General features: G+C 46.0%; 43 protein-coding genes and 3 pseudogenes (1 of these 46 running past the window's edge). 33 read left to right on the forward strand and 13 right to left on the reverse strand.

Going from position 1 to position 57,671, the window contains the following annotated elements; all coding sequences use genetic code 11:
• The 3 genes from QT990_RS21510 to QT990_RS21520 all read left to right on the forward strand — a co-directional run.
• The coding region (locus tag QT990_RS21510; protein ID WP_333465723.1) for an IS1 family transposase at positions 1-270 on the forward strand (270 nt) is incomplete at its 5' end.
• Positions 267-1,157, forward strand: coding sequence for an NB-ARC domain-containing protein (locus QT990_RS21515; RefSeq protein ID WP_333465724.1), 891 nt, complete (start codon positions 267-269; stop codon positions 1,155-1,157). The genes QT990_RS21510 and QT990_RS21515, both read left to right, overlap by 4 nt.
• 178 nt (positions 1,158-1,335) lie before the next feature.
• Positions 1,336-1,923: a Uma2 family endonuclease gene (locus QT990_RS21520; RefSeq protein ID WP_333465725.1), complete on the forward strand. Its 588-nt coding sequence runs from the start codon at positions 1,336-1,338 to the stop codon at positions 1,921-1,923.
• 415 nt (positions 1,924-2,338) lie between these two features.
• Here QT990_RS21520 and QT990_RS21525 read toward each other — a convergent pair whose 3' ends face one another.
• From QT990_RS21525 to QT990_RS21535, 3 genes are all read right to left on the reverse strand, one after another.
• On the reverse strand, positions 2,339-3,361 hold the full coding sequence (locus tag QT990_RS21525) for an ATP-binding cassette domain-containing protein (RefSeq protein ID WP_333465726.1): 1,023 nt from the start codon (positions 3,359-3,361) through the stop codon (positions 2,339-2,341).
• A gap of 614 nt (positions 3,362-3,975) precedes the next feature.
• Positions 3,976-4,164 carry a hypothetical protein gene (locus QT990_RS21530; protein ID WP_015175516.1) on the reverse strand — a complete coding sequence of 63 codons (189 nt, stop codon included), beginning with the start codon at positions 4,162-4,164 and terminating at the stop codon, positions 3,976-3,978.
• A gap of 314 nt (positions 4,165-4,478) precedes the next feature.
• On the reverse strand, positions 4,479-5,402 hold the full coding sequence (locus tag QT990_RS21535; RefSeq protein WP_333465727.1) for a histone deacetylase: 924 nt from the start codon (positions 5,400-5,402) through the stop codon (positions 4,479-4,481).
• A 396-nt stretch (positions 5,403-5,798) separates the two neighbouring features.
• On the opposite strand from QT990_RS21535, the gene gyrA reads away from it, so the two are divergent.
• The 3 genes from gyrA to QT990_RS21550 all read left to right on the forward strand — a co-directional run bounded on the left by gyrA (position 5,799) and on the right by QT990_RS21550 (position 10,783).
• Positions 5,799-8,495: a DNA gyrase subunit A gene (gene gyrA, locus QT990_RS21540; RefSeq protein ID WP_333305407.1), complete on the forward strand. Its 2,697-nt coding sequence runs from the start codon at positions 5,799-5,801 to the stop codon at positions 8,493-8,495.
• Positions 8,496-8,616: 121 nt separating this feature from the next.
• Entirely contained in the window at positions 8,617-9,270 is a 654-nt protein-coding gene (locus tag QT990_RS21545) for a Uma2 family endonuclease (protein WP_333408777.1), read from the forward strand.
• Positions 9,271-9,490: 220 nt separating this feature from the next.
• Positions 9,491-10,783 carry a ribonuclease D gene (locus QT990_RS21550; RefSeq protein ID WP_333408779.1) on the forward strand — a complete coding sequence of 431 codons (1,293 nt, stop codon included), beginning with the start codon at positions 9,491-9,493 and terminating at the stop codon, positions 10,781-10,783.
• Between the two features lie 75 nt (positions 10,784-10,858).
• Here QT990_RS21550 and QT990_RS21555 read toward each other — a convergent pair whose 3' ends face one another.
• Both QT990_RS21555 and QT990_RS21560 read right to left on the reverse strand, forming a co-directional pair.
• Positions 10,859-11,203, reverse strand: coding sequence for a hypothetical protein (locus QT990_RS21555; protein WP_333408780.1), 345 nt, complete (start codon positions 11,201-11,203; stop codon positions 10,859-10,861).
• 95 nt (positions 11,204-11,298) lie between these two features.
• Positions 11,299-13,830 carry a VWA domain-containing protein gene (locus QT990_RS21560; RefSeq protein WP_333142505.1) on the reverse strand — a complete coding sequence of 844 codons (2,532 nt, stop codon included), beginning with the start codon at positions 13,828-13,830 and terminating at the stop codon, positions 11,299-11,301.
• Positions 13,831-14,220: 390 nt separating this feature from the next.
• Between QT990_RS21560 and QT990_RS21565 the strand changes: the two genes are divergently transcribed.
• The 3 genes and pseudogenes from QT990_RS21565 (at position 14,221) to QT990_RS21580 (ending at position 22,804) form a co-directional block, all read left to right on the forward strand.
• The gene (locus QT990_RS21565; protein WP_333142506.1) at positions 14,221-15,207 is read left to right on the forward strand and encodes an AEC family transporter; all 987 of its coding nucleotides are present in this window, start codon (positions 14,221-14,223) and stop codon (positions 15,205-15,207) included.
• A gap of 267 nt (positions 15,208-15,474) precedes the next feature.
• Positions 15,475-20,848: pseudogene (locus QT990_RS35835) on the forward strand (AAA family ATPase); the annotation flags it as partial.
• 339 nt (positions 20,849-21,187) lie between these two features.
• On the forward strand, positions 21,188-22,804 hold the full coding sequence (locus QT990_RS21580) for a calcium-binding protein (RefSeq protein ID WP_333142507.1): 1,617 nt from the start codon (positions 21,188-21,190) through the stop codon (positions 22,802-22,804).
• Between the two features lie 66 nt (positions 22,805-22,870).
• Here the strand turns inward: QT990_RS21580 and QT990_RS21585 are convergent, their stop codons facing one another.
• Entirely contained in the window at positions 22,871-23,233 is a 363-nt protein-coding gene (locus QT990_RS21585) for a hypothetical protein (RefSeq protein WP_333142508.1), read from the reverse strand.
• 399 nt (positions 23,234-23,632) lie between these two features.
• On the opposite strand from QT990_RS21585, the gene QT990_RS21590 reads away from it, so the two are divergent.
• Both QT990_RS21590 and QT990_RS21595 read left to right on the forward strand, forming a co-directional pair.
• Entirely contained in the window at positions 23,633-24,475 is an 843-nt protein-coding gene (locus QT990_RS21590; protein WP_333142509.1) for a photosystem II manganese-stabilizing polypeptide, read from the forward strand.
• Between the two features lie 462 nt (positions 24,476-24,937).
• Positions 24,938-25,711 (forward strand): RNA polymerase sigma factor SigF, encoded by a 774-nt coding sequence (locus tag QT990_RS21595; protein WP_333142510.1) that lies wholly within the window; start codon positions 24,938-24,940, stop codon positions 25,709-25,711.
• A 106-nt stretch (positions 25,712-25,817) separates the two neighbouring features.
• On the opposite strand, the gene QT990_RS21600 is transcribed toward QT990_RS21595, so the two are convergent.
• Positions 25,818-26,984, reverse strand: a complete 1,167-nt coding sequence (locus QT990_RS21600) for a pyridoxal phosphate-dependent aminotransferase (RefSeq protein ID WP_333142511.1) — start codon at positions 26,982-26,984, stop codon at positions 25,818-25,820.
• A gap of 237 nt (positions 26,985-27,221) precedes the next feature.
• Here QT990_RS21600 and QT990_RS21605 point away from each other — a divergent pair, with 237 nt between their 5' ends.
• The 16 genes and pseudogenes from QT990_RS21605 (at position 27,222) to QT990_RS21675 (ending at position 46,037) form a co-directional block, all read left to right on the forward strand.
• A complete protein-coding gene (locus QT990_RS21605; RefSeq protein WP_333040475.1) occupies positions 27,222-27,734 on the forward strand; it encodes an adenine phosphoribosyltransferase in 513 nt (170 codons plus the stop codon).
• A gap of 281 nt (positions 27,735-28,015) precedes the next feature.
• A complete protein-coding gene (locus QT990_RS21610; protein ID WP_333142512.1) occupies positions 28,016-29,056 on the forward strand; it encodes an ABC transporter permease in 1,041 nt (346 codons plus the stop codon).
• 45 nt (positions 29,057-29,101) lie between these two features.
• Positions 29,102-29,329 carry a hypothetical protein gene (locus QT990_RS21615; protein ID WP_333142513.1) on the forward strand — a complete coding sequence of 76 codons (228 nt, stop codon included), beginning with the start codon at positions 29,102-29,104 and terminating at the stop codon, positions 29,327-29,329.
• Positions 29,330-29,531: 202 nt separating this feature from the next.
• Entirely contained in the window at positions 29,532-29,705 is a 174-nt protein-coding gene (locus tag QT990_RS21620; protein WP_333142514.1) for a hypothetical protein, read from the forward strand.
• A 7-nt stretch (positions 29,706-29,712) separates the two neighbouring features.
• Entirely contained in the window at positions 29,713-29,886 is a 174-nt protein-coding gene (locus tag QT990_RS21625; protein WP_333142515.1) for a hypothetical protein, read from the forward strand.
• 12 nt (positions 29,887-29,898) lie between these two features.
• On the forward strand, positions 29,899-30,471 hold the full coding sequence (locus QT990_RS21630) for a hypothetical protein (protein WP_333142516.1): 573 nt from the start codon (positions 29,899-29,901) through the stop codon (positions 30,469-30,471).
• 224 nt (positions 30,472-30,695) lie between these two features.
• Positions 30,696-31,718 (forward strand): annotated as a pseudogene (locus QT990_RS35840) (leucine-rich repeat domain-containing protein); the annotation flags it as partial.
• Between the two features lie 540 nt (positions 31,719-32,258).
• Positions 32,259-32,789: pseudogene (locus QT990_RS35845) on the forward strand (DUF6745 domain-containing protein); the annotation flags it as partial.
• A gap of 220 nt (positions 32,790-33,009) precedes the next feature.
• Entirely contained in the window at positions 33,010-33,132 is a 123-nt protein-coding gene (locus QT990_RS21640; protein ID WP_333142518.1) for a hypothetical protein, read from the forward strand.
• Positions 33,133-33,561: 429 nt separating this feature from the next.
• Complete coding sequence (locus tag QT990_RS21645) at positions 33,562-34,515, forward strand: ABC transporter ATP-binding protein (protein ID WP_333142519.1); 954 nt, start codon at positions 33,562-33,564, stop codon at positions 34,513-34,515.
• A gap of 201 nt (positions 34,516-34,716) precedes the next feature.
• Positions 34,717-36,387: a hypothetical protein gene (locus tag QT990_RS21650; protein ID WP_333142520.1), complete on the forward strand. Its 1,671-nt coding sequence runs from the start codon at positions 34,717-34,719 to the stop codon at positions 36,385-36,387.
• A gap of 574 nt (positions 36,388-36,961) precedes the next feature.
• Entirely contained in the window at positions 36,962-39,124 is a 2,163-nt protein-coding gene (locus QT990_RS21655; protein ID WP_333465729.1) for a DUF4394 domain-containing protein, read from the forward strand.
• A gap of 143 nt (positions 39,125-39,267) precedes the next feature.
• Positions 39,268-39,555 (forward strand): hypothetical protein, encoded by a 288-nt coding sequence (locus QT990_RS21660; protein WP_006630975.1) that lies wholly within the window; start codon positions 39,268-39,270, stop codon positions 39,553-39,555.
• 205 nt (positions 39,556-39,760) lie between these two features.
• Positions 39,761-44,158, forward strand: a complete 4,398-nt coding sequence (gene nrdJ, locus QT990_RS21665) for a ribonucleoside-triphosphate reductase, adenosylcobalamin-dependent (protein ID WP_333465730.1) — start codon at positions 39,761-39,763, stop codon at positions 44,156-44,158.
• A gap of 350 nt (positions 44,159-44,508) precedes the next feature.
• Complete coding sequence (locus QT990_RS21670; protein ID WP_333142523.1) at positions 44,509-44,709, forward strand: helix-turn-helix transcriptional regulator; 201 nt, start codon at positions 44,509-44,511, stop codon at positions 44,707-44,709.
• Positions 44,710-44,933: 224 nt separating this feature from the next.
• The gene (locus QT990_RS21675; RefSeq protein WP_333408801.1) at positions 44,934-46,037 is read left to right on the forward strand and encodes a formylglycine-generating enzyme family protein; all 1,104 of its coding nucleotides are present in this window, start codon (positions 44,934-44,936) and stop codon (positions 46,035-46,037) included.
• Between the two features lie 22 nt (positions 46,038-46,059).
• Here the strand turns inward: QT990_RS21675 and QT990_RS21680 are convergent, their stop codons facing one another.
• Together QT990_RS21680 and QT990_RS21685 are read right to left on the reverse strand one after the other, a co-directional pair.
• Entirely contained in the window at positions 46,060-46,221 is a 162-nt protein-coding gene (locus QT990_RS21680) for a hypothetical protein (protein ID WP_333142525.1), read from the reverse strand.
• 16 nt (positions 46,222-46,237) lie between these two features.
• On the reverse strand, positions 46,238-47,524 hold the full coding sequence (locus QT990_RS21685; RefSeq protein WP_333142526.1) for a Glu/Leu/Phe/Val dehydrogenase: 1,287 nt from the start codon (positions 47,522-47,524) through the stop codon (positions 46,238-46,240).
• Positions 47,525-47,848: 324 nt separating this feature from the next.
• On the opposite strand from QT990_RS21685, the gene QT990_RS21690 reads away from it, so the two are divergent.
• Positions 47,849-48,460, forward strand: coding sequence for a DUF4126 domain-containing protein (locus tag QT990_RS21690; protein WP_333142527.1), 612 nt, complete (start codon positions 47,849-47,851; stop codon positions 48,458-48,460).
• Positions 48,461-48,798: 338 nt separating this feature from the next.
• Here the strand turns inward: QT990_RS21690 and hemH are convergent, their stop codons facing one another.
• Complete coding sequence (gene hemH, locus QT990_RS21695) at positions 48,799-49,962, reverse strand: ferrochelatase (RefSeq protein ID WP_333142528.1); 1,164 nt, start codon at positions 49,960-49,962, stop codon at positions 48,799-48,801.
• A 593-nt stretch (positions 49,963-50,555) separates the two neighbouring features.
• On the opposite strand from hemH, the gene QT990_RS21700 reads away from it, so the two are divergent.
• From QT990_RS21700 to QT990_RS21710, 3 genes are read left to right on the forward strand one after another with little or no spacing between them, the layout of a single operon-like run.
• Entirely contained in the window at positions 50,556-50,912 is a 357-nt protein-coding gene (locus QT990_RS21700) for a hypothetical protein (RefSeq protein ID WP_333142529.1), read from the forward strand.
• Positions 50,860-51,018, forward strand: coding sequence for a class I SAM-dependent methyltransferase (locus tag QT990_RS21705; protein ID WP_333305477.1), 159 nt, complete (start codon positions 50,860-50,862; stop codon positions 51,016-51,018). Before QT990_RS21700 ends, QT990_RS21705 begins: the two co-directional genes overlap by 53 nt.
• Before the next feature lie 29 nt (positions 51,019-51,047).
• Positions 51,048-51,254, forward strand: a complete 207-nt coding sequence (locus QT990_RS21710) for a hypothetical protein (RefSeq protein ID WP_333142530.1) — start codon at positions 51,048-51,050, stop codon at positions 51,252-51,254.
• Positions 51,255-51,321: 67 nt separating this feature from the next.
• Here QT990_RS21710 and QT990_RS21715 read toward each other — a convergent pair whose 3' ends face one another.
• The 3 genes from QT990_RS21715 to QT990_RS21725 all read right to left on the reverse strand — a co-directional run bounded on the left by QT990_RS21715 (position 51,322) and on the right by QT990_RS21725 (position 55,521).
• Positions 51,322-52,446, reverse strand: a complete 1,125-nt coding sequence (locus tag QT990_RS21715) for a hypothetical protein (protein ID WP_333465731.1) — start codon at positions 52,444-52,446, stop codon at positions 51,322-51,324.
• Between the two features lie 874 nt (positions 52,447-53,320).
• Positions 53,321-54,022 (reverse strand): GDYXXLXY domain-containing protein, encoded by a 702-nt coding sequence (locus QT990_RS21720; protein WP_333465732.1) that lies wholly within the window; start codon positions 54,020-54,022, stop codon positions 53,321-53,323.
• A gap of 98 nt (positions 54,023-54,120) precedes the next feature.
• Entirely contained in the window at positions 54,121-55,521 is a 1,401-nt protein-coding gene (locus QT990_RS21725; protein WP_333465733.1) for a DUF2157 domain-containing protein, read from the reverse strand.
• A 701-nt stretch (positions 55,522-56,222) separates the two neighbouring features.
• Between QT990_RS21725 and tnpA the strand changes: the two genes are divergently transcribed.
• Together tnpA and QT990_RS21735 are read left to right on the forward strand one after the other, a co-directional pair.
• Positions 56,223-56,621: an IS200/IS605 family transposase gene (tnpA, locus tag QT990_RS21730; protein WP_333103011.1), complete on the forward strand. Its 399-nt coding sequence runs from the start codon at positions 56,223-56,225 to the stop codon at positions 56,619-56,621.
• Positions 56,614-57,671, forward strand: partial view of a transposase gene (locus tag QT990_RS21735; protein WP_333465734.1) — the 5' portion only. It continues 277 nt past the right edge of the window; only the first 1,058 of its 1,335 coding nucleotides appear in the window; the start codon lies at positions 56,614-56,616; its stop codon lies off the right edge, out of view. Before tnpA ends, QT990_RS21735 begins: the two co-directional genes overlap by 8 nt.

Raw genomic sequence — 57,671 nt, forward strand, 5'->3', positions numbered from 1 at the left:
CAAGTAAGTGCATGGAAATGCTATTTTTATGTAACTGATGGATGGTCTGTATATCCCATGTTTATTCCTGATGGGGATCAGATTATTAGCAAGACTTATATGACCCGAGTAGAAGGGGAAAATACCAGACTAAGACATTATTTGGCTCGGCTACATCGTAAGACTCTTTGTTATTCTAAATGTGAGGAAATGCTCAAGCATTCTATTAAGTTATTAATACATTACTTGAAGTTTGACGATATTCCCATTCCTGGGGTATTCATACCTTGATTCAGCAACGCCGCACCGGCAAAAGTGCGATCGCCCGTAACCTCATCCCCCAAATTCAAACTCAATTCGATCGCATCATCTGGCTCAGTCTCCGCACCTCCCCACCCCTCGAAACAACCCTCAAAAACCTGATTCAATTTCTATCCGATCGCACAGATATTAACTTTTCCGCCAACATCGATGCTCAGTTGTCAATCCTAATAGAAACATTGCGAGACAATCGCTGTCTCATCATCCTCGATGACGTGCAGCAAATTCTCAGCAGCGGGCAACTTGCAGGAAATTACAAACCCGGATATGAAAACTACGGAACCCTATTTAAACTCATCGGCGAACTTCCCCACAATAGCTGCTTAATCCTCAATAGTTGGGAACCACCCTCAGACATCCTCACATTCACCGACGATAATTCAGCAGTATGTTTATTACAGTTAACTGGTTTAGGTGAAGCCGCCACAGAAATTCTTAGACAAAAGGGTTTGTTGGATGAAGAAGCCTGGCAAGAATTGATTAACCTTTATCAAGGTAATCCCCTGTGGTTAAAATTAGTCGCTCAAACCATTAACAACTTATTTGGCGGTAGAGTCTCTCAATATTTAAGCTATCAACCAGTATTTTTAAGCGATGAATTGACACCGATATTGCAGCAGCACTATCAGCGGTTGTCGGAAATAGAAAAACAGGCTATTTCGCAACTTAGTAATGAAATCGAACCTGTTTCCTTTACTCAATTTTTGGCAAAATGTCAAGGTTCGCAGGGCGAATTATGTAAAGCAATTCAATCTTTAGCCAGACGGGGAATGATCGAAAAATTGAGCGGTGAAGCTGAAATCGTTTTCAGGATTGCACCTGTGTTAAAACAGTATGTTAAAATGGTGGCAGAATAGTCTTAAATATCTATAGTCCGGGACACGCTCCGATTAAAGAAACCGGGTTTTTTACCTAATTTACGGTATGTAACTAAGTATTTCGTAAAAAAACCCGGTTTCTGGGCCACCATGCGTAAGTCCTAATCTAGCTAAATGAGAGCAAACCACTATCGCAACTCCTACCCAACCTAAACTAATGCTCACTTTCGATCGATTCATCAAGCAACTTCCAGATGAAGACGGACGTTATGAACTGGTTAATGGAGAAATTGTCCAAATCTTACCAACAATAAGACTGCACGAAAATGTAGCTGATTTCCTTGAAAATACGTTCCAAGACGAGGTAAAAAGACTCCACCTGAATTACAGGGTATCTGGCCGAATTGTAGTCAGGACATTAACCCCGAATGGTAAAGAACAAGGCCGCCATCCTGATGTTACAGTAGTAGACAAAACCCTCTGGGAATCGCAGCCCTTCGCCTATTCAGCACTAACTGAACCACCACAATTAGTTGTAGAAGTTGTCTCAACAAATTGGGAAGATGATTATATCGACAAGCTGGATGAATATCAGCGGCTGGGAATTTCTGAATATTGGATTGTCGATTATTTAGCTTTGGGTAGCAGAAACGATTTGGGCAACCCGAAAGAGCCGACTGTTTTTGTTTACCTGCTCGATGAAAATGGGGTTTATCAAATGACTGCTTACCGAGGGAGCGATCGCATTATATCTCGAACTTTTCCCGAATTAGCATTGACAGCAGAACAAATCTTGGATGTATAGCAGTTGACAGTTGCTGTAGGGTGCGTCGCTATCAAAAACCCTCAAAAAGAGCGACCATCTCACAGCGACGCACCTTACAAACCGGGTTCAGTAAACAAGATTGTTTTTGGGCTAACAAGCGCGATCGCACAACGCCCAGATCGGGTTGAATGCCTAACAAACGCTGATGGACGGAATCGGCTAATTGCTCGCGATAATATAGGACTAAGCCCAAAGAAACCCGGTTTCTGAGGAAAATCTGGTTTGGCGACGAGAAATCTGTGAAGAAACCGGGTTTCTAACCCCGCGCGCTGAGCTTCAGACATCTCCAAAAAACGTAGTCTTGAACAGGCAAGATGCCTGTTCCACAATAAAATTAACTCTTTGTGGAACAGGCATCTTGCCTGTTTCTGACGAACTTTTCCCTTCCCTCAAACTACGATCGCATCGCCTGTTTTTGCTCAGCCTTCAAATCGCGGTTGCTAGCAGCAGCCAACTCCGCATCCAACAGCGTCTTACCAGTCGCAGCCAAATACACATCATCCAAACTCGGCCGAGATTGAGCAATCCCAAAAGTAGGCAATCCCGCATCTTTCAAAGCTTGCTGAATAGTCACCAGCGCATCGCTTTGCGGTGTTACTACTAAATTGAGAGAATTTCCTTGAGCCGTGTTGACAATTACTTCCTGCACAAAAGGCAGCGATTGCATCAGATTTTTAGCTTTTTCAGCTTCTTCGATCGGCGAAAACTCCCGAATCCGCAGAGTCACCCGATCGCCCCCAACCCGATTTTTCAACTCCTCCGGCGTGCCCTGTGCAATTACCGTACCCTTGTCAATAATCGCCACGCGATCGGCCAAAGCGTCAACTTCTTCGAGATAGTGACTCGTAATCAAAACCGTCGTACCTTCCTCCCGCAACCGGCGCAGGAAATCCCACACTACCACCCGGCTTTCAATATCCAGCCCGACAGTCGGTTCGTCTAACACCAAAACATCCGGCTGGTGAAGCAACCCAGCAGCTAAGTCGAGGCGTTTGCGGATACCGCCGGAATAAGTGCCCGTCTTTTTATTTTCCCACTCCTCCAAACCGAGGAGTTTCACCATTTTGTCAATCCGCCCTTTAATCGTAGGGCGCGGCAAATGGTAAAGCGCTGCTTGCAGTTGCAGGAGTTCCCGCCCCGTCAGCACCTTATCGAGAGCCACTTCTTGGGCGACATAGCCTAGTCTTTGTCTGGCAATTCTCGGCTGGCTGACAGCAGAAATGCCAGACACTTCAATGCGTCCGCTATCGGGCGCACTCAAAGTACAAAGTACCCGCAGGGTTGTGGTTTTGCCTGCACCGTTGGGGCCTAGCAAACCAAATATTTCCCCCGGTTCTACCTTGAAGGAAACATCTTTAACGGCTTCTACAGTGCCGTAGCGTTTCTGAAGATTTTCAATTAAAACGGCGGGAGCCATATATTTTGGGGATGAACTGGTTGTTAATATTTTGACACTTCTGAGCTCAAATTGCCGGAATGGTCGATCGACCAATGCGACTCGGTGTGCTTGTACGATCGCACAATCCTCCTCAACCGGAAACAGATTCTAGTTTTGATTTTTAATACCCGTTTATAAAATATTAACTTTATAGCGGTTCTCAACCCTGATATTCATCAGTTTTCCCACTCTCCAATCTCCAATCTTACCTCCAAAAAATTATGAGTTTTGAGTTAATTATAACTTTTCAGTTAGTAACTCAAAACTCACAATTGTTCAACAAGTAGAGATGCACCCGAAACCTGTTATTTTATAATTATCTCTACCTATAGGCTGATGTGTAGCGAGATTTTGATAATTAACACACTGGTCAAACACATCACACTTTCGAGCCAACTATTAAACACAAAAAACTTCCCGAATTGGCAAGTTCTACTTGTAACGAGTTCCCAAAAAATGTAACTGTAGGCCCGCGATCTCAACCCCGATAGTTATCAGTAATCACCAACTCTTTAATCGAAAATTAATCGAAAATCGAAAATCGAAAATCGAAAATGGTATTAACTCCCCTAAAGGGAGTGGCTGCCACCTCTTTAATCGACAATTTTTACCCAACCGCGGCGAACGTTGTACAGCAGTCGGTTGATGATGGCATACTCATCTTCATTCAGTGTTCTTTCTAAGAGTGCCGATCTGAGCTGTCTCCGGTCGTGGCGAGTCACGACGCTGGAGAACATGACCTGACCAAATAACTCTTCGAGTGTCATTTGGGATACTGACATGATAAACCTCCTAGTTGATTGAGACAGATAAAATTTTAACAGGCTTGTTGTATTTGTATTATGCACTCTGGGAGCGACTTCAAAGGCGATCGAAAACATTGACACGGTGTGATTTTTCGGCTAAAAATCTGTGACCGAGACTTTGATCGGCAGTGACTTGGATCTCTTAAATTTGTGATGCTTGTCACTAAAGTCAGAAGGAAGAAGTCAGAAGTCAGAGGGAAAAAGACCCTTGCAGCGCGATCGCCCTCAAAAACTCTCCATCTCGTCCTCATGGGTTCTCAACCTCATTTTCCCCTATGCCAATTTTCCAGCTAATTGAGGCATCGGTCAATAGTCGCCACAACCGACTCAGCCAAATCTTTCAGTGCGTAACCCCCCTCCAAACCAAAAGCTATGCGGCGGGTGAGTTGCAGGCAGTATCCGGTGAAAGTACCGAAATCTGACGGCATCAGAGTCATGCTCGCCAGCGGATCGGACGCAGTAGCGTCATAACCGGCGCTGACAATCAACAAATCCGGTTCAAATTTGGACAAAAAAGGCACGACAAGAGATTCAAAGGCGCTCAGGTATTCAGCTATGCCACTGCCGGGATACAGGGGAATGTTCAGCACGTTGTCGTAAGCACCGCGCTCCTCGGCATCTCCCGTTCCCGGATAGCACGGAGATTGGTGCAGGGAACAGTAGGCAATTTGCCGGCAGTTTTCCACCAAAGATTGAGTGCCGTTGCCGTGATGCACGTCCCAGTCGAGGACAGCGACGCGGTTGATTCCCGGCTGTTCGAGGGCGTAGTGAGCGGCGATCGCAGCATTGGAAAACAAGCAAAAACCCATCGCGCGGGCTTTTTCGGCGTGGTGTCCCGGCGGCCTGGCCAGCACAAAAGCCGGTTCCCCCGCAGCCACCACTCGATCGACCCCATCGAGCCAAGCACTCGCCGCTAGCAGCGCTACATCGTAACTTTCAGCAGAAATCGGCGTATCACCGTCGAGGTAGCCGCCTCCCCGATGAGCCAAATGTTCGATTTCTTTGATGTATCTTTGCGAGTGAACTTTTTTGATAGCCGAGAACAGTTGTTGTTCGCGCTGCGCCACTGGGGTGGGCAGTTGCCATTCAATTTGATCCGCCCAAGGGGCAGCTTTCAGAGCATTGACGATCGCCGTTAAACGTTCTGGTCGCTCTGGGTGAAGCATTCCAGTCTTGTGCAGCAAGAAATCTTCGGAGTAGATGACGGGTAGCATCGGCTGATTTTAGATTTTAGATTTTAGATTTTAGATTTTTAGTTGGCTTTAAGAATGCCTTCGGTTTTGTGAAATTAAAATTTCGATCGAGTAACCATTTTAATTTCTTATATGGTCGTCAAAAAAACTCACGAAAGCATGAAAAGCGACCGCCTAAAAAAAACTTTCTAGCTTTTGCCAACTGCTGACAAAATCACCAACTGACAAATTATCAATTGTGCTTGTTTCGTCCCTTAAATTTTCTGGCAACTTTCCCATAAATTCCAAGGCAAATTGTGATATAATTTCAGGAGTAATTTGCAATATTTGGCAGGTCTACTGAATCCAAACCGATTTTATCGCATTTTTGAGATTTATAGCCGTCAAATTTAAATTTTTAACGGAGTTTTTCAACCTATGAGCACCTCTGAGTCGCGGATAATCCCGACGGATCTGGGTAATGAGATGTCCCGATCGTACTTGGAATACGCCATGAGCGTAATTGTCGGTCGGGCGCTACCAGATGCCAGGGACGGTCTCAAGCCCGTTCACCGACGCATTCTCTACGCCATGAACGAATTGGGCTTGACTCCCGATCGACCTTTCCGCAAATGCGCCCGCGTCGTGGGGGAGGTGCTGGGCAAGTATCACCCGCACGGAGATACAGCGGTTTACGACGCCCTGGTGCGGATGGCTCAGGATTTCTCCATGCGGGAACGCCTGATCAACGGCCACGGCAACTTCGGCTCCGTTGACAACGACCCGCCCGCTGCAATGCGTTACACCGAGTGTCGCCTGACAGCTCTCACTAGCGACTCCATGCTGCGCGACATCGACTCGGAAACAGTTGATTTCGGCGACAACTTCGACGGTTCCCAGCAAGAACCCCTCGTACTCCCGGCACGCATCCCCCAAATTTTGCTCAACGGTTCCTCCGGGATTGCTGTGGGGATGGCCACCAACATTCCGCCGCACAATTTAGGCGAAATAATTGACGGTTTAGTAGCACTAATCCACAACCCAGGAATTACCGACCTGGAATTGATGCAGTACATCCCCGGCCCGGACTTTCCCACCGGAGGGCAAATTCTCGGCAGAGGCGGCATTCGCGATGCTTACACCACCGGGCGCGGTTCGATTACAATGCGCGGAGTCGCCGGCATTGAAACCATCGAACATCCCGGCCGCCCCGACAAAGAAGCAATTATTATCACCGAATTGCCTTACCAAACAAACAAGGCAGCCCTAATTGAGAAAATTGCCGAACTTGTCAACGACAAAAGATTAGATGGAATTTCCGACATTCGCGACGAAAGCGATAGAGACGGAATGCGGATCGTGATCGAACTCAAGCGCGACGCCTATCCCCGCGTCGTCCTCAACAACCTCTATAAACAAACACCCCTCCAAGCCAACTTTGGAGCCAATATGTTAGCGCTAGTAAATGGGGAACCCCAACTACTTACGCTCTCCCAATTCCTCAATGTCTTCCTAGATTTCCGCATTGAGACAATTACTCGCCGGACTCAATATGAGCTCCGCAAAGCAGAAGAACGCGACCACCTTCTGCAAGGCTTATTAATTGCCCTAGACAACTTAGATGCAATTATTCACCTAATTCGCGCCGCTGCCGACTCCGCAGCAGCCAAACAGGAATTGATGGATAATTACGGTCTTTCGGAACAGCAATCCGATGCAATTCTGCAAATGCAGCTCCGGCGTTTGACAGCATTAGAAGCGCAAAAAATTCAGCAAGAACACGAAGAATTGCGAGCAAAAATCTCCGATTTGGAAGATATCTTAGCGCGGCGGGAACGCATCTTAGAAATCGCCGAATTTGAAGCAGTCGAAATCCAAACCAAAATCGCTACTCCTAGGCGCAGCGTCATCGAACACGCCGAAGGAGAAATCGATGAAAGAGATTTAATTGCCAACGAACAAGCAATTATTCTGATCACAGAGCAAGGCTACATCAAGCGGATGCCTGTCAGCACTTTCGAGGCCCAAAGTCGCGCTACTCGCGGCAAAGCAGGCGCGAAAATGAAAGAAGACGATGGAGTAGAACATTTCCTTTCCTGCTGCGATCACGATAGCGTTTTGTTCTTCAGCGACAGGGGCGTAGTTTACTCTGTCAAAGCTTATCAAATCCCCGTCTGTTCCCGGACAGCCCGCGGCACTCCCGTAGTGCAACTGCTGCCGATTCCTATAGAAGAAAAAATCACTTCTATGGTGTCAGTCACAGAATTCACCAGCGAAGAATACTTGGTCATGCTGACTCGCGGCGGCTACATTAAGAAAACCGCACTTTCCGCTTTTGGCAACATCCGCACTAATGGATTAATCGCCATTTCTCTAGAAGAAGGCGACCAATTGCGCTGGGTACGGAGAGCAAAAGTTGGCGATAGCATCATCATCGGTACGCGCCAAGGCATGGCAATTCATTTCCGCACCAATCACGAACAGTTGCGCCCAGTCGGCCGCGCCACACGGGGTGTAAAATCAATGAAATTGCGATCGGGCGATGAGTTGATCAGCATGGACATTTTGCCGAGTTCAATTGTTGCCGAAATTGCTGACTTGGAAACTGAAGACTCGGAATTTGAGGGAGCTAATATTGCTCAATTAGAAACGGACGAAGCGGAATTTGAAGGGGCAGAAAGTGCTGAATTGGAAACGGAAGATGAAGAATTAGAATTGCAAGCCGAGGAAATTGAAGGCGAAGATGTCGAAGAAATTTCGACAGTTAGCAGCGAAGTTCCTTCGGTGTTGGTAATCACCACCAACGGCTACGGGAAGCGGGTTCCTGTTTCTCAATTCCGCCTACAAAGACGGGCTGGCAAGGGATTGACGGCTACTAAATTCAAATCTAAAAAGGGTAAGGATCAGGTAGCTGCGCTGCGAATTGTCAACGAAGATGACGAATTGATGATCATTACCAACCGAGGTATTATTATCCGTCAGGCTGTGAGTGCAATTTCTACTCAATCGCGCACAGCAACGGGTGTGCGGGTGCAGCGGTTAGATGAGGATGATTCGATCGTAGCTGTGGCTTTAGTGCCGCCTGCTGGTGAAGAATCGGCAGAAGAATCGGAATCTGAGGAAGTGGCAGAATAGTCCTAGGTTAATAGTTTGTAAGGTGCGCGCTGCGTACCTTACTGCTGAATGGTAAAAATGCGATCGTCCCTACTCAGAAGTTTTCCCTCAAAAGTCAAAGATTTTTTCCGGTGAGGTAATAATGAGTCAACTCCAAACCAAACTACTAACTGATACCTGGGTTACAGCGACTTGGGATGAATATATAGAAATTATTAAACAGCCGGAGTACGATCGAGCAAAATGCTACTACTACAACGGACAGTTGAGGATTGAAATGGCAGCAGTCGGGGCCGATCATGCGGATGACAACGGAATTATCGTCATCTTAATCAATTTATTTGGCATTGCTAAAGGTATAAAAATGAGACTGCTGGTCAACTGTAGCTACGCCAAAACAGGTGTCAGAGGCGCTCAACCTGATGCTTCTTACTACATCGGAGACCGGGTACAAACGGCACCTCGCGGCAGTTCTGTAGTGAATTTAGATAGCCTAGTTTCCCCAGATTTAGCAATTGAAATTGCCGACAGTTCTCTCGTTGACGATTTGGGGACAAAAAGAATGATTTATGAAGAATTAGGAGTGTCGGAATATTGGGTAGTAGACGTACAAAAAGCGCAAGTTATTGCTTTCAAAATAATTGCTAACCGGGGAAGCGAACGTCTGACGGAATCTCAAGTTTTGCCGGGGCTAAAAGTTGCTTTATTAGAGGAAGGTTTGCGCCGCAGTCGCCAGACGGACAATACAGAAGTAGGCAACTGGTTTTTAGAGGAAGTTCGCGGGAATCCTCAATAGTGCGATCGACTGCATTCTTTTTTTTTACTGGAGGCTAGAAACCCGGTTTCTAGGAGTTTTGTGAACAGAAACGAGAAATATAGGAAGAAACCGGGTTTCTGAGGTTTGCGTGTTTCCAGGACAGGGCAATGCCGTGTCCGGCGCTTGAATCGTTGACAATCGATCCGATAATTGCCATAGCATAATAGAATCAAAAAGTTAATAGCAAAAGTCTGTAAAAATGCCTTATTTAACAGCAGCAAACGACATCAAAGCAATCATAGCTAAATTTGCCCAAGCTAAAATCCTGTGGGTTGACACAGAAATAGCAGACTATAAATCCAACCCCAGATTATCTCTGATTCAGGTGTTAGCTGACTCCACAGATTCCACGGGAGAGGCGACTTTTCTACTCGATGTCTTGGATAAACCTGAATTGGCCAAAGATTTCATCAACCAAATCATGGTAAATCCAGATATTGAAAAAGTCTTGCACAACGCCAGCTATGACATCCGATTTCTAGGCAATGACGACGCTCAAAATGTCACTTGCACATTAAAAATGGCGAGCAAGATTCCCACTTACATTCTGCCCTTACCTAATCGACAACTCAAAACTTTAATAGAAACACTTTGCGGCATTGCTTATGTAGATAAAACAGAACAAAGTGGCGATTGGGCAAAGCGTCCCCTCACCCAAAAGCAGCTAGAATATGCCAAGATGGACGCGGTTTATTTAGCTGGAGTGCATCGCCGCCTGCTAGAAATCCTTGCCCAATGTTACCCCGAACCCGCAACGGAAAACTTGACAGCCTTGGGCGAAAAATATCAGAAAATAGAATCTCGGTGGAAGCCGCTAGATTCAGAAATCGCTGAAGTGAAAGAACGCATTAAAGCAGGGATGCTGGCCCAAAAGCTCAAAGACAGTTCTTATTTTGAGCTTTCCAGTTCGATAACGATGAAAGTTGATTTTATGACGCTGGCCAGACTGACGCAAACTGAGGGAATTGAGTTAAATTTTCCCGTGACGCTGACGAAAGAAATTCAAAAACAGTTAGGCCAACTCATCGCTCATCCATCTTTGGAAGTTGAGGATATTGCTAGTTGGCGGTTAAATTCTAATGTACAGCAACGGCGGAAATATACTAAAAAAATTGCGCCGGAACCGGAGAGTGAGGATTTAACAGTGCTGGGGAAAAGGTATCAAGAAATTTTGCCTGAATGGAAGTTGTTGGATTCTGAAGTTGAGCATCTGAAAGAGCGCATTAAAAAAGCAATGTTGGTGCAAAATAAGGAAAATACTCCCCATTTTAAGTTATCCAGTTCCTCGATTTTGAAGGTAGATTTTGCTAGCTTGGCAAAACTTGCGCTATCTGTGGGAGTTGAGTTAGATTTTATGGTGACGCTGACTCAATACATCCAAAAGCGGTTAGGGGATGCGATTAACAAAATTGATGTGCAAATTGAGTATATTACGAGTTGGCGGATGACGGCTAAGACTGTGGAAGATGAAGATGAGGAAATTCCGTTTTAAATAGAGGGCGGGTACGGGGATACCGCCCTTACAGTATAAACGAATCGCGTTTCATTTTTGCTGGGTGTACCGCGACTAAGCTTGTTCTTCCAAATACTCTGCAACTGCTTGCAAATCTTCCAATCCTCGGTTCAAGCTGTTAAGCATAACTTCCCCAGTTTCAGTATCAAAGTTGAGTTTAGGATTTTGCAAAGCTAACTCTTGAATTGCTTCTAGCCATAGTGCAAGCGGTACATGACGAACAGCTTCCCGTAACCCCATATTTGCCAATACTGCAAGATAAAAACCTGTCAAGTCTTGCCCTCCATAGCCATAGAAACCATGCCGCAGTTCTAGCTTTTGGGGGGTGTAGGCTGCATATTGATCGAAAGTGATCGGTGTGCGATCGAGTTTTGGTTGTGGGAGTGGTGGTGTATCCATATTTTTTGACCTGATTTGTTACTATCGACTACGCCTTTGCAGTTCATTTCAATCAGCCCTATTTAACCAAGGTGGGCAAAGGCCCACCCTACTTTCTACTTCCCTACCGTGAAATACTCATTCTTAGCATACACGCTAATAATGCAATCTCCCACTTCAAAAAACATCCCCTCTTGCTCATCTTTAGAAAATTGCAAGTTGCCGTATTTAGAATTAATTTCCTCAGCAGTAGCAGCTTTTGCCTCCATTTCATCCGGGATAAGTCCGGTAGAGCCGATATAGAAAACCAGCGGTGAAACTTTTTCCCTGTACACTTTTTCAGCATAAGCTTCCAGTCGCTCATTCGCATTAGCTAAAGCAGCGACAAACTCGTCTCGCTTGACATCTTCTCCCTGCCATTTCGCTTGCAAAAGCCGCAGCAAACTATCTGCACCCACTTTGGCTAAAGTAGCGCTAACAATTCCGTTATCCTCCAACCCCAAAAACTCATCGAAAATCAGTTTCATCAAGTCGTCAACTTTGGTGATTTTTGTTCGGGATGACAGGGTTTTGTGTGCGAAGACAACAGGCTCATCTAACGTGATGTCAAATGTCGGTTTTGCTAGCTTTTCGCCCGTGTTTTTGTGGTAAACTTCATAAAGGCGATCGAGAAATTTGTTGGCAGAGTGCAATTTGCCGAAGTTGAGGATGTTTTTGCTGCCGATGTCGATTTTGTAGCTGACTCGCGAATCTACTGAACCGTTGGCGATCGCACTTTTTAATTCCGTGTATTCCGTCGTCGTCGGAAAGTTGATGTAAAGGCTTTTTGAGAGATAATGCTGTTTCAATTCTTCCAATTGTTCCGCAGTGTAAGCCTCAGATTCCTCCTTCAAATGAGCCGAGAGAATGCTAGAGAGAATTTTGATTTCTGCGAGTTCCTCAAACACTCCGTCAAGGCTGCCGTAACGCCCGTCAAAAGGCACCAGGGGCAAAGTCTCTAACTTAATATCGTACTCGGAACGGAAGTCAAATTCTTGCACGGGCGAACCGTCTTTTTCAAGGACACCGCATTTTTTGAGCAAATCAAACACTGGTTTGCTGCTGATTTTGGTTCGCAGCGACTTAATATTAACTTCGCCGTCGCTGACAATGGTATAATTGTTGAAAGTATTGAGGTCTGTAACTAGAATTCCCGCCACTTCTGCGATTAAAGTTTCATCCTCAACTTTTACCAGCTTAGCTTTGCGGGTAATCAGCATATTGATGGTAGCGGTATTTTGATTGATCGCAAATGAACCCATTTGCATGTATTCGCCACCGTCCAAGAATTCAGTTTTCAGCCAAGGCTTGACAAGGTTGCCGTTTTCGTCTCGCTTTCCCTCAATTCGCTTCAAACCTTTTCGCTGATAATTTTCTTGCAAGTGTTTCAAGTTGATGATGATGCTGTTGCTGTTTTCCTCCAATATCTTGATTAACTCCAGCAGGGAAATTTTCTCGCTGACTTTTACCCGATCGCCAATTACATGATTTTTCAACACATCAGGCGCAAAAACAGCCTGTTCCAAATCTTCCGTAAACTCCGCTATTTGGGCATTTGTCAAAGCTTTAGCGTGTTTTTCCGTCAAAGTAGCGTCGAAGGTACTCACCAGCGCATACTTAGCCGTATTTAAATTGCCGTCAGCGAGGTTAGCTTTCGCAAAAGCAAACACCGACTCATCAGTTTGAGCAACGGGAACATCTAGTTTGTCATACTCATCTTTGGCGACTTTCTGATATTTGTAAAACAGTCCGCGATCGTCTGCTTTCAGCCCGCAGATTTTCAGCGTGCTCGATGAACCGTTGATTTTCTTGCCACTTTTGGAAACAAAAACTTGATAATCATATTCCTTAATTAACGGTTCTTCCAGCGGCGGTGCAACGGAACTGCCTAACAGTTTTGTGCTGTCGTAAAGAGCATCATAAACCATTTTGACTTCGCCAGCGCGGATGCAATTTCCCGATAATGTGTTGGCGATTTTGGAGAGAAGTTTGAAGTCAGCAGAAGCATAGGATATCGTGTTTGCAAACACATCCATGTCTTTGAGTTCTTCGCAAATTTCCCCTAGTTTTGCAGATTCCGAATTGGGACTGGGGTCATTTGCATAGCCGTCTGTGTGCAAATTGATCGCTGTCATTTCTCCCGCTTTAACCAGAGATTTAGCGAGTTGCATCGACTGCGATATGCAGGTACTGCCAGCCGTGTGGATTTTTTGAATTTCTTTGATGTATGGAGAGTCAAACTTCAGCACTTCTTGAATGGGAATTCGCTGGAAGTGACAAATTACGTCCCGATTGCTAGCGTAGGAAATTAGGCTGACAATTAGCTGGTAATTGTTGTATTCGTCTAATGTCAAAAGCTTGATTAAGGTTTCTTTCAGCGGTTCTAAGTCATAATACATTGAGCCGGAACGGTCGATGATGATGATGCTGTGAGCCACGGATTTTTCAGGGAGATCACCGGGCTTTCTTTCTAAATTTATGCGATCGACTAGATAGAATGCCTTGGCGTTTCCGGCAAAATTGTAGAGAGTAAACTTGGTGCGAGTATTGGAGGCTGCTTGGCTGCTGGAACGTTTGACTTGAGATGATTGTTTTGCTTGCCGTGCCATAGTTTTCACCTATGTTGACTTATTCCTCAACTTAATCATGACACGCGCTTCTGTGGATGTCAAGGCCTGTGTGGAAAATTATTTGCGAGGCTGAATAATCATTAATATTTAGCCCTGCGATGCCGGGGAAAACTGCGGCGATAGGGTAAATGTGGGCTTTTTTGGCAAAAGTAGTGGATCTGCGTAATACCAATTTAATGTGAAGTTGCACATATCTCGATCCCCCTAAATCCCCCTGATTGTTGGGGAGTAGGGGTTGACTTTGATCGGAATCTTGTCCCCCCTTAGTAGGGGCGGTGCCCCCGTGCCCGCCCTTGGCTAGGGGTGATCGGATTCTACGGAGCCTCATAAAAAATTGGTATATGTCGTTTAGTAAAGATTTAGCCAATCATGCTTTATTTAGAAAATCCGCTGCTCAAACTTTATCTAAATCTGATCGGATGGGTGGCGTTCGGATTCATTCTCGGCCGCCTGCTACCGAGAAGCTATTCTACATATTTAGCGAAGTTTCTTTTCTTCTTTGGCACGCCATTGAGCATTGTTGCTTTTATCCGCAGCGCTAATTTGTCTGGCGCTATTTGGATGGCGCCGCTGATAGCTTGGGCGGCAATTCTAGCAGGTGGAGGACTCGCTGGGATTTTGATAAATTTCGGTGTCGGCGAGGAACGTTTCAAGAGTCTTAATCCGATCGCCCAAAATAGCCCGGAACACACCAGCGCTTGGAGTTTGCCCACTCAAGGCAGCTTCTTATTGGCAACGATGGTGGGTAATACGGGTTTTTTAGGCTTTCCCGTCACCTTGTCCTTATTAGGTTCCGAACACTTTGCCTGGGCGTTGTTTTACGACTTGCTAGGCACTGGCATGGGAATCAATATACTGGGAGTTGCTATTGCTTCTCACTGCGGCAAAAGCGATCGTCCTCAGAGTTGGTTAGGTCCGGTGCGGGCAATTTTTCTGAATCCGGCACTGTGGGCTTTTGGTTTAGGATTTGTCTCGCGCAGCTTGCCGCTTTCGGCACAAATTGCAGAATTGTTAACAACAGGTGCTTGGAGTGTAATTACTTTAGCTTTAATTACGATCGGGATGCTGTTGAGCAAGTTGAATTCCTTGCACAACCTCAAACAAGTTTTGGCTTGTCTCGTGATTAAAATGCTGTTAGTTCCCTTGGTAATTGGCACGGGATTAACGTTTTTGGGGATCGCGGGCGCGCCGCGACTTGTGCTAGTGCTGCAAATGGCGATGCCTCCTGCTTTTGGTACTACATTGTTGGCAGAAGCTTTCAATCTCGATCGCGAATTAGCCGTAACTGCGATCGGTCTCGGCTGCGTTAGTTTATTATTCACTATTCCCCTATGGATGAGGCTATTTAATTTTTAATAAAAATAGGAATTGCTCAGCTTGAAAAGTTTCTTACTTCAGTGATCCCCATCACGAACATTGAACGATATATAGCGTTTCTCAGTAACATGAGGTGTTCTCCGATCTAGGGCATAGGGCATAGGGCATAGGGCATAGGGCAGACCTCACCAAGATTGAGAACTGCTATATCTCATATTGATTTAAAATAACAATCACGGGAGTTGGAAACTGTATGGGCTTCTGCTAATGTGGAAATAGCCCGTGGAGGACGGGAAGAATATAAGTATGGCAAGTATAAATTTTAGATTGACAGGTTATCACATTCTCGATCGCATTTACTCAGGAACTCGCACCCTAGTTTATCGAGCTTTTCGCACTAACGATAAACAGCCCGTCGCCATCAAAGTCCTGCAGAACGAGTATCCCAGCTTCAGCGAACTGGTGCAATTTCGCAATCAGTACACGATCGCCAAAAACCTCAACTTGCCCGGAATCATCGAAACCTACAGCTTAGAAACCTACCACAACAGCTATGCGTTGGTAATGGAAGACTTTGGGGGAATTTCTCTGAAGGAATGGACGGAAAAAGGGGAAACTCGGCCGTCTCTGATGGAGTTTTTGCAAGTGGGGATCGACCTGAGCAATATATTAGATATACTCTATCGCCACCGGATAATTCACAAAGACATTAAACCCGCCAATATTTTAATTAATCCCCAAACAAAACAAGTCAAACTCATTGACTTTAGTATTGCATCTTTGCTGCCCAGGGAAACTCAAACCCTGATGAATCCCAACCTGCTGGAAGGGACACTCGGCTATTTGTCTCCCGAACAAACGGGAAGGATGAATCGCGGCATTGACTACCGCAGTGACTTTTACTCTTTGGGCGTGACTTTTTACGAATTGCTGGCGGGACGATTGCCGTTTCAATCCAACGATGTGATGGAATTAGTACACTGTCATATTGCCAAGCAACCACCATCACTGCATGAAATTAATCCTGAAATCCCGCCCGTACTTTCGGAGATTGTCAGCAAATTAATGGGGAAAAATGCCGAAGACCGCTATCAGAGTGCGTTGGGGCTGAAATTCGATTTAGAATGTTGTTTGGAGCAACTTGAAGAAAACGGTAGGATAAAGAGTTTTGCGATCGCGCAGAGGGATGTGGGCGATCGATTCATTATACCCGAAAAACTCTATGGTCGCGAAACAGAAGTAGAAACCCTACTCGAAGCCTTCGATCGCGTCAGTAGTGGCACAACAGAAATGATGCTAGTAGCTGGTTTTTCTGGGATTGGAAAAACGGCAGTGGTGAATGAAGTTCAAAAACCAATTGTCCGCCAGCGTGGCTATTTTATAAAAGGCAAATTCGACCAATTTAACCGCAACATTCCTTTCTCAGCTTTTGTGCAAGCATTTCGCGACTTAATGGGACAATAGTTGAGCGAAAGTGACGAGGAGTTGAAAAAATGGCAAACTCAAATATTGCAAGCACTGGGCGATAACGCACAAGTCATTATTGAAGTAATTCCCGAACTCGAAAAAATTATTGGCAAACAATCACCCGTACTAGAATTATCAGGAAATGCGGCAAAAAATCGGTTTAATTTGCTTTTCCAAAACTTTATTAAGGTGTTCACAAAACCCAAACATCCCCTGGTGATGTTTTTGGATGACTTGCAGTGGGCAGATACCGCCTCGCTGCGGTTAATGGAAATGCTGGTGGCCGATGCGACAATCGGTTATTTATTAGTAATTGGTGCCTACCGAGATAATGAAGTATTTGCAGCACATCCGTTGATGCTGACACTGGATGCAGCGGTTAAAGCTGGGGCAACGGTGGATACTATTACGCTGGAACCGTTGAGTTCCGAAAGCCTAAATCATTTGGTTGCTGATACGCTCAATTGCGATCCATCTTGGGCAATACCGTTGGCGGAGTTGGTGGCACAAAAAACCCAGGGAAATCCCTTTTTTGCAACGCAGTTTCTCAAAGCACTGCATCAGGATGGGCTGATTGAGTTTGACCGGCTTGCTGGTTACTGGCAGTGCGATATTGTGCGAGTTCGGGAGGCAGCGCTGACGGATGATGTGGTCGAGTTTATGGCGTTGCAGTTGCAAAAATTGCCGCCAGCGACTCAGAATGTGTTGAAGTTGGCTGCTTGTGTTGGGAATCAGTTTGATTTGGGGACTTTGGCAGTTGTTTCCGAGCAATTGGAAACGGAAACGGCGGCGGATTTGTGGAAGGCTTTGCAAGAGGGGTTAATCCTGCCTGAAAGTGAAATCTATAAGTTTTATATTGGTCGAGAAAGACGGGAGGAGACCGATAATTCGGAGGTAGTGAATTACAAGTTTTTGCACGATCGCGTTCAGCAAGCCGCCTATTCTTTAATTCCCGAACAAGAGCGAGATCGTGCTCACTATCAGATTGGACAATTGCTGATCCAGCAAATTTCACCCGCAGCTATAGAAGAGCAAATTTTTTCAGTTGTCAATCAGTTGAATTATGGTATTGCGCTGATTGAAGACCAAACAGAACGGGACAATTTGGCACAACTAAACCTCACGGCTTGCCGCAAAGCCAGAGCCGCTACTGCTTATCAAGCTGCTCGCGAGTATGCTGCGATCGGGCTAAATTTGCTTGGAGAGAGCGCTTGGCAACGACAGTACGAGATGACCTTGAACTTGCACGAAATAGCCGCCGAAGTGGCTTCACTCTGTGGCGAATTTGACCGGATGGATCGGTGGATTGACACTGTGATTCATCATACCAGAACTCCCCTAGAGCGAGTGAGCGTTTACATCGTCAAAATTCAGGCATTATCGTCCCAGAACAAGTTTTTAGAAGGAATTGCTATCGGTTTGTTGAGTCTCAAAGAATTAGGAGTAGAATTGCCCGATAGCCCTACATCAGAAGATATTCAGCAAGCAGTGCAGGAAATTAATAGCTCGATCGGCGATCGACCTATTGAAGAGTTATTCGATCTGCCAGCGATGGTGGATGCCCAAAAACTGGCCACGATGCAAGTGGCGGCAAGTATTGCGACAGCTTGTTATCTGGCTGGTTCGTCTTTGTTTGCGCTGGTGACTGCCTTACAGGTAAATTTATCAAAAATTTGGGTTTAAAACCCTGTCCTTCTAGGACGGCTTTAATTTCTTAAAACTTCTTTCAACAAGTCCAGTAAGTTCCTATATTTGTGATATACTATAAAAGTCAAGGTTTAATTCCTTTACCATCGTGAAACAGTTAAGACACACTTTTAGGTATAAACCGGGGGACGCAGAGCAGCGAAAACTCTTTAAACAGCTAGAGGTTGAATTAAACCTTAAACCAGTTAAAACAAACTATTCTTTTAGGATTGTTAAGTAGGGTAGGGCATACCCAAACTCTAGGTAAATATCCTAGTACGCTTTTGGAGATAGACCCGCTGGGGTGGCTGCGAATCAGGCTCGTTAATTGGTAGTTTTCTACGGTTAAAAGGTCTGAATATTGCCTTTCATGACGCAACACTTAAAGGTTAGTCGCTGAATTAAGAATCCTCGCACTTTTAGGTCGGGGAGTGTCAAATTTCTATGACTCACTCATAGCCCTGGCCACTCCTGAGTCCGAGACGGAGTTAGAAACAGGGCTGTTTCATTCTCACCAAAAACATGAATTTTGTAGGGGTAGTGCTACCCCTACTCCCCGTGCCTACCCCCGACCTAGACGATTCGATCGGCAGGTCAGACCAAGAGGGCCGGCACGGGGAGTAGGGGTAGCACGGCCCCTACGGATAATGAAACAGCCCTGGAGTTAGAAACGCAGGGGCAACGAGTTCAGGAAAATCAAAGGAAGTTGCAGCATTGGGCAGAACACGCCCCCATGAATTATTTGCATAAGTGGCAGTTGGTAGAAGCAGAGAAATACCGAGTTGCCAGACAGAGGGCAGAAGCTATTGAAATGTACGATCGTGCCATTTCTGGAGCGAAAGAAAACGAATACATCCAAGAAGAAGCCCTCGCTAACGAACTAGCAGCTAAATTCTACCTCGACTGGGGCAAAGAAAAAATGGCGCAAGCCTATATGCAAGACGCCTACTACTGTTACGCTCGCTGGGGTGCGAAAGCCAAAATCGATGACTTAGAAAAACGCTATCCCCAACTTCTTTCTCCCATATTGCAGGCCAGAGAAAATCGTTTTGTAATCCCCCAAACCCGCATCCACCCAATCAATAAATCGTCAATTTTACCTCAAAGATTCCAAACAATTCGATCGAGTAGCAACAGTATTTACGAAACCCTCGATTTCGCGGCTATTCTCAAAGCCTCCCAAACTCTCTCAAGTGAAATTAAATTAGAAAAAGTGCTGGCTGGCCTGATGTCTGTGGTGATGGAAAATGCCGGGGCAAAAAAAGTAGTTCTGCTGTTGCTTAAGGATGGGAATCTCGCCATCGAAGCTGTAGCCTCCTTCAATCAAGATGTCATCTCAATATCTGTACCACTGTCAGCCAGCGACGAGTTTCCCTCTGCTGTGGTCAACTATGTTAAGCGGACTTGGAAAACTGTGGTTTTGGATAATGCAGCAGTACAAAACGATTTTATTGCGGATCAGTATTTGCTCCACGAAAAGCCCAAAAGTGTGCTGTGTACCCCGATTTTAAATCAGGGTAAATTAATCGGGTTGCTATATCTAGAAAATAACTTGACAATTGGTGCATTTACAGAAGATCGCACTGATCTCATCCAACTTTTGTGCGCCCAAGCGGCTATCTCTATAGAAAATGCTCGCTTGTACCAACAATCTCAAGCTTATGCACAAGAATTAGAGCGATCGCTCCTCGATCTGCAGCAAGCACAGTTACAGATCGTGCAAAGCGAAAAAATGTCCACATTGGGGAATCTAGTCACAGGAATAGCCCACGAAATTAATAATCCTGTCGGCTTTATTAGCGGCAATATTGAGGAAGCAACGACCACGATAAAAGATGTGATTGCCCACTTAAAATTATATCAAGAAAAACTGCCAAATCCCGGCGAGGAAATTGAAGAAGATGCTGAGGATATTGATTTAGAGTATGCCTTAGAAGATTTGCCAAAGATGCTGTTGTCGATGAAAGTCGGGTGCGATCGCATTCGCGGCATTAGCACCAGCCTCCGCACCTTCTCCAGAGCCGATAAAGACTACAAAGTTCCGTTTAATATCCATGAGGGCATTGACAGCACCATCTTAATTTTGAAACATCGGCTGAAAGCCAACGAACACCATCCCACGATCGAAGTCGTCACAGACTACGGCAATCTCCCCCCAATCGAATGCTTTCCCGGTCAACTGAACCAAGTCTTTATGAACTTGCTTGCTAACGCGATCGATGCCCTAGAAGAATCAAACCAAAGACGCAGTTTGGATGCCATTAAAGCAAATCCACACTGTATCACAGTTCGTACCTGTCAGTCGGGCGATCGGCACATCAAAATTCAGATTGCCGATAACGGTGCAGGCATGACAGAAGCAGTAAAACAGCGGATTTTTGACCATTTATTCACAACGAAGGCAGTAGGAAAAGGCACTGGGTTAGGATTGGCGATCGCCCGCCAGATTGTAGTCGAAACCCACGGCGGAACAATTAATGTCAATTCTACTTTGGGGGGAGGGAGTGAATTTGAGATAGTGTTACCTATTAGCGCATAAAAGTTGACTGTTGACTGTTGACTGTTAACTGTTAACTGATGACGGTTGACTGTTAACTGATGACGGTTGACTGTTGACTGTTGACTGTTAACTGTTAACTGTTGACTAATGACTAATGACTAATGACTAATGACTAATGACTAATGACTAATCGGGCATTATACCAGCCCCGATCGCAACTGCGGACACGGGTCAAACTTCCAGCGCCCCTGCGCCAGATTGCCAAAATCTCAATTATGCTAACCTAGGCAAGCAGCAATCCCTTGTCACGAAGGCGATTAACATAATTTCAAACAATTTATTTTATTGAGGAACGGTGTATCCCGTATGGCAAATCTGATCGGCACAGACAGCAACGACTTTATTCTAGGGACTCCGCTGGGCGATCGAATTCGCGGCTTAGATGGCGATGACACGCCTCTGGGTGCGGGAGGAGATGACACCCTAGAGGGCGACGGCGGCAACGACCAGCTTCTTGGAGGTGACGGAGCAGATTCGCTGATTGGCGGTGAAGGAAATGACGAACTTATTGGCAACCAAGGCCGCGATTCTGCTCTAGGCGGCAACGGCGACGACTCGATTCGCGGCGGTTTGGGCAACGACATCCTCGAAGGCAACGACGGGATAGACAGCGTGTTGGGAGATGCAGGGGACGACTTAGTTAGTGGGAACGCAGGCTTTGATGTGATTGCCGGCGGTACTGGCAACGACACCCTCACAGGGAATGACGGGGACGATTCCGTGTTCGGGAATGCTGATGATGACTTTCTCTACGGGAATTTTGGGAACGATTCTCTCAACGGCGGTAGTGGCAGGGATCAACTGTTGGGCGGTGATGGCAACGATTACTTGAGTGCCAGCGACGGCGACGACACTTTGTACGGCAATGCCGCCAACGATTCGCTTTTGGGAGACGCTGGTAATGACCAGATATTCGGGGGCAAGGCTGACGATACAGTTTTTGGCGGCATCGGTTCCGATACGCTTCGCGGCGATGAAGCCGACGACTCGGTACTGGGAGATGAAGGCAATGACTTCCTGTTTGGCGGCAAAGGTAATGATGGTATCGACGGCGGTTTTGGCGATGACTCCTTGGCTGGAGGTATCGGCGACGATACCATTTTGGGAGGTTTCGGCAATGACAATTTATTTGGGGCAGAAGGTAATGATTCTTTAATCGGAGGCGAGGGTTCGGATACTCTGACTGGCGGCAGCGGCAGCGATGTCTTTGGATTGGGAGCCGGGCCTGGCAGTTTGGGTTTAATTACTGATTACAATGACACAGAGGATTTCTTTGGACTGCCGAGCAATTTATCTTTCGCTCAACTGCAAGTTCGGCAAGGTAACGGTGCAAATGTCAGGGATACAGTAATTACGACGCTCGACGGCAAGCTTTTAGCAATTTTGATCGACACTCCGGCGGCGCTGATCGAGGCGAATGATTTTATCGCTGTGACTGGGACGGCTACTCCCAGACCAACTAGGACTACAGTTACAACCACAGTTACAACCACAACTACAGATATAACTGGGGCTGCAACGGAGGCTGCAACTGATGCTCCGACTCCAACTCCGCCTCCGACTCCAACTCCGCCTCCAACTCCAACTCCGCCTCCAACTCCAACTCCGCCTCCGACTCCAACTCCGCCTCCGACTCCAACTCCGCCTCCAACTCCAACTCCCCCTCCGACTCCAACTCCCCCTCCGACTCCAACTCCGCCTCCGACTCCAACTCCCCCTCCGACTCCAACTCCGCCTCCGACGCCGACTGCTTCGAGGATTCCGATTCCGCCGACAGTTAGCGTGCCTGATTCGCCTCTGCTATCAATTAGTTCGATCCCTCCGACGCCGACTCCCGGACTATTGCCAATGCCGGGGCAGACGCCGATATTCCCGACGGTGGCGAACCCGATACCCTTAGCTCCTACACCTTTGGGGTTCTAGGTGCGATCGCGCAGCTCAGTTATGAGTTTGTGAGTTTTACATAAACTCATAACTCATAACTCAAAACTATTTCACGTCTTGGGGAGTTCCGGCCGAGTCTTGTGGCGACTCGGCTGGAGAATCTTCTACAGGAGATAATTGTTGGCTGTACCCCAAGAGCGATCGAAGTTTCATGCGGTGGATGTAAGGCCAGCCGCCATTGGCTTCAATATTCCTGAGCAGTTTGTAAAGTGCTTGGCGGTTGTCGGGAAAAGACGCTTGAAACAAACCGTCCCGAATTTCCCGGTGCGAAGCTTCCAGCCTCCGCAGCAGGGCCAAAAGCAGCAGACTGTCTCCCTGACAACTTTCGGCTAAAGTCCGAATCGCCTCTGTCAGCGAGTGCATTTGAGACTGCAACTTTTCTGACTCTAAATCTTTGCCGTTGTCCATACCGCTGCTTCCTTTGAAATCTACAAGGCCTTTGTCCCCAGCCTTTTGGTCAATCGACTAATCGAGCTAGTCGCGATCGCCATTCGGGGTCATAAGCAAAGTAACTTAAGTAGGTTGACTTAAGCAATATTAATTTGCAGTCCAAGTCAGGAAAAGAGCACAACCCGTCGTACCATGTGTATTGGGCTGCGATCCGAACCTTTGAGAAATCATAAGTTCATGCTTATTTTCACGGCGCACTAGCTTGATTTTTTGAGTCAATGCCGGTCTCGGTGAAGCGAGCGATCTGGATCTAAATGCTGCCCTAAGCGCTGGCCTAGCCTGCCGGCGGGCAATTATATTTTGCTCGAAGTAGGGCTTTTTCTTAATATAATCCGATGTTGGATATTGAGGTTTGCAATGAAATATCGTGCTTTAATTGTTGCACTTTTAGCATTTTGCATGAGTGCGCTGGTTGCTTGTTCTTCTGCTTCTGACACGACGGTGGCGACTACGGAGTTGCTCACCTACGACGAGATTAGAGGTACTGGCTTGGCTAATAACTGCCCTAGCTTGGCAGAAACTTCTCGGGGATCGATCCCCATCGAAGCGGGCGCCACCTATAAACTTACTGGTTTGTGTTTGCAGCCCACAACTTATTTTGTGAAGGAAGAACCAGCAAACAAACGCCAAGAAGCGGAATTTGTGCCTGGTAAATTGCTGACCCGGTTCACGTCGAGCATTGACCAAGTTCAAGGTACGCTCAAGGTCGGTACAGACGGAACTCTGACTTTCACAGAAGAAGACGGCTTGGATTTTCAAGCTATTACGATTCAGTTACCGGGCGGAGAGCAAGTACCTTTCTTGTTTACCATTAAACAGCTAGTGGCCAGTTCCGATCCCGGAGTGGTTGCTATCAATACTTCCACCGATTTGAGAGGGGAGTTTAACGTTCCTTCTTACCGCAGCGCAGGCTTTTTAGACCCTAAAGCTCGCGGGGTATCGACTGGCTACGACAATGCTGTAGCGCTTCCGGCTAGTGACAATTCCAAACGGGTGCGGGCTAATGTTAAGGTTGCTGACACTCGCACTAAGGCCGGCAAAATTTCTCTCCAAGTTGCTAAAGTCAACAGCGCCACTGGCGAAGTTGGCGGGATTTTTGAGAGCACGCAGCCTTCTGATACTGATTTGGGAGCTAGACCGGCTCTGGACGTGAAAATTCGGGGTTTGTTTTACGCTCGCATTGAGCCTTCTGTATCGTAAAATTGGCTTTCTGGATAGATCGAACTTGAGCAGTTTCTGGTCGTAAAGCTCCTGCTCGCCCTTCATTGGCCAACAGTCTTGAGCAACATAACTTAGGACTGTTGACTAATGACTAAATTTATGATTGAATAGTGGTCATTCGCAAGTTATGAAGTTGGGATTTTTTATTAATTAAAGTATTGTATTCACAAGGTTTTCAGCTTATAATATATTTTTGAAAAAAGCTGGTTAAATTGGGGATTCGATCGAAGGTGTTCTCCCTGGTAAAAGTCTGCCTGATGCCGAAAAACTTCGGAGAATCCCGCTAAATCCGTTCAGGTACCGAAAACTCAACTGGTGTGTCCGCTATCACACCTATTAAGTGCTAGGATTACACTACCTAAAAGTGAATTTTTTTAGACTAGATTAGAAGCTAGATCTAAAGCAACCTCAGTCCTCTGCTCTACCAACCCTTATGTCACCATGTCTACCACAGTGCCGAACGAGCTAAAAAGCGAAAATTTGCAATTGTTGCGCGAGTACCAAGTTTCTGGATCGAATGAAATCCGCAATCAGTTAGTTAAACTGAATATTGGACTGGTCAGAAAAGAAGTTTACCACTGGATCAACCAGTGCGGTGAAAGCTACGACGATTTGCTGCAAGTCGGATGTATTGGGTTGATCAGGGCGATCGAGCGGTTTGATATCGCCAAGGGACACGCTTTTAGTTCCTTTGCAATTCCCTACATACGGGGCGAAATTCAACACTACTTGCGCGACAAAAGCCCTTCTGTGCGATTTCCCCGCCACTGGCAGTCCCTGGAACGCAAATCAGTAGCAGCGATCAAGGATTTGCAGGTGCAGTTAAACCGCAAACCTACGGATGCTGAAGTAGCAGCAGCCCTTGAGGTGTCTTTAGAAGAATGGCAAGAAATTAAGTTGGCCCATCTCAACAGATCGCCTCTGAGTTTGGACGCGCCGATGCAAGATGAAGATGAGGGGGCGACTTGTCTGGGAGAATTGGTGCCCGATAGCAAGTATCGGAGTTTTCAGTTGGCGCAAGAAGATCAAATTCGCGTACAGCAAGCTTTGGCTATGTTGGAACAACGGACTCGCGAGATATTGGAGTTTGTTTTTCTCTACGATTTGACGCAGAAGGAAACGGCTGAACGCTTGGGTATCAGTGCGGTGACTGTTTCTCGGCGAGTTAAGAAGGGGCTGGATTTGCTCAAAGAGATTATGACTAAACAGCTTTAGTTATTAGTCAGTTGTTGGTTGTCAGTTGTGAACAGTTAACAGTCAACCGTTAACAGTTAACAGTGAACCGTTAACAGTCAACAGTCAACAGTCAACAGACTAATTTTTAGATGCTGCGGACAAATTTATCTAGCCTTTCTACGGCTTTTTTAATTGTGCCTAAATCGGTGGCGTAAGACAATCGAATGTGGTCGTCTGCACCAAAAGCAATCCCCGGAATAACTGCTACTTGCTGCTGTTCTAAGAAAGCGTCGCAAAATTCCAGAGAATTCATTCCAGTCTTGCTGATGTTGACAAACATATAGAAAGCACCGTCTGGTTTAATACAGCTAATTCCCGGAATAGCATCGAGTAATTCAAATATTACCTGACGCCTTTCGGCAAAAGCTAGACGCATTGTTTCGACAGACTCTTGGCTGCTTTCCAAAGCTGCGATCGCGCCGTACTGTGCAAAGGTACACACATTTGAGGTACTGTGACCTTGAATGGTGCTGGTGGCTTTGATTAATTCGATCGGCCCGGCCAAATAACCGACTCGCCAGCCTGTCATCGAGTAAGCTTTAGCAAAACCGCTGCTGATCAGGGTGCGATCGAAGATTTCTTTGCCCAGGGAACCAATGCTGACGTGTTGGGCGCCGTCATATATAATTTTTTCGTAAATCTCGTCAGCAACGACTAAAATATCTCGATCGACTATCACCTCGGCCAATGCTTTGATTTCCGCCGGAGTATACACCATTCCCGTCGGGTTAGAAGGCGAATTCAGTACAAATAACTTGGTTTTGGGAGTAATCGCTTTACTCAGTTGTTCCGGTGTAATTTTATATCCTGTAGAAGCATCAGTCCGTACAATTACTGGCTTGCCACTAGCGAGTTTCACCATTTCAGGGTAGCTTAGCCAGTAGGGAGCCGGAATAATTACTTCCTCTCCCGGCTCGATCAGAGCCATCATCAGATTGTAGAGCGAATGCTTGCCGCCGTTGGTGACAATGATATTTTCTGGTTGATAGTTGAGATTGTTGTCGGATTGGAGTTTGCGGGCGATCGCAGCTTTTAACTGCGGTTCCCCAGCCACAGGGCCGTACTTAGTCTTCCCCGCGTCTAAAGCTTGTTTTGCCGCTGCTTTAATGTGTTCGGGCGTATCAAAGTCAGGTTCTCCCGTACTCAAACTACAGACATCAATCCCTTCGGCCTTCATGGCTTTAGCCTTAGCGGCGATCGCCAAGGTTATAGAAGGAGGAACCTCACCCACTCGTGCTGCCAACTTAATCATTGGATTTTAGATATTAGATTTTTGACTTTAGATCATAGGGTGACAAATGTTGATATTCAACCCTATTGTTAGGGAATTATGACATTTGTTTACATAGTACGTAAAGGATTAAGCAATTAAAGAATAAAAATTAAAAAAGCTCTTAGTTTTAATTTTTATTTTTTAATTTTTATTTTTTGACGTTATTATTGTAACATTTTTGATGCCTCGTTACCCTCAACGCCGATCTGCAAGCTTATGGATCTCAAATCTCTGATTCGCGACATTCCTGATTTCCCCAAGCCGGGAATTCTGTTTCGAGACATTACAACTTTGCTGCGCGACCCGCAAGGGCTGAGCTACACCATTGACAGCTTAGCAGAAAAATGCTCTGCAATGTCTGTTGACTATGTGGTGGGCATGGAATCGCGGGGCTTCATCTTTGGCGCGCCGTTGGCTTATAAAATGGGAATAGGCTTTATTCCTGTCCGCAAACCAGGGAAACTGCCAGGTGCGGTTCATTTTGCTGAGTACGAGTTGGAGTATGGTGTCGATCGACTGGAGATGCACCGAGATGCGATGACATCCGGCAGCCGGGTGCTGATTGTGGACGATTTAATCGCCACTGGCGGAACAGCGGCGGCGACGGCTAAATTGTTAGAGCAAGCTGGCTGCGAGCTTGTCGGTTTTGCTTTTATCATTGAATTGCAGGCCTTGGGCGGCAGGCAGAAATTGCCCGATGTGCCGATCGTCACGCTAGTGGAGTATTAGTTAGTTAAGTGTTGGCAGTTGACAGTTGACAGTTGACAGTTGACAGTTGACAGTTGACAGTTGACAGTTGACAGTTGACAGTTGACTGCTGACAGTTGACTGTTGACTGCTGAGTAAAAACTACTGACAAATAATATCCTTGACCTTTGCATCGGAATTATTAATCTCTCTCTTCTCTTTCTCTGCGATCTCTGCGTTCTCTGTGGTTAAATCATTCCGATGCAAGCGGCATTAATATCATTCACAATTCTTCAAATCTAAAATCTAAAATCTAAAATCCTATGACTTCTATTAAATTGAATCGAAATTGGCGAATGTTGAGTTCTCTGTTTAGCAGCGAGACATTTACTTATATTTTCAAGCGACTGTTGCAGGCACTTTTAACCCTATTTTTGGCATCGATGCTTTGTTTTGCAATTATTGAGCTAGCACCGGGAAATTACTTGGATACATTGAGCCAAAATCCGAAGATTTCGCCGGAAACGCTCAAGCAACTCGAACAGCAGTTCGGCTTAGATAAACCAGCGATTGTGCAGTATGGGCGGTGGCTGCAACAAATTGTGACGCGGGGGAATTTTGGCACGAGTTTTGTGTATCAGCGATCCGTAGCTTCGCTGCTGTGGGAACGGGTACCGGCGACGTTATTAATGGCGATCGCATCTTTGATTGTAACTTGGGCGATCGCGATTCCTTTGGGAATTGTCGCGGCCGTCAATCAAAACCGCACAGTCGATCGAGTTCTGCAAGTAGTCAGCTACACCGGACAAGGATTTCCGAGCTTTATCACAGCGTTGCTGCTGCTATTTTTCGCACAGAATACTTCGCCTCTGTTTCCCGTCGGAGGAATGACAAGTATTGACCATGCAGACTTACCTTGGTGGGGTCAAATCCTCGATTACGGCTGGCACTTAATTTTGCCAACTGTCGCCCTCAGCGTTACTGGTTTTGCTGGTTTGCAAAGATTGATGCGCGGACAATTGTTGGACGTGCTGCGTCAAGATTATATCCGCACAGCAAGGGCGAAAGGTTTGCCGGACGATCGAGTAATTTACATTCATGCTTTGCGGAATGCTGTTAATCCGTTGATTACGCTATTGGGTTTTGAGTTTGCTAGTTTGTTGAGCGGTGCGTTTATTGCCGAATTTTTCTTTAATTGGCCTGGTTTGGGAAAGCTGACTTTGGAGGCGGTGAACAATCAAGATTTGTATTTAGTAATGGCAAGTTTGATGATGGGTGCGACCATGTTGATTGTTGGGAATTTGTTGGCGGATTTGCTGCTGAAAGCTGTCGATCCTCGGATTAAACTGGAAGATTTGAAGTGATAGAATCATATTTGACTATAAATTTGATTCTCGTTAAATTCTGTTGTGACACAACCATTTTCCAATAATGTTCCTAGCCCTCGCTTTTTCAATCAGTCCCCCGCGACGCTAAATGATGAAATTCGATCGGCAGATGAGTTAGGTATCAGACCCATTAAAGTGGGAGAAGCAGGATTTGACGATATAATTAATGAAGGTACTGTCAAATGGGCAGTGACAACCAACCTAGAACTCCTTATAATTCCGAAATTTTTAGATGTTATACCAATTTAATGTGAAGTTGCACATATCTCGATCCCCCTTAATAAGGGGAGTAGGGGTTGACTTTGAGAAGAATCTTGTCCCCCCCTTTGTAGGGGCGGTGCCCCCGTGCCCGCCCTCTTGGTTAGGGGGGATCAGATTCTACGGGGCCTCATAAAAAATTGGTATTAACAATGAAATTTACCATACGGTTATAACTCGCGGTCAGCCTGTTTTGGCGGCGGGAGAAGCCGAGATTGTCGGCACCAACGGTTTGTATATTTTGCTAACAATCAGCAATCATAGCGGGCATTTTAGACCCAATTCAGAGAGCTTAGAACTAGGAATTGCAGCCTTTAGGCAGCAAGGAGTTGATACAAATAATGCTGATATCGAATATGTGGAGTAGATAAATTATGACGGGAGCATCTCACCTTTGCAGCCCTCCGCTAGAAATTGGAGTTTTGAGGCAGGAGGCAGGAGGCAGGAGGCAGAAGGAAAGAGGAAGAAGGAAAGAGGAAGAAGGAAAGAGGAAGGAGGAAGGAGCCAGAAGAAGGAAGGAGCCAGAAGAAGTATTTTTACAAATATGAGATGCTCCCATTATGACTCAATCTCCTACGACAATATCCCTCGATCGCATTCTCGAACAAAATGCCGAATCTGTACTGATTTGGGCGAACAACATATTTTCAGGTCAAACCACCGAACCACAAGGGTTTAACTGGCTATTATTAGCCGATGTTGCCTCGGCTAAGGCTCGAAAAGGTGAAAATGGTTCCGGTTTGGGCGATCGCAAATGGGCAGAAGTAGCGATCGCAATTTACGATCGCAAGGCCGGTGATGCCGATCGGAAAAAACCAGGTAGTGGCGAGTCTTTTACGATTTCCTCAATGATGTTGCGGGCTGCGATGATAGAAAAACAGGAAGTAATTTCCGATCGTGCTGTTCTCGATGTTAACTTAATTTTAGAATGGTTTTGGGATAACATCAAAGAGTCGCAGGAAGATGTCGAAAAAAAGGCAGCTAATTGGAAAACGCTACCTATTACAGAAATTCGCGAGTTAAGAAAAATTAAAAATCGATTGAAAGTTATTGCAGCACTTTCTGATACTAATAAATATGTTTTAGATGAAAAACTCAACACTTGGCTTTTACTACGCGATCAACTACCATAAAAGTGCGATAAATATTCCCATGCCCCATTCCCGATGCCCCATTCCCCATCTAGGAGTGTTTTATGTCAGAAAAAAAGCCAAACGAGGCAATGAGTTTTAGTCGCTTTGCCGACTGGTGCAGGCATATTGACAGTCTTTCAGAAGAGGCAAGGCACACAGTTAAAGTGTTGTTAAAAAAGGCTGGCACTGATGACGCACAAGCAGCGGAGCAGATACTTTCAAGCATGACAGAACTGGATCTCCGCAGCAATAAAATTAGCGACATCAGCTCCCTCGCCTCGCTCACCAATCTGACAACACTGAATCTCTACAACAATCAAATTAGCGACATCAGCTTCCTCGGCTCGCTCACCAATCTGACAACACTGAATCTCGAAAGCACTGGAATTAGCGACATCAGCTCTCTTGGCTCGCTCACCAATCTGACAACACTGAATCTCTACCACAATCAAATTAGCGACATCAGCTCTCTCGGCTCGCTCACCAATCTGACAACACTGAATCTCTACCACAATCAAATTAGCGACTTCAGCTTCCTCGGCTCGCTCACCAATCTGACAACACTGAATCTCAGCCTCAATCAAATTAGCGACTTCAGCTTCCTCGGCTCGCTCACCAATCTGACAACACTGCGTCTCTATGGCAATGAAATTACCGACTTCAGCTTCCTCGGCTCGCTCACCAATCTGACAACACTCCATATCTGGGACACTCAAATTAGCGACATCAGCTTCCTGGGCTCGCTCACCAATCTGACAACACTGGATCTCTACGACAATCAAATTAGCGACATCAGCTCCCTCGGCTCGCTCACCAATCTGACAGAACTGGATCTCAGCTACAATCAAATTAGCGACATCAGCGCCTTGCGAGCGCTCACCAATCTGACAGCACTGAATCTCGCAAACAATCATCAAATTACCGACATCAGCGCCTTGCGATCGCTCACTAATCTGATATCACTGAATCTCAGCGAGAATCAAATTACCGACATCAGCGCCTTGAGATCGCTCACCAATCTGACAGCACTGAATCTCAGCGAGAATCAAATTACCGACATCAGCTCCCTCGGCTCGCTCACCAATCTGACAGAACTGGATCTCAGCGAGAATCAAATTACCGACATCAGCGCCTTGCGATCGCTCACCAATCTGACAACACTGAATCTCGAAAACAATCAAATTACCGACATCAGCGCCTTGCGATCGCTCACCAATCTGACAACACTGGAGCTCTGGTACAATCAAATTACCGCTCTGTGCGTGTTAGGCGAACTCGCAGAGAAACGTCTTACTCTCTCGACTAAGCCAATTGATGCTCAAAAAGCTACAGAAGCGATCAAAGTTGCCTATGCCGCTATTGGGCTAGAACAACCCTCCGTTATTATTTGCAGTAGTCCCCGCGACGCTTATCTCCAACTCTTCAACTTGCCGAAACGCGACCATTCACCAAACTGCTCAGACGAATGGGACAGCAATAGATTGGGGAAAAAGCTAGAGTGGGAATGGATTTCCCCATCGATTATTGTGAGAGAATTTACAAGTCCGGGCCTGTGGGAGTCTGAGCTCGCTCACATGACGATCGAGTCCGAAGCAGACAGCACAATGAGGTGGCTGATGTACGAATTGGTTGGCAGCTATGCGCGATCGGAAAAAACGAAGGGGAATGTTTTTCCCGATTATTTGTTCGGCCTCCAATCCCCTGAAACCCCCACGACTTTGGTTAAAAAAATCTATTTGACTGAATGGTATATCTCTTCATTAGGCGTCAATCTTTCCCAAAAGGCACAAAAAATACTTCGCTGCCAAAAGCAGCTTTTCGAGCATTGCGGTTTGATATTTCCCTTTGAAAAGATTTGCGCGGTGTGCGATCGCCCCCGCCACCTCCGCTTTGACAGTCAAAACCGCTTGCACGCAGAAGGGGAACCCGCGATCGAGTTTGCGGATGGATGGAATTTTTACTATTATCACGGTGTCAAATTGCCTGAAGAATACGGCCAAGTCCACCCAAATCAATGGCAATCAGAATGGCTTTTAGCTGAAGATAATGCCGAAGTTCGGCGAGTGTTAATTGAAGGAATTGGTTACGATCGCCTAATTCAAGAGTTGCAAGCAAAACAAATAGATAGTTGGCAGGAATATGCACTATTACAAATAGATAATGCCGATGTCGAGCCGATTTGTTTGTTAAAAATGACTTGTCCGAGTACGGGATTCATTCACGCTTTGAGAGTGCCGCCTAACCTGACATCAGCTAGGGAGGCAATTCGCTGGGCAAATTGGGATATCGATCCAGAGGAATTTTCCGTGCAGACTTGATATAGCAGAAGGAAGAAGGAAGGCACTACACGGATTAACACGGATACACGGATACACGGGAGCATCTCACCTTTGCAGCCCAGCTATAAATTGGAGTTTTGAGGCAGGAGGCAGGAGGCAGGAGGCAGAAGGAAAGAGGAAGAAGGAAGGAGCCAGAAGAAGTATTTTTACAAATATGAGATGCTCCCCGGATACACGGATTAAAGGGTGCGCGTATCAGATGTCATACCGAATCAGCGATCGGGAAGAAGGAAGACTTAATACTAGCAAGAATTTCAGCGATCGAGAATGTCCTTGTTTTCATTTCAGAAACGAGATGACAATTCCTGGAAGAACGAGCTAGGCTAGCTGTAGGCATCTATTTCGATCGGGATTTACGCACGGGTGGCCAGAAACCGGGTTTTTTGTGAGAAGACGCGTTATAGCCCGTAAAAATGACAAAAACCCGGTTTCTTTGGTGTTGATGCGTAATATCCTGTGCGGTAGATTAGTCGAGGGGGCAGGTTTATGAAATTGTCGGTTTTCGGCAATTATTGTCGGTGAACCTGCCCCTACAAGACATGGCGTTTGTAAGAACGGATCGGATCTATCTGAGATATTGCAGCGTTCTCCATTAGCTGTAGGGGCGGGTTCGCCAGTAGGCTTAAACGTTTGCAGACAGGTTAAATAAACCCGCCCTCCCCCACGAATAATCCCCTCAAATCAATCGGACTCGATATAACTCCTATTATTCCCAGGAATGCACCGATAAAATTTCATTCACCCTCCAAACATGGCAAAACAACTAGCAATAGAAACTCGCGGGCTGACGAAACAATTCGATCGCCATATAGCCGTCAATGACATCGATTTGCAAGTAGCAGCAGGCGAAGTATGCGGACTGATCGGCCCCAACGGTGCCGGCAAAACTACTTTGCTGCGAATGCTGGCGGCGGCTGAGGAACCGACTATAGGGGAAATTTACATCAACGGGGATAGGTTATTGCGCGATCGATCGCACCCCATACTCAAACAGCGCATCGGCTTTCTTCCCGACGACTTTCCCCTCTACGACGACTTGACTGTTTGGGATTATTTAGATTATTTTGCGCGACTCTACAACCTCCAGCAACCGCGCCGCCGATCGCGAATCAACTCCGTGTTAGAACTCGTGCAACTAACCAACAAGCGCAACAGCTTAATTTCCACCCTGTCGCGGGGGATGAAACAGCGCCTGAGTTTGGGGAGAACTATTATCCACGAACCGCTATTGTTGTTGTTAGACGAACCCGTTTCTGGCTTAGATCCGATCGCCCGAATGCAGTTCCGCGAAATTATCAAAGTTTTGCAAGAAGCCGGCATGACCGTAGTCATCTCATCTCACGTCCTCAGCGACTTAGCCGAACTTTGTACCTGGGTCGGCATCATGGAACTGGGATATTTGGTCGAAAGCGCACCTTTACAAGAACTTTACAAACGCCTCAGCCGCCAGCAAATTTTTATGTCGGTTTTAGGAAATAAATTAGAAGCCCTAACATCGGAGTTAAAAAACTTTCCTTGGGTGGAAAATTGGGCAATAATCCCGGAAACTCAACAGGTGTGCGTTGATTTTTCAGGAAGCCCGGAAGATGCCGCAAATTTATTACGCGAACTCGTCGCGGCGAAGATTCCGCTAACAGAATTCCACTGCACTCAAGAAGACTTAGAAACCATCTTCCTCAAGATGGGACACCAGCAAGCATCCTAATTTGCTCATTCCCACAATCACATTTATTCTTTGTGGAACGGGCATCTTGCCCGTTCTTCTTGAGAATAATTCAACAGTGAGTTATAACTGAGTTATATTCTTTACGGTTGGATCGGAATTATTTAACCGCAGAGAGCACAGAGGACACAGAGGAAGACAAGAGAGAGAATTACCAATCCAATCACCAATAACTAATCAACCATGACACTCAACTTATTAGATAAAATAGGCAACTGGAATCCCCAGTTATTTCGAGAAATCAAAGGCCGCTTGAAGATTGGCAATATGGCGCTAGCCTCTGCCCTTTCCCTAAGCGGTCAACTGCTGCTGTTCATGTATTTCAGAGCCCAGATACCCGTTCCCCCTGCTAATGGGAAGTACACTAATCCCATCTATCACAGATTTTGCACTTTAGATGAGGCGGCCAATTCCTATGAAAAAATCTGCGTCAGAGATGCCTTCAGCAACTTTGTCATTAACTGGCGGGAGTGGTGGCTAGAGATATTCGTTTGGCTGAGCATATTGAGCGTGTTAGCTTTATTAGTAGCAGGGACTTATATGCTTGTCAGCGACTTAGACAAGGAGGAACGCCGCGGCACGCTCAACTTTATTCGCCTCAGTCCCCAGTCAGCAAAAACAATTTTTCTCGGCAAAATGCTCGGCGTCTCAATTTTACTGTATCTAGCAGCAATTCTGACAGTACCGCTGCATTTGTACGCTGGATTAGCCGCTCAAATACCCCTGCATGAAATTTTATGTTTCTACATAGCGGTTGCAGCTAGCTGTGCTTTGTTTTACAGCAGTGCGATGCTATTTGGATTGACAACCAGTTGGTTGGGAGGATTTCAACCTTGGTTGGCTAGCGCTACGGTTTTTGTTGTGTTTGGGATTTCTTGGCTGCCGCTCACGCGAACTGCTGGGGATGTGTTACATTTTTTGTCTCCCCTTGCTATGCTGAGATATCAGCTTTTTAGAGTTGATAAAACTGATTTCGATTCGTTAGTTGAAAACTTAGACAAGTTGCAATGGTTTTACTCGGCCGTGGGTACAAATATTGCGAGTGGCATTGCTTTGTCTCTCTTGATTTGTGGTACAGGAACCTACTGGATGTGGCAGGGATGGCAGCGCCGCTTTCCCAATCCCAGCGCTACAGTTTTGAGCAAGCGGCAAAGTTATTTGCTAGTTATCTGCTGTCAGGTAATATTTTTAGGGTTTGCACTCCAATCAGACGCCCCAGAGAACGCTAATCTCATCTGTTTACTTATCTTGAATTTGGTGATGTTCTTAGCTTTAATTGCAGCTTTAACATCTGACAGACAATCATTGTACGATTGGGCGAGGTATCGGAAACAAATCGTTCCCAGCAATCAGAAGCTGTGGCGGCGCTACCCACTACTCGATTTAATTTGGAGCGATAAAAGTCCGGCTGTAGTTGCGATCGCGATCAATTTCCTCAGCTCAGTAATAATTTTAACACCTTGGGCGCTGTTGGAAAAAAGTGAGAATAATGCATTTGGGGGTGTAATTTTCTGCATGAATCTTATCCTAATTTACGCAGCCATCACCCAACTATTCCTATTTACCAAAACCCGAAATCAGGAAATTTGGGCCGTCGGGACAGTCGGCAGCGCTATCTTGTTGCCACCTCTGATTTTATCTATGCTTTTGCTAACCCCAGAAAAAGCTCCTATTCTCTGGTTGTCTTCAACATTTGGTGCCTTTTTGCCTGCGGTGTCTCTGGCAGCGTCAGGAAATACGATTTTGCTCTCCATACTGAGTCAGTGGACTGTCTTGGTGTTGTTGAACCTCAAATTGCGATCGCAACTGAGACTCGCAGGGCAATCAGCTTCTAAAGCACTGCTGAAAGCTTGAAAAAGCAGGGGAAGGGATCAAACGTGAAACTCCGATTCAGGCAGGGATTTAAACCCCTGCCTGAAAGCTTAAGTCGTCTGAAAACGACTGTTCAACTAACTTGTTATGCCTATTCCGCATTTATAATCCACTTTATATTGAGCGATGGTTGTCGCGGCTACACACACAAAGCCCATCTTCCCAGGCTTTAATACTAAAGTTGAAAAAAAATTCTGACTGTACAGATCCAAAATTATAGAGTGAGCGTATATTACTAATGAACGCAGTACAAAATTTCATAGGTTCGCACCGCTACCCATTTCAGCTTGCCTGTTTGCAGTTGAGCTGCGATCGCCCTTGGCTACACAGCAAACTATAAAATACGGCTAAGCGATCTGTATTTAGGAGTAGGTTTATTGGAATCGGGGGGCGGCTTTATATATCATTTTGGCTGGGTGTAATACTTTTATTCCAACCCATCCCTACAGCCGAAAATAAGAAAAACTATCCTAAAAGTGCGAATTTGTGATATTTTGACTGAGAATACCACCGCCGTTAGGCAACAGAAGTATCAAAATTAGAGGGTGATTAGAAAATGGCAGAAATTAGAGACACCGCCCAAGCAAACTTGCTAGCAGGAACTCCAGAAGATGACCTGATTTTTGGTTTGATGGGCAATGACACCATTGCCGGAAACTCTGGTAATGACAGCATTTATGGAGGAAAACAAAGCGATTTAATTGAGGGCAATTTAGGTCAAGATTCGCTCTTTGGAGATTTAGAGAACGACACTGTTAACGGCGGAGAAGGTAACGATTTTTTAGTGGGCGGAAAAGGCAGCGATTCCATATCGGGCAACTCCGGTAATGATGTTTTGTCGGGCGATCGAGATACTGATATCCTGATAGGCGGAGACGGGGCTGACTTATTTGTTTTGAGGCGCTACGCGGAGGCAGATCCTGGTCGTACCAGCGGCGGTGTTAGTTTGGCAAATGCAGACGCGATCGCCGATTTTGTACCAGGTACAGATTTAATCGGTTTGGCGGAAGGTCTCAGTTTTAGCGACTTGAATATTCTGGAAGCTGGAAACGATACTGTTATTCAAGACCGAGTGACTGGAGAATTTCTCGCTACTCTCAGAGGGGTGAGACAAAGTTCGATTAACCAGGCAAGTTTCACTAATAATATTGGCAGCGTTGTTCCCAGCCCCCCGCCTCCAGCGCGGACAACGGCTTATGCTTTAACTCCTGCTAATCGGATTGTCGGTTTTAGTCTTTCCAATCCCGGAAGTGTCATCACAGATTTGCCCGTGACTGGATTGCAAGCGGGAGAAAGTTTGCTGGGAATTGATTATCGGCCGGCTAACGGTGTGCTATACGGTGTGGGTTCTAGCAATCGCTTGTATACTGTCAATCCGATGACTGGGGAAGCAAGTCCAGTCGGTAACGGGCAGTTTGCTGTTCCCCTAACTCCGGGGGCTGCGGGTTTTGATTTCAATCCGACAGTCGATCGAATTCGGTTTGTCAATCAAGCCGATCAAAACGCCCGCCTCAACCCGGATAACGGGGCACTTGTGGATTTTGACACGCTGGCGGGGGGAATTCAACTCGACGGGAATTTGGCTTATGTTGCGGGCGATCGCAATTTTGGGTCAAATCCAGCGGCGGCAGGGGCTGCGTATGTGAATAACTTTGCAGGGGGAACTTCGACAACCCTGTTTGTAATTGACAGCGATTTGGATGTTTTGGTGCGACAAGATCCGCCGAATAATGGAGGGTTGAATACGATCGGATCTTTGGGAGTTGATGCTACTAGCGTTCTCGGCTTTGATATCAGGAGTATTGGCGGCCGCGAGGTGGCAGTGGCGGCGCTGGAAGTCGGTGGCATTTCCGGCTTGTACAATATCAATTTAAGTAGCGGTCAAGCTTCCTTTGTCGGTCAAATTGCCGACGGAAGACAGATTAACGGTTTGGCTTTGCCTTTGCCTACAGCTTACGCCTTAACTGTCAGAAATGGCGCCGAAACAATTGTCGGTTTTAACGAAGCGGCACCGCGGGCAATTCTCAGTGACGTGGCAGTTACAGGGTTGCAGCCGGGAGAAAGTTTGCTGGGAATTGATTTTCGCCCCGCTAACGGTGTGCTATACGGTGTGGGTTCTAGCAATCGCTTGTACGCGATTAATCCAGTTACTGGGCAAGCAAGTGCCGTCGGTAGCGGGCAGTTTGCTGTTCCCCTAACTCCGGGGGCTGCGGGTTTTGATTTCAATCCGACAGTCGATCGAATTCGGTTTGTCAATCAAGCCGGTCAAAACGCCCGCCTCAACCCGGATACGGGGGCAATTGTCGATTTTGACACGCTGACGGGGGGAGTTCAACTCGACGGGAATTTGGCTTATGCTGGGGGCGATCGCAATTTTGGCAATCCCGGCGCGGCGGCGGCTGCGGCGTATGTGAATAACTTTGCAGGGGCAAATTCGACGACACTATTTGCAATTGACACCAATTTAGATGTTTTGGTGCGCCAAGATCCTCCCAATAATGGGGTGTTGAATACGATCGGATCTTTGGGAATTGATGCTGGTACCGTTCTCGGCTTTGATATCAGGAGTGTTGGCGGTAACGAGACGGCTTTGGCTGCGATCGAGGTTGGCGGAGTTTCCAGCCTGTACAATATCAATTTGACGACTGGTCAAGCTTCGATTGTCGGTCAAATTGGTGACGGGCGAGGGATTAAAGGCTTAGCACTGACTTTGATTTAAATAGGGGAAGGAAGAAGGAAGAAGGAAGAAGGAAGAAGGAAGAAAAATAATTAAACTTTTTTAATTTACCAATTCCCAATTCCCGATTCCCGATTCCCAATGCCCAATTTGAGTTAATCTATTATTTTGACAAACAAGATAAGATGTTATCTCAAGTTTTTTACTTGCTACGTTCCCGCAGTGACGGCAAATATCTGTCCGCGAATCCCAATCCAGATGCGGCAGTGAGTTACCTGCTGATGTTTCGCGAAGACTATGACGCTTTGAGTTATCTCAATGCCCACGCTGCTGATGTTGCCGATCGATTCGGAGTAGAATCGATTTCCGGTTCTCAGGTAAAAAAGCTACTCGAACGTTGGGGCTTTAACGGCGTGGGGGTTGTTCAAGACCCGCTGTTACCCAATATTGAGTTTTTATTGACAAAGGATTGACAATTGACAAGATTTGCGCTTCACCCGGTTGCTGGAAGAAATCGGGTTTTTTTGTCAAGTTTTGGGGCGATCGGTCGATCGAGCTTGTACAGTTCTGTGCCCCATATCTAGTGCAAATTGTCAAATATATTAACCTTTTACCCTAAATCTGAATCCTGTTGTATATTCGTAGTTTGATATATTCCGACACGTCAGTACACAACCTATGGTTCGAGAATTAGAGCGATCGAGTGCCAGCGACAAACGCAACCTGTCCGATTTCCCCGAAACAGCACCCGCAGCCAATCCAGTATTTTTTAGGACTTACAGCCGCCGTACCGAGACAGGGCGGGAGACTTGGGAGGAGGTGTGCGATCGAACAGTCAAGGGGCTGCAAAAGCTGGGAAACCTCACCCCCGAAGAAACACAACTGCTGCACCAGATGCAAAACCAGCTCAAAACCCTCGCTTCAGGCCGCTGGCTGTGGGTAGGTGGCAGCAAATGGATCGAGCAACCAGAGAATTTTTCCGGCGCATATAATTGCTCCTCAACAAATATTCTCGACTGGCGTTCCTTTGGCTTGTTAATGGACTTGGCAATGATGGGCTGCGGCACCGGCGCAGTCTTGGAACCACAATATATCAACCAACTGCCGCCGATTCGCAACCGTTTAACCCTAACCATGCAAGGCGAAATCGGCTCTACACCCGCCCAGTCGCGCCGTCAAGAAACAGAAGTAAAAATAGCAGAAAAAACCGCAACTATTTATGTCGGAGATTCTCGCCAAGGTTGGGTAAACTCCTATCAAACTTTGCTGGAATTATCCACAGATGAAAGATTTGCAGGAGAAGTTCAAGTTTTTATCGATTTGAGCGATGTTCGCCCCGTGGGAGAACCTTTAAAAGGTTTTGGCGGAGTAGCAAATCCGGTGAAATTGCCCGACCTTTATCAGCGCTGCGCGGCAATTTTGAATAAAGCTTTAGGGCGGCAGTTAAATTCAGTTGAATGCTGCGTGTTGATTGATGAAGCTGCGGTCACGATCGTCGCTGGAAATATTAGAAGATCGGCCGGAATGCGTCAGTTTTCTTTTGATGACGAACTGGGGGCAAATGCTAAAAATAATTTGTGGCAACAAGATGAAAGCGGCAACTGGAGAATAGATCCAGAACGCGATGCCCTTCGGATGGCAAACCATACGCGAGTTTTCCATACCAAACCTACACTAGAAGAATGTATTGATGCTGTCCGCAAACAGTATTATAGCGGCGAAGGTGCGATTCAATGGGCCGGGGAAGCTGTAGCTCGATCTAACGTTGATTTACTTTCAACACCGAGTCTTAAACTTGAGTTTTTGAAAGCTTATGACGAAGGAAAAGCTAAAGAGTGGTTGCAGGAACGCTATCCTAATATGACTGCTGGCGAGTTAGAGCATCGGTTAGTCCGTGTGGGCTTAAACCCGTGCGTGACTGCTGATACTTGGGTTCATACGGAATTTGGTCCACGCCTGGTTAAAGACTTAATCGGGAAGCAACATGGGACTTACGTCAACGGCGAACTCTTTAGCACAACGGCTGATGGCTTTTTCTATACGGGCGATCGCACTGTTTTCACCCTATCCACCAAAGAAGGTGTCTCGCTACGTCTGACTGGAAACCATCAAATTTTACGGGTCAGCGCTCAAACCCAAAAGCGTCAATACACCGAATGGGTAGCGGCTGAGGATTTGAAACCGGGCGACAGTATTTGCTTACACAATCACCGAGGAATTCAGCCTTGGCATGGTGCGGGAACCTTTGAAGAAGGGTGGCTACTCGGCAGTCTCGTCGGTGACGGGTCTTTAGCAGAAACCCAATGGAACGACCAGGCCATATTACGATTTTGGGGTGACTCTCAAATAGAGATGGCTGAGTATGCAGTCGTAACCCTCCAGAAAAATGTAATTTGCGGTGCGAATTTAGGAGGCCACTATCATCGCCAACACAATTTGCATCAAGTCGCTTCCAGTGGGCTTGCCAAACTAGCGGCACAGTTCAACATTCATCGCGGTAAAAAAGTAGTTACGCACGAAGTTGAACAAGCAAGCTACGAGCTTTATCGTGGATTCTTACAAGGGTTGTTTGATGCTGATGGCAGTGTGCAAGGAACGCAGAATAAAGGCATTAGTATACGTTTAGCCCAAAGTAATCTCGAATTACTCCAAGCTGTTCAGCGAATGCTGCTGCGCTTGGGAATTGTTTCGACGGTTTATCAAAATCGTCGGACAGCAGGTTATCGTTTGATGCCCGATACCAATCGTGATATGGCTCCTTACTTCTGCAAAGCGCAGCACGAATTAGTCATCGCTAACGACAATCTGATTTACTTCCTCGATCTCGTTGGTTTCCGTCAGCCTGAAAAACAGAAAAAACTGGGCAATTTATTAAACGACTACAAGCGTAAGTTAAACCGCGAACGTTTTGTTGTAACAGTTCAGTCACTTTCTCTCAGTGGGATAGAATCCGTTTACGATTGCACGGTACCCGGTCCATCTCAGTTCGATGCGAATGGTATTGTGGCGCACAACTGTGGTGAAATCATCGGCTCTAATTTTCATTGTGTCAGTGGCGACACTCTGCTAATTACTAGAGACGGACTGCATAAAATAAAGGACGTTGTTGGAACTGAAATCGAAATTTGGAATGGTAAAAGATGGAGCTGCGTCACACCATTTAAGACAGCGAGTGATAATTGTGGCGGGCGACGCAAACTTTATCGTGTAAAGTTTGGTGATGGTACTTATCTGGATGCCACAGAATATCATCGCTTTTTTGTCAAGGATCGCTTTGGTAAAGTTTACAGAGAAGTTCAAACCAAAGACTTGATGGATACAAGTCGGTATAGCATTCATACTGAACCTTTTACAATTCAGTATGAAGATGGCTTGAATATCGATTCAAGTTATGCTTACACTTTGGGGGTGGCTGTAGGAGATGGGACTACAGACAAAAATGACAATGCGAAAGTTCGACTTTACGAACACAAAATGGCATTATCAGTAGCAGGAAATAAGTCTCCTGAAAGAAGCTATGACTATTTACCTGCTTTTACCGATGTAACTAACTTGAGCTTTTCTGGAGAGTTGCTGAAAAGTTTGAAAGTTAACCCAGAAGCACTAAATGTAATTGCGAGCTGGAATCGGCAAGCAATTTTACATTTTATTGCTGGATTAGCCGATACTGACGGCTCGAATACCCACAGTAATGGTATCAGAATTTATATTTCTGACCGCGATCGCGCTTTCAGAGTTCAGTTACTTTTGACCAAATGTGGTATTCGTTCGTCGCTAAATCTTTGCGCTCATCAAGGGTCAATTACTAATTACGGTGTCCGAAGTCGGGATTTGTATTACTTGCAAATTACTGACTGTGGTGAAATTCCTTGTCAGCGGTTAGATGTGAGCAAAGGGACGAATGCTAAACACAAAGGTAAATGGCAAGTGGTCAGAAGTGTCGAAGAATTACCAGGATTGCACGATACTTACTGCTTCAACGAACCAGAGTTTCATAAGGGAGTTTTCGGCAATACCCTAGCTGGAAACTGTAATCTTTCTGAGATCCACCTCAATCAACTTGACCCTTACAATTTCAAAGAACAGGAGGAAGCTTTCAAGGCGGCGGCTCTATCTGTCGCGGTACTTCTCAATCACAAATTTCTTGAACCCCGCTATCAATACAGCCGCGAACTAGACCCGATTGTCGGCGTATCTTTCACGGGATTGTTCGATTTCTTCGTTCATGCTTTTGGCGTTGAGTGGCTGCGCTGGTGGGTGGAAGGCCGCCCGCAAACTCCCCAAGGAATTGCTTTTAAACAGCGGGAAGAAGAGTATTTGAGTGGTTGGCGCGAGATTGTCGATCGGGTAGTATGGGATTATTGCGATCGCCATTCCTTAAAACGCCCAAATCGCTGCACAACCGTTCAACCATCGGGTACTAAATCTCTGCTGACAGGTGCTTCCCCCGGCTGGCATCCGCCGAAAGCCCAGCGTTTCATTCGCCGAATCACTTTCGGCAAAAACGACCCCGTAGCCCTCGCCTGCATCGACTACGGATACAACGTGATTCCGTCTCAATCTGACAAAGATGAAAACGGCAATTTGCTGAACAATCCCTTCGATGAACGCTGCACAGAATGGCTGGTAGAAATACCTGTTGCGGTAAGTTGGGCTGATTTACCCGGTGCTGATGAAATTGACATTAACAAATTCTCAGCGGCGGCACAAATGGACTTTTATATGCAAGTGCAAAAGTTCTATGTCAGACATAACACTTCGGCCACGATTGAACTGCGCGAAAATGAAGTGGAAAGTTTGGGCACTCGGATTTATGAAGCGATTCGCGATGATGAAGGCTACATTTCCGCAGCGCTTTTAGCTCGGTTTGATGCTCTTGAAACTTTCCCGCGTCTACCCTTTGAACCGATAAGCAAGGAAACTTACACCAAGATGGTGGAAGAGACTTTAGCGCGTCGCCAAATAGATGTTTTTCATGCGGCACTAAGTCGCTATGACTTAGGTGAAATGATGGATTCGGGGCCGGCGGGCTGCGATTCCGATAAGTGTTTGATGCCGGAGACTAAGACTATGTAATAGCGTTGAAAGAAATCCCCCGTTTGGGGGATTTTTTTATGTTTAATACCCAATCCGGGGCGTGAAAACCCTTTTATCATCTCTCAGGCGTAGGGTGCGTCGCCACCGACAATTCTCGCGAATGGCAAGTATTATCGAGCGACGCACCCTACCATACAATAAAGGGGGTATGTTACCCGGATTTAGTATAATTTCAAGTTAACAAAAATCGTAGGGGCGGGTTCACCAACCATAATTGCCTAAAATCAATAATCTCGTAAACCCGCCCCCACCCAACGATCAAGTCGTTCCGTATCAGGCATAATTAATTTGTCTCCTTAACCATAGGAATTCTGAAATCGGTGCAGTGAATGAGTAGTGTGGGGGAAAAACTCAAACAGCGACGCCAATCGCTGTCTTTGACACAGCAGCAAGTTGCTGATGAATTGGGCGTGACTGTAACCACTGTGAAAAATTGGGAAGCGGGCAGACATATTCCAAAACTCTATCTCGAACAGACGAAAGCATTGTGCGACCTCCTGAAGCTGTCCTTAGACGATTTGGTAAATTAAATATTTGTATGGTGCGTCGCTACGAGATTTTCAAGGCGAACCGCAGATTATAGACAGCGACGCACCCTACGGTATCTATATCCGTTGATTATTCGGCGGTTGAAACCGCGTCTTGTCAAACGAAGTCCACCTGCGCGGACTAAGAAATGAGGGGGATATTTAAGCCGCATTTGGTTATCGTAGAGTAAAGTTGTGCTGAATTCAAAGGCAGAGGCTAAGGTTCAATGTCAAACCATCAAAAGGAACCTAGAGAATACGATGCCGTCCTCGGCGGTCAAAGTTCAATTCCTGTCAATGCTGCGGTACTCGGAGGCATCCCAGGCGTTAAAAGCCGCTTAGCTTCGCCCGCTGTCGAAGTTAGAATCGCCGCACTCTCTGAAGCGCTGAAATATGGAGAAGCTGGGTTAGATTTGATAAGAATTCAAGCATTGCGGGATAACTCAATGCAGCTAAAATTAGCTGCCTATGCACTGCTGAAAGATAGGGATGACTTAAAGATAAAACCGCAGTTCCAAGACTATCTCCCCACATTTGAATTTGATGTCATCACAGTAGATTCGTATGGGAGAGAAAATAGCCGCACTAAGTCATTTGCTCACTTTTTTCCTGAAGACTTAGGTAACTCAATTGTACTAGAAATGGTTTACATTTCCGGCGGCACATTTATGATGGGTTGCCCCAACGACGAAGAGGGAGTAAATTATCAGCAAAGTCACCAGCATCAAGTCACAGTACCCACTTTTTATGCAGGCAAATACCCCATCACCCAAGCACAGTGGCAAGCAGTGATGGGAAACCACCCATCCCGTTTCCAAGGTGAAAAACGTCCTGTAGAAAATGTATCGTGGGATGATGCCGTAGAATTCTGTGGCAAACTCTCGCTACAAACCGGGAAAAAATATCGCCTATTGAGTGAAGCAGAATGGGAATACGCCTGTCGTGCGGGTACAACAACCCCATTTCATTTTGGGGAAACCATTACCCCGGAATTAGTCAACTATAAGGGATACGGGCGCTACGCAAACGCCCCCACAGGACTTTCCCGTGAACAAACAACCGATGTCGGGAGTTTTCCCCCCAATGCTTTTGGACTGTGCGATATGCACGGCAATGTTTTGGAGTGGTGCAGCGATACGTGGCACGAAGACTGGAACGGTGCACCAACTGACGGAAGTTCCTGGGAAACTGGCAGAAGGGATGTTCGAGTCCTGCGTGGCGGTTCCTGGTTCGATACTGCGCTTACTTGCCGCAGTGCCTATCGTGTCAGGGTTTGTGTGGGCCATCGCTTCCAGCTCATAGGTTTTCGCGTGGCTCTGGTTTTCGCGTAATCTCCGTAGCTAGATGACCTACTTATTTAATAATATCTTTTCTCTTTTGCAGCAGCAAAGTTACGCTTAAATAAACTGCTGCGTGCAATCCTAAAATTCCCCAATTCAAAGCCAAGTTTTGCCAAGTTGGTTGGTAGACTGCACTCTTATCGAATAAGTGCGGTAAGATTGTACGATCGCACAATCTTACCGCACTTTTCTCAACCGTTCACATAATAATCGCGCGTTCCCTTCGCATTCATCGCTTCTCCGAGTCGATTTAACCCGTACACGTAAGCAGCAGTTCTCATGGAAACTGACAATTCCTGAGATTTTCTCCAAATTGCCTCAGTTTCTTCGACCATTTTATGCTTCAACCGCTGGTTGACTTCATCCAGCGTCCAATAAAGCCCGCTGCGGTTTTGCACCCACTCAAAATAACTAACCGTTACGCCTCCGGCATTGACTAAAATATCAGGGATTACCTGAATTCCCCTCGCTTCTAAAATCAAATCAGCAGCAGAATCAATCGGCCCGTTAGCTACTTCAAAAATAAACTTAGCCTTAACATCATTAACATTGGCTTCTGTGATTTGATTCTCCAAAGCTGCTGGAACCAGCACGTCTACATCTAATGCTAAAAGCTGTTCATTTGTCAAGATTTCGTGTTCGATAATATTGCAAACAGAACCTTCGCAGTAAAGAGCTTTGATACCTTTGTTAGAGTCTTTAAAACCTCGAATACTGGGGATATCCAGCCCTTGTTTAGCATAAATTCCCCCTTGGGAATCGCTGACAGCAACAACTTTGTAACCTGCTTTCCAGAGCAGTTCAGCTATTTCGGCACCGGCATTACCAAAACCTTGTACCGCTACAGTTGTATCTTGAGGATTTAGCTCAAATTTGGGTAGAAGAGTTTGTACTACAAAAAAAGCACCCATTGCTGTTGCGGTATCTCTGCCCAAACTCCCACCAATTGTCACTGGTTTACCAGTCACAACCGCTGGAGAAAGCTGCCGCTTAATAATATTGTACTGATCCATCATCCAACCCATAATCATGGGATTGGTGTAGACATCCGGCGCGGGAATATCGACATCGGGGCCGATGAAATCTGCGATCGCATCGACATAGCCCCGGCTCAACCGTTCCAATTCCAGTTTGGACAATTCCTTGGGATTGAGAGTAATTCCGCCCTTGGCTCCTCCAAAGGGCAAGTTCAAAACTGCACATTTAAAAGTCATCCAAAATGCTAAGGATTGCACTTCATCAAGGGAGACTCCCGGATGATAGCGCACTCCTCCTTTAGACGGGCCTCTGGTATTGTCGTAGCGCACCCGATAACCTTGGAAAATTCGCAGGGAACCGTCGTCCATCCGCACGGGTATCGATACAATTAAACTGGATTTGGGGTGTTTCAGCCGTTCGATCGTATCCTCGGAAAGGGACACATATTTTAAGGCTCGTTCTAATCGGCGGCTGGCATCGGCAAATAATGATTCAGACATAATAAGTTAGTTGACTGTTGACTGTTGACTGTTGTTAGTTGACTGTTGTCAGAGAGAAGAAGGCTTCTGGTGCTTAAGCTAATTTAATCACAATCCTGGTTGAATGCTGCCTCCTTTCTTCTGGCAACAGTCAACTACCTTGTGTCGATCGACTTTTCGAGCAGTGCCAAGCAGCGATTAAGCAGATACACTTACAATAGAGGGTGATATTTAAGCTCAAGCCGCAATTTGAGTTCGATCGCTCAAATCACTGGCAGCCATCAGGGGAATTAAATTCTGAAATAGATCGAGGCTTTAGCTGACGTTAGAAACTGAATTATTATTATGGTTGGACTCCTAGCCGCACTCTCTGCGTCTGCGGCAGGGGGTATGAGAATTGCCCTGCCCCTGCTGTTAATTGGTTTGTTGCGGATTGACAAACTTTGGTCGGAAATACCTCTATTGTCGGGGGTTCCCCCCCAGGTGGCTATCACCATCTTGGTGAGTTGGTCGCTGTTAGAGTTATTTGCTTCTAAAACCTTTGTAGGACAGCGGGTACTGCAAATTGTGCAAATTATTTTCAGTCCCATTGTAGGAGCAATTATGGGAATTTCGATCGCTCAGGTAAGTTCGATCGACGAAATTATTGCTCACCCTTGGATGCTGTGGATAATTGGTATTGTCGGAGGTTTGTTGGCTTTAGTGCTGCAACTGGTACAAGCAGGATGGTTTTACCGGCTGCGGGGTTTGCCGATTTGGGTGATTTTCCTCCAAGATGTTCTGTGCATTTCCTTGGTTTTGTTTGCCTTTGACGCCCCGCGGCAGGGAGGATTAGTGGCTATGATCCTGCTGTGGCTGGCAATTCGCAGTTCTAAAGAGTGGTATCGCTGGTACAAAAGTCAGGGAATACCGGGCGATAGGGGAAATCCCCGCCGCCGCAAGCGCGATCCTGATTAGTTAGTGATTAGTTATTGGTGATTAGTTATTGGTGATTAGTCATATCGTTTACGGTTGTTTCGGAATGATTTAACCGCAGAGACCGCAGAGGGCGCTGAGGAAGAGAAGAGAGAGATGAATAATTCCGATACCAACGGATTTTATATCATTAGTCATTTTTAACAACAGTGAACAGTCAACTGTCAACTGTCAACTGTCAACTGTCAATTTAAACTGATATCTTGTACCATTCTCGCTTAACAGGCAAGATGCCTGTTCCACAATAAAATTCACTCTTTGTGGAACAGGCATCTTGCCTGTTCATAAAAAGCTTATTGAGAATGGTGCAACATTTGAGTTTAAAGCAATCCGATCGAGTGTAGCGGGCCCTGACCCGTAATTAACTCCAGCAATAGTGCCACAAAACCAATCATCGCCACACGACCGTTCCAGACTTCCGCCCCCGTGGTCAAACCCCACTCCCACTGCTCTTGAGGGTACATTTTCACTTTCTTGGAAGGGCGTATAACATCGGAGAATTTAACGCTGGGAGATTCGATCGACTCGATGACTAAATCAGCCAAGGCTTCAATAAACACCGGATGAGTATTCAGGGCGGGCACTCGGTAGAAATTTTCAATCCCCGATTCTTCTGCTAATTCTCGATACTCCATGTCAATTTCTTGTAGAGTCTCGATGTGTTCGGAAACAAAACTAATCGGAACTACCAACAAATCTTGGACTCCATTTTCTGCCAATTCGGTAATGGCGTCTTCGGTGTAAGGCTTGAGCCATTCCACCGGGCCAACCCGACTTTGATAAGCTAGAGTGTGTTCGTTCGATCGATCTAAATGTTCCATAATCAGACGAGTGCAATCTTCAATCTCGCGCTGATAGGGGTCTCCAGCCTCTTCTACGTAGCTGAGGGGGACGCCGTGGGCGCTGAAAAAGATGTGAACTCGATCGGGATTCGGATTGTGGTCTAGTTGTTGGGCTATCAATTCCGACATTGCCTGAATGTAACCAGGCCGCTGATACCAAGAAGGAATCGCGGTATATTGTATATCCTTGAGGGCAGGATCTTTGCCCCACATTTCTTCTAGCTGCCGGAAGCTAGAACCGCTGGTGCTGATGGAAAATTGAGGATACAGCGGCAAGATTGTCAAATGTTCAATGCGATCGCGCTTAATTTTGGCTATCGCTTCTTCGGTAAAAGGATGCCAGTAGCGCATCCCCACGTATACTCGAGCATCTTGTCCCTTTTCTTGCAAGAGTTCTTGCAGGGCTAGGGCTTGTTCCTCGGTAATTCGCCGCAAAGGAGAGCCGCCACCGATTTGGCGGTAGTTTTCCTGGGATTTTTGAAAGCGCAGGGTCGAAATCAACCAGGCGAGCGGTTTTTGCATCCACGGAAACGGGATGCGAATGATTTCCGGGTCAGCAAACAAGTTGAACAGGAAAGGACGGACATCCTCGATTTGATCTGGCCCGCCCAAGTTTAATAGCAATACTCCCACACGACCCATAGCGGTTACAGCTCTCCCATCGTCTCAGTTCTGTTACTTATCTTTATGATATAACTTATTGACACTCCTCGACTATCAGGCGCGAGGATTCTTGGATCAATGACTGACCTTACTATTCACTATCCTTACGGCAATGCTTAAACCTTTCAACCGTGGTCTACCACCAATTGACGAGCTTAACTTAGTGAATCCCAGAGGGTCTATCTCCCCAAGCGTACTAGGATACGAACCTAGAGTTCAGGCGTGCCCCGCCTTACTTGAACCGTCAACAAAGTGTTTCGTTCTCTGGATATTGGGATGTTATTTTTAAATCCCTAGCTGTATAGCGAGTTTTCGCTGCTCTTTGCCCCTAAATTTATGCCTGAAAGTGTGTCTTAACTGTTTCACGATGGCAAAGGAGTTTCACCTTGGCCACTTAATTCTAACCTGACTGAGGATTGTTTTGTCAAACATTTCACGTTTATCCAATAGAAAGCCGTCCTATAAGGACGGGGTTTTAAACCCAGTTTTTTGATAATATCTTAAGTCGATAGCAAGGTATACATAATTTTGACTATGGCAACAATTTTTAGAGATTTAAGTTATCGGTATCAGTGTATCTAGGATTGCGATCGCGCGTCTGGCTGCGAGTGAGCGTAGGCGGCAATACTCGTTTGGGTCAACTAGCCTGGGAAAATTTAACCGTCAGCGCCGAAACTAAAGTTTTAGACGGTTGCTGCGGTAGCGGTCAAACTAAGCAATTTCTGGTGCAATATTTCCCGGATGTCACAGGACTTCACGCTTCGCGATTATCTCTGCAACGGCCAAGGAAAAATGTACCATCAGCCAATTATTATTTAAAAGCTTTTGCCGACTGTCAGTTTGACAGGAGTACACAGCAGCGTTGCGATGCACGAAATGCAACGGGCGCAATTGCGACAAATCTTTCAGGAAGTATACCGCGTGCTTAAGCCCGGTGGTCTATTCATTTTGGTAGATTTTCATCGACCCACAAATCCGGTATTTTGGCCAGGGTTGGCTGTATTTTTGTTGTTATTGGAGACTGAAACTGCTTGAAAGTCGCTCGAAACTGACTGGGGAGTTTGTTGGCAGAGGTAGAATGGCGATCGTACAATTCCGAAGGAACTCCACAACCAAAACTTTATGCTGACGGCAGCATTCAAGTAATCCAAGTTCAAAAGTCAGTTGACAGTTGTCAGTTGACAGTTGTCATTAGTGCGCGGGGAAGAAACCGGGTTTCTACGAATTTTGGGTTGAGTGACGATAAATATCGGGAGAAACCCGGTTTCTGAGGTCGGCGCGCGCATCTTACTATACTTGTCAACTAATGACTAATGACTACTGACTAATGACTACTGACTAAACAAACTTTTTCGCTTCTGCCAAAGCTGCCTCAAACTTGAGCAATACATCCTTTTCGGTGTGAATAGCTTTCTCTTGTTCCAGCAGCGGGCGACCAAAGCGAAAAATGCCGTCCTGTTCTACGTGGTCTACATAAGGCAGCGTTTCTGGATGCGGCAAAAATTTTCTGCCGATTGGGTACGGCGTGTGGAAAGAAAAACTAAAATCGGGAAACTTGTCGCTCTTGATTTCGAGATAGTAAAGCGAGTAATAATCTTTGGTTTCGGAGTACACGCATTCGCGGCACTTATTTACAAGTTTGCGGTTCTGATAGAAAAAATCCCACTTATCCCAAAAGTAGCCATCTTTCATCATTTCCTGGTGGTCGTCGCACAGTTCGAGATATAATTTGTCAGAATCCGCCGGACGGTAGAAGTAAAGCATGGCGTAGGGCATCTCAATCAGTAACTTGACTGCTTGATTTTTTCGCTGATACCATTCCTGTTGGTGAGTTTCGTAGACTTCCTTATATTTATTAATTGCTTTAAAGCTGTTGAGCTGATTTTCTTTTGCCCAGCGCGATGCCCAAACTGTCCAGTAAGCTAGCTGGAAGGTTGCTGAAATTTCCGCCGAACCTTGTTCTTTCCAGTCGGCAATGATTTTTTCCCACTCGGAACTAAACGCTAGTCGTGATTGTTCGTTTTCTTCAGGCTTTTCTGTATTGATTGGGGTGGGTATTTGGTGATTATTTTTAATCAGCCCTTTGGGTTCTTTGCGCCAATTATTAATATCGGTTGGCGTTAGACTTAAGATGAATCTTCTGTCGTGAACGGGATATTCTAAATGGATTCCTGATTTGCGGAAAGAGCGGTATTCTAAAATAGGGAGTTTGTCTTGTTCAATCCACTGCTGGCGTTCTGCTGGCGAACACTTGAGTATTGCTTCTAATTCCACGGGATCGACGGCTAATTCACTTTTGAATGTCTCCCAAAATCTTTCTTGTTCGGCTGGATTTGCTTCCAGGAGGGATACAATTCGGTTGACGAGATGATCGGTTTGGTCTTGGCAATTTTCGGGAAGTCCTAAGAAGTCGAGGAGTTTGGTCTTGAGTATTCGTCTGGCTGAGATTAGCTCGGCTAACATGAGAAGCTCCAGTAGAGTCATGACTTGCGCCCTTGAACTGGCAAGATTTGCACAAGTCTTATCGGAAAGTTGGGTTTAAAACCCCGTTCTTCTAGAACGGCTTTAATTTCTTAAATCTATTCTAACAATACTCCGGACAGTTTTTGGAACGATACTACAAGCTTACGCGGGGCAAGGATCATAAAAAAGTCGAATTAAATGTAAGTCCGGCGTGGATCTGACATTGATTTAATTATCCATAGTGGCTCAAAGTCTTAGAGCATAAGCCATTGGGCCCTATAAAAACTGTCCGGACTATTGTTCTAAAAAATCAGGGAATTGCTGGTTTTTTTGTAGTATACTGCAAAAGTCAAGGTTAAACTCCTTTGCCCTCGTGAAACAGTTAAGACACACTTTTAGGCACAAACTGGGGACACAGAGCGGCGAAAACTCTTAAAACAGCTAGGGGATTAATACATCCTCGTTACCAGAAAACAAAGAACTTTTTCATTTGTTAGGTAGGGTAGGGCATATCCGAACTCTAGGCTCAGTATCCTAGTACGCTTTTGGAGACAGACCCTCTGGAGTGTTTTGAGTTAAGCTCGTCAATGGGTAGTATTTCCTACGGTTGAAAAGTTTAAGAATTGCCGCGAGGACATGGCGCTTAAAGGTTAGTCGATGAATTAAGAATCCCCACGCCTTTAGGCTGGGGAGTGTCAAATATCTTAATAGATTCTCCTGGGTTGTCGGCAATTGAAAGGTCTGCGCGAGGGAAGCTATCCCGATCGCGCCTGCTGGCCCGTTGCGGTAGGGTATCGCCCAACCTCCGCCCCCTCCCTAAGCTAAAATACTCAAAACCAGGGCAAAAGGCCGATCGACCTTTTGGCCTTATTGGCTAAAATCGATAATTGCGATCGCGCACCCACAAACTCACAGGCACAGCATGGCCTGTTTTGTCAACCTTTACTTCTACCAAAAAAGATTGTCGCTGGTTCCTTTGAGCTTCGCTAATCTCCTGATTGACTTTTTCCCTTTCATCCTCTGGCATATAATAAGTTTCTAAGCCGTATTCCATCTGCCAACCGTTATATTTGCCCTTAATTGCGATTTGGTTGGCGGGCAAATTAACGGGATTTTCCAGACTGACGCGGACGGGTTTCCAAGCTTGGGGGCGGCCGGGATTAGTCGCGGTTTTTGGCGCTTCTAAGATTACATAAAAACTGGTTTTTGCCTTGACACTGTGCGTATTTTGTGGACAAGCAACTCCGGGCGGGCAATATATTTTTTCCCCAGGCAAATCTTTCCAGCCGGGGAGTTTTTGGAGATTTGTGCGCTCGGAAATATCATAGCTCAAAACTTGGTAATATCCGCGCAAAAAGTCGTAAGGGTCTACTGGTGCTGTTTGCAGGACAACTGTTTTGCCAGTAATAAAAGTGTAAACTGCGGTGGCGGGTACGGCGGCAATTAGTCCGATTTGCAAGAGTAAAGGAACCCACATTCGCCACGCGGGAAGGCGTTTTGCTTCCGGGGGAAGCTGAAACTGATTTGTTGTATCTGCTGGATTTTTAACTAATAAGTCCATGTTGTTTGTGTTCATGTTATTTATGGGTTATATTGTTTACGGTTGTTTGGGAATGATTAAACCACAGAGAACGCAGAGGGCGCTGAGTTAGAGAAGAGAGAGATGAATAATTTCTATTCATCGGGGATTTTTGCGAAGTGGCGCTCGAACCACAAACCCGCAGCAATTACGCCAATTCCGCACAAAACAAAGACAAAAGATTTGAGCAACAATCCTGTGTTATATTCAAATACTCGGCTGATAATTTGCAGGGTGATTAATACCATGCCTCCCCAAAAACTCTGGCGGTTTCCTAATGCTAAACCTTCTCGGATTAAGCCGACAGCGAGCAAAAATGATAAAACATTGAACAGAAAAGTTGCTAATTGAGGAAGGGGAGTAAAATTGAAGTGAATAAGCGGTATTAAGGCGCTGGCGAGAATTAAAATGCCGATCGCACTTGTAGTCAAATCCACTGCTTTTTGTTTCGGCCGCCGGAGTTCCAAACGTCCCAAACGCAGCCACTCAAACACCGTAAAACCGCCCAAAACAACCACATTTGCCAGCAAAACCCAATCGGGTTCAGTTGGCGCAGGATTCGGCAAATCTTGCCAAAACCAGTGGAAAGAAAGAAAATAAAACAAACTGGCGAGAAACAGCAGTGCTAAACTGCGGGCGGTAGGTTGAAACAGCTTGTTGCGTACCTTCGGCCAGATTGCATCGTCGTATCCCCACAGCAAAGCGGGCGGTAGGGCACAAAAAATTGCAGCAGCCCAGGTTTGATGTAACCCTTGGACGATAGAAACTTGTAGGGAAAAAATTATCGCGATCGCACCTATGGCAAAAATAGCACGCGATCGACACCAATAAGCCAGCGGCACAAACATTATACTGGCTGCGATCGGCATTTGCCGCACCAAAACTTCCAGCCAAGAAAACTCGACTTTGGAAGACCAATCTAACACAGCAAACCAATAGCCCCAACCGATTAAAAGTGCGGACAAAACGCCCAAGGAAGTCAACCGCAAACTGTAAGCCATTCCGAGCACGCCGATTCCCCAAGCAAGGAAAAGTCCGTAGGAAGAACCGCCAATGTGGAACATTTGCGCCATCAATGCCATATTTGCTCCTAAAATCAGAGCTCCTAACAGCAACAATCCTTCACCTAGGAGTTTGTTTCGCCCTTTTGTTGCGGGCATATTGGGAGGGGAGTTTTGGCTTCGGGATGGGGGAATTCGCCACAGATAGAAACCTGCTGCATTGACTGCTACGAAAAGACTTAGCAGCAGTGCAACTCTCACTTCGCGTGACCAAACTTGCCAGTTTGCGGCTACAAAGGTGAGGACTCCTATACCGAGGAGAATGCCGCCGAGACTCATCAGAATGCTGAGGAAACGGTTGCGGGAGGCGGTTTCGAGTGTGTTGAATTGGTAGCGTTCCGAAAGTTGTTGGTAGAATGAAGTGTCGATGAGTCCTTCTGCTTGCCAGAGTTTGGCTTGATCTCGCAACTCGCGCCGAAATTTATCTGAAATCATTTTTAATATTCCAGAGGATTTGAACTCAATACGCTTGGGTTAAGCCCGATCCCCCCGGCGCCTAGGGCGGGCACGGGGAGTAGGGGTCGCACCGCCCCTACGAAGGGCAGGGCGGTTTCATTCTTGGTAGGGGCCGTGCCCCCGTGCCGGCCCTTTTGGCCTGAAACCCCCATTCGATGGTTGGTGGCGGGGGTAGGCACGGGGAGTAGGGGTAGCACTACCCCTACAAAAACCTCGTTTTTGGTGAGAATGAAACAGCCCTGCTTACGAAGGAAGGGACAAGAACTTACTCAAAGTCCCCCTTCTTAAGGGGGATTTAGGGGGATCTGGCCCGGAATAAACAGTTTTAACTGAACCTTATTGGATTTGAACTGTGATAGTTTTTAATATGTCACTTGTGAGTCGATTGTCGATGGAGGCTGGGACACCTGCTGAACTTGCACAGCAGATTTGATTGAGATCCTTCGGCTGTTGAAACCGTTTCTAGATAAACAAACTCCCAGCAGAAAGGAACGAATAAATCAAGGAATGTAATATTATGGTACAAGCTCAATCTAAAAAATTAACTTTTGACCGGAAAACGAGCCCGCCGGGCCCCTGGCTTTAGACACGGGGAAAAGTCGGTAGCGGTTTCAACCGCCTTGAACAATTCTTTATATTTAGACACACAGTATACAGGTTGGTTGGTATATACTGTAAATATGAAAACAAAACTAAAATCCAACAGCAATGTAACCTACTGCTGCAATTATCATATTGTGTGGTGTTCAAAGTATCGTAGGTCTGTGTTGATTAACGGTGTAGATGTTCGCCTGAAAGCGATTTTACAAGAAGTTTGCACTGAATTCAACGCCGAACTAATAGAAATGGAAGTAATGCCAGATCATGTTCATGTTTTAGTAGGAGTAGACCCACAATTCGGGATTGCCAAGTTGATCCGATATTTGAAAGGACGTTCATCTCGACTGTTGAGACAGGAATTTCCTTGGTTAAAAAGCAGACTGCCAACTCTGTGGACGAATAGTTACTTTGTTGCAACAGTTGGCGGTGCGCCACTATCAGTGGTCAAGCAGTATATCGAAAATCAAAAAAATGTCTAATTACGGATGCCAGCAAAACTTAATTAATGCTGATTTCAGTCTGAAAGCAATTTTAGAGTTTGTCTGTGGTGAATCAAACAAGCTAGCAAACTGCGCCTTGTACTACGGTCGTCAGTTGTATTTCAAAACTGGCAAAATCACTGGGAAATATGATTTCCATAAAATGTTTAAATCGAATTTGCATTTTAAGGCTCTGTATTCCCATGTCGCACAGCAAACTTTAACCAGTGTCGCTGAATCCTTCAGTTCATACATTGGGCGGCTATTGGGAATCAAATCTGGGACTGTTACGCAGCACCCAAAGCTACCAAAATACAGAAAAGATTCTCTGAAATTAGTGACATTCCCGATCGCGGATGTCAAACTCAAAAACGGGTTGTTACGGTTCCCACTAGGTAGTAAAGTCAAGCTTTGGTTTGGAATCGCAGAATTTTTCTTGCCGATGCCGTCAAACTTGGACTACAAGAAACTGGTTGAAATTCGGATTCTTCCCAGAAATCGCTGTTTTTACGCCGAGTTTGTATATCGAACAGAGGAGCAGCTTGGTAGTGCTGTGCTTCCCGGAAGTGTCCTGGGGTTAGATCATGGAATTAATAATTGGTTAACAGGCGTATCCAATGTAGGAACTTCTTTTATTATTGATGGACGACATCTAAAGTCTTTGAATCAGTGGTACAACAAGCGAATCTCTGTGCTGAAAGAGAACCGACCACAGGGGTTCTGGTCAAACCAGTTAGCCCGGATTACCGAAAAAAGGAATCGACAAGTTAGAGATGCAGTCAACAAAGCAGCAAGGATTGTAATCGATCACTGCCTTAAGAATGGGATAGAAACGGTAGTATTTGGATGGAATAAAGAGCAAAAACAAAATGCCCATATGGGTCAAAAGACTAATCAAAAATTTGTGCAAATTCCTACGGGTCGGCTCAAAGAGAGAATACTTCAGTTGTGTCATCAGTACAAAATTAAGTTCCTAGAAACTGAAGAAGCATATACCTCAAAAGCCAGCTTTCTCGATAATGATTCGCTGCCTGCGTTCGGTGAAAAAAC

The sequence above is a fragment of the Microcoleus sp. T3_B1 genome (genome assembly GCF_036700445.1).
Classification (GTDB): Bacteria; Cyanobacteriota; Cyanobacteriia; order Cyanobacteriales; family Microcoleaceae; genus Microcoleus.

Coding starts and splice junctions, on each gene's coding strand:
- QT990_RS21705 (WP_333305477.1), top strand. CDS start 50,860: ATGCAACGGGCGCAATTGCGACAAATCTTTCAGGAAGTATACCGCGTG.
- QT990_RS21670 (WP_333142523.1), top strand. CDS start 44,509: ATGAGTAGTGTGGGGGAAAAACTCAAACAGCGACGCCAATCGCTGTCT.
- nrdJ (WP_333465730.1), top strand. CDS start 39,761: ATGGTTCGAGAATTAGAGCGATCGAGTGCCAGCGACAAACGCAACCTG.
- QT990_RS21655 (WP_333465729.1), top strand. CDS start 36,962: ATGGCAGAAATTAGAGACACCGCCCAAGCAAACTTGCTAGCAGGAACT.
- QT990_RS21650 (WP_333142520.1), top strand. CDS start 34,717: ATGACACTCAACTTATTAGATAAAATAGGCAACTGGAATCCCCAGTTA.
- QT990_RS21685 (WP_333142526.1), bottom strand. CDS start 47,524: ATGTCTGAATCATTATTTGCCGATGCCAGCCGCCGATTAGAACGAGCC.
- QT990_RS21660 (WP_006630975.1), top strand. CDS start 39,268: ATGTTATCTCAAGTTTTTTACTTGCTACGTTCCCGCAGTGACGGCAAA.
- QT990_RS21525 (WP_333465726.1), bottom strand. CDS start 3,361: ATGGCTCCCGCCGTTTTAATTGAAAATCTTCAGAAACGCTACGGCACT.
- QT990_RS21550 (WP_333408779.1), top strand. CDS start 9,491: ATGCCTTATTTAACAGCAGCAAACGACATCAAAGCAATCATAGCTAAA.
- QT990_RS21715 (WP_333465731.1), bottom strand. CDS start 52,446: ATGTTAGCCGAGCTAATCTCAGCCAGACGAATACTCAAGACCAAACTC.
- QT990_RS21725 (WP_333465733.1), bottom strand. CDS start 55,521: ATGATTTCAGATAAATTTCGGCGCGAGTTGCGAGATCAAGCCAAACTC.
- QT990_RS21640 (WP_333142518.1), top strand. CDS start 33,010: ATGTCATACCGAATCAGCGATCGGGAAGAAGGAAGACTTAATACTAGC.
- QT990_RS21565 (WP_333142506.1), top strand. CDS start 14,221: ATGCTTTATTTAGAAAATCCGCTGCTCAAACTTTATCTAAATCTGATC.
- gyrA (WP_333305407.1), top strand. CDS start 5,799: ATGAGCACCTCTGAGTCGCGGATAATCCCGACGGATCTGGGTAATGAG.
- QT990_RS21690 (WP_333142527.1), top strand. CDS start 47,849: ATGGTTGGACTCCTAGCCGCACTCTCTGCGTCTGCGGCAGGGGGTATG.
- QT990_RS21720 (WP_333465732.1), bottom strand. CDS start 54,022: ATGAACACAAACAACATGGACTTATTAGTTAAAAATCCAGCAGATACA.
- QT990_RS21675 (WP_333408801.1), top strand. CDS start 44,934: ATGTCAAACCATCAAAAGGAACCTAGAGAATACGATGCCGTCCTCGGC.
- QT990_RS21630 (WP_333142516.1), top strand. CDS start 29,899: ATGACTCAATCTCCTACGACAATATCCCTCGATCGCATTCTCGAACAA.
- QT990_RS21580 (WP_333142507.1), top strand. CDS start 21,188: ATGGCAAATCTGATCGGCACAGACAGCAACGACTTTATTCTAGGGACT.
- QT990_RS21605 (WP_333040475.1), top strand. CDS start 27,222: ATGGATCTCAAATCTCTGATTCGCGACATTCCTGATTTCCCCAAGCCG.
- QT990_RS21530 (WP_015175516.1), bottom strand. CDS start 4,164: ATGTCAGTATCCCAAATGACACTCGAAGAGTTATTTGGTCAGGTCATG.
- QT990_RS21610 (WP_333142512.1), top strand. CDS start 28,016: ATGACTTCTATTAAATTGAATCGAAATTGGCGAATGTTGAGTTCTCTG.
- QT990_RS21560 (WP_333142505.1), bottom strand. CDS start 13,830: ATGGCACGGCAAGCAAAACAATCATCTCAAGTCAAACGTTCCAGCAGC.
- QT990_RS21555 (WP_333408780.1), bottom strand. CDS start 11,203: ATGGATACACCACCACTCCCACAACCAAAACTCGATCGCACACCGATC.
- QT990_RS21520 (WP_333465725.1), top strand. CDS start 1,336: ATGCTCACTTTCGATCGATTCATCAAGCAACTTCCAGATGAAGACGGA.
- QT990_RS21600 (WP_333142511.1), bottom strand. CDS start 26,984: ATGATTAAGTTGGCAGCACGAGTGGGTGAGGTTCCTCCTTCTATAACC.
- QT990_RS21625 (WP_333142515.1), top strand. CDS start 29,713: ATGACGGGAGCATCTCACCTTTGCAGCCCTCCGCTAGAAATTGGAGTT.
- hemH (WP_333142528.1), bottom strand. CDS start 49,962: ATGGGTCGTGTGGGAGTATTGCTATTAAACTTGGGCGGGCCAGATCAA.
- QT990_RS21595 (WP_333142510.1), top strand. CDS start 24,938: ATGTCTACCACAGTGCCGAACGAGCTAAAAAGCGAAAATTTGCAATTG.
- QT990_RS21645 (WP_333142519.1), top strand. CDS start 33,562: ATGGCAAAACAACTAGCAATAGAAACTCGCGGGCTGACGAAACAATTC.
- QT990_RS21545 (WP_333408777.1), top strand. CDS start 8,617: ATGAGTCAACTCCAAACCAAACTACTAACTGATACCTGGGTTACAGCG.
- QT990_RS21590 (WP_333142509.1), top strand. CDS start 23,633: ATGAAATATCGTGCTTTAATTGTTGCACTTTTAGCATTTTGCATGAGT.
- QT990_RS21535 (WP_333465727.1), bottom strand. CDS start 5,402: ATGCTACCCGTCATCTACTCCGAAGATTTCTTGCTGCACAAGACTGGA.
- tnpA (WP_333103011.1), top strand. CDS start 56,223: ATGAAAACAAAACTAAAATCCAACAGCAATGTAACCTACTGCTGCAAT.
- QT990_RS21585 (WP_333142508.1), bottom strand. CDS start 23,233: ATGGACAACGGCAAAGATTTAGAGTCAGAAAAGTTGCAGTCTCAAATG.